Source organism: Sphingosinicella humi, assembly GCF_003129465.1.
GTDB lineage: Bacteria > Pseudomonadota > Alphaproteobacteria > Sphingomonadales > Sphingomonadaceae > Allosphingosinicella > Allosphingosinicella humi.
This window is the reverse complement of record NZ_QFFF01000001.1, coordinates 2,091,517-2,147,121: the sequence shown is the minus strand read 5'-3', so window position 1 is coordinate 2,147,121 and position 55,605 is coordinate 2,091,517. Positions and strand designations below refer to the sequence as shown.

General features: G+C 66.8%; 56 protein-coding genes and 2 pseudogenes (2 of these 58 cut by a window edge). 27 read left to right on the top strand and 31 right to left on the bottom strand.

Annotated elements, in window-relative coordinates; translation table 11 throughout:
• On the top strand, positions 1–192 hold the 3' portion of the coding sequence (locus DF286_RS10650; protein WP_109271411.1) for a TIGR02466 family protein. Its footprint begins 411 nt before the window's first position; the window shows 192 of its 603 coding nt (coding positions 412–603); its start codon lies beyond the left edge, outside the window; its stop codon occupies positions 190–192.
• A gap of 143 nt (positions 193–335) precedes the next feature.
• Here DF286_RS10650 and DF286_RS10645 read toward each other — a convergent pair whose 3' ends face one another.
• Positions 336–1,004, bottom strand: a complete 669-nt coding sequence (locus DF286_RS10645; RefSeq protein WP_109271410.1) for a peptidylprolyl isomerase — start codon at positions 1,002–1,004, stop codon at positions 336–338.
• Between the two features lie 195 nt (positions 1,005–1,199).
• Here DF286_RS10645 and DF286_RS10640 point away from each other — a divergent pair, with 195 nt between their 5' ends.
• Positions 1,200–1,520: a UrcA family protein gene (locus DF286_RS10640; protein WP_109271409.1), complete on the top strand. Its 321-nt coding sequence runs from the start codon at positions 1,200–1,202 to the stop codon at positions 1,518–1,520.
• Positions 1,521–1,592: 72 nt separating this feature from the next.
• A complete protein-coding gene (locus tag DF286_RS10635; RefSeq protein WP_109271408.1) occupies positions 1,593–2,141 on the top strand; it encodes a hypothetical protein in 549 nt (182 codons plus the stop codon).
• A gap of 413 nt (positions 2,142–2,554) precedes the next feature.
• Here DF286_RS10635 and DF286_RS10630 read toward each other — a convergent pair whose 3' ends face one another.
• On the bottom strand, positions 2,555–3,259 hold the full coding sequence (locus tag DF286_RS10630) for a glutathione S-transferase N-terminal domain-containing protein (RefSeq protein WP_109271407.1): 705 nt from the start codon (positions 3,257–3,259) through the stop codon (positions 2,555–2,557).
• Between the two features lie 262 nt (positions 3,260–3,521).
• On the opposite strand from DF286_RS10630, the gene ychF reads away from it, so the two are divergent.
• On the top strand, positions 3,522–4,622 hold the full coding sequence (gene ychF / locus DF286_RS10625) for a redox-regulated ATPase YchF (RefSeq protein ID WP_109271406.1): 1,101 nt from the start codon (positions 3,522–3,524) through the stop codon (positions 4,620–4,622).
• Positions 4,623–4,650: 28 nt separating this feature from the next.
• Positions 4,651–5,097 carry a MaoC family dehydratase gene (locus DF286_RS10620; RefSeq protein ID WP_109271405.1) on the top strand — a complete coding sequence of 149 codons (447 nt, stop codon included), beginning with the start codon at positions 4,651–4,653 and terminating at the stop codon, positions 5,095–5,097.
• 102 nt (positions 5,098–5,199) lie between these two features.
• Here the strand turns inward: DF286_RS10620 and DF286_RS15300 are convergent, their stop codons facing one another.
• The 4 genes from DF286_RS15300 to petA form a co-directional block, all read right to left on the bottom strand.
• Positions 5,200–5,754 carry a hypothetical protein gene (locus DF286_RS15300; protein ID WP_207790028.1) on the bottom strand — a complete coding sequence of 185 codons (555 nt, stop codon included), beginning with the start codon at positions 5,752–5,754 and terminating at the stop codon, positions 5,200–5,202.
• Positions 5,755–6,009: 255 nt separating this feature from the next.
• Positions 6,010–6,924: a cytochrome c1 gene (locus DF286_RS10610; RefSeq protein ID WP_109271404.1), complete on the bottom strand. Its 915-nt coding sequence runs from the start codon at positions 6,922–6,924 to the stop codon at positions 6,010–6,012.
• A 15-nt stretch (positions 6,925–6,939) separates the two neighbouring features.
• Entirely contained in the window at positions 6,940–8,235 is a 1,296-nt protein-coding gene (locus DF286_RS10605) for a cytochrome b (protein WP_109271403.1), read from the bottom strand.
• An 11-nt stretch (positions 8,236–8,246) separates the two neighbouring features.
• Positions 8,247–8,828, bottom strand: coding sequence for a ubiquinol-cytochrome c reductase iron-sulfur subunit (gene petA, locus DF286_RS10600; protein ID WP_109271402.1), 582 nt, complete (start codon positions 8,826–8,828; stop codon positions 8,247–8,249).
• A gap of 266 nt (positions 8,829–9,094) precedes the next feature.
• Between petA and DF286_RS10595 the strand changes: the two genes are divergently transcribed.
• From DF286_RS10595 to DF286_RS10585, 3 genes are all read left to right on the top strand, one after another.
• Complete coding sequence (locus DF286_RS10595) at positions 9,095–9,544, top strand: tRNA (cytidine(34)-2'-O)-methyltransferase (protein ID WP_109271401.1); 450 nt, start codon at positions 9,095–9,097, stop codon at positions 9,542–9,544.
• Positions 9,541–10,419, top strand: a complete 879-nt coding sequence (gene hemF, locus DF286_RS10590) for an oxygen-dependent coproporphyrinogen oxidase (protein WP_109272143.1) — start codon at positions 9,541–9,543, stop codon at positions 10,417–10,419. The genes DF286_RS10595 and hemF overlap by 4 nt, the downstream gene beginning before the upstream one ends.
• Before the next feature lie 184 nt (positions 10,420–10,603).
• Positions 10,604–11,197 carry a GNAT family N-acetyltransferase gene (locus tag DF286_RS10585; RefSeq protein ID WP_109271400.1) on the top strand — a complete coding sequence of 198 codons (594 nt, stop codon included), beginning with the start codon at positions 10,604–10,606 and terminating at the stop codon, positions 11,195–11,197.
• Here DF286_RS10585 and DF286_RS10580 read toward each other — a convergent pair.
• Positions 11,155–11,895: a hypothetical protein gene (locus DF286_RS10580; RefSeq protein WP_109271399.1), complete on the bottom strand. Its 741-nt coding sequence runs from the start codon at positions 11,893–11,895 to the stop codon at positions 11,155–11,157. The two genes, DF286_RS10585 and DF286_RS10580, sit on opposite strands and share 43 nt — an antisense overlap.
• Before the next feature lie 99 nt (positions 11,896–11,994).
• Here DF286_RS10580 and lipB point away from each other — a divergent pair, with 99 nt between their 5' ends.
• The 3 genes from lipB (at position 11,995) to DF286_RS10565 (ending at position 13,910) form a co-directional block, all read left to right on the top strand.
• The gene (gene lipB, locus DF286_RS10575) at positions 11,995–12,654 is read left to right on the top strand and encodes a lipoyl(octanoyl) transferase LipB (RefSeq protein ID WP_109271398.1); all 660 of its coding nucleotides are present in this window, start codon (positions 11,995–11,997) and stop codon (positions 12,652–12,654) included.
• A gap of 88 nt (positions 12,655–12,742) precedes the next feature.
• Positions 12,743–13,039, top strand: a complete 297-nt coding sequence (locus DF286_RS10570; protein ID WP_109271397.1) for a hypothetical protein — start codon at positions 12,743–12,745, stop codon at positions 13,037–13,039.
• A gap of 193 nt (positions 13,040–13,232) precedes the next feature.
• A complete protein-coding gene (locus DF286_RS10565; RefSeq protein WP_109271396.1) occupies positions 13,233–13,910 on the top strand; it encodes a hypothetical protein in 678 nt (225 codons plus the stop codon).
• Positions 13,911–14,072: 162 nt separating this feature from the next.
• Here the strand turns inward: DF286_RS10565 and queE are convergent, their stop codons facing one another.
• From queE to DF286_RS10530, 7 genes are all read right to left on the bottom strand, one after another.
• Positions 14,073–14,699, bottom strand: a complete 627-nt coding sequence (gene queE / locus DF286_RS10560) for a 7-carboxy-7-deazaguanine synthase (RefSeq protein WP_109271395.1) — start codon at positions 14,697–14,699, stop codon at positions 14,073–14,075.
• Positions 14,696–15,388, bottom strand: coding sequence for a 7-cyano-7-deazaguanine synthase QueC (queC, locus tag DF286_RS10555; RefSeq protein ID WP_109271394.1), 693 nt, complete (start codon positions 15,386–15,388; stop codon positions 14,696–14,698). The genes queE and queC overlap by 4 nt, the downstream gene beginning before the upstream one ends.
• Positions 15,389–15,553: 165 nt before the next feature.
• Positions 15,554–15,991 carry a DUF3617 domain-containing protein gene (locus DF286_RS10550; protein WP_109271393.1) on the bottom strand — a complete coding sequence of 146 codons (438 nt, stop codon included), beginning with the start codon at positions 15,989–15,991 and terminating at the stop codon, positions 15,554–15,556.
• 246 nt (positions 15,992–16,237) lie between these two features.
• A complete protein-coding gene (gene hslO, locus DF286_RS10545; protein WP_109272142.1) occupies positions 16,238–17,158 on the bottom strand; it encodes an Hsp33 family molecular chaperone HslO in 921 nt (306 codons plus the stop codon).
• 183 nt (positions 17,159–17,341) lie between these two features.
• Complete coding sequence (locus tag DF286_RS10540; protein WP_341533237.1) at positions 17,342–17,704, bottom strand: GIY-YIG nuclease family protein; 363 nt, start codon at positions 17,702–17,704, stop codon at positions 17,342–17,344.
• A gap of 164 nt (positions 17,705–17,868) precedes the next feature.
• Complete coding sequence (locus DF286_RS10535) at positions 17,869–19,059, bottom strand: aspartate aminotransferase family protein (RefSeq protein ID WP_109271392.1); 1,191 nt, start codon at positions 19,057–19,059, stop codon at positions 17,869–17,871.
• Positions 19,060–19,160: 101 nt separating this feature from the next.
• Complete coding sequence (locus tag DF286_RS10530; RefSeq protein WP_109271391.1) at positions 19,161–19,988, bottom strand: ABC transporter permease; 828 nt, start codon at positions 19,986–19,988, stop codon at positions 19,161–19,163.
• Between the two features lie 112 nt (positions 19,989–20,100).
• Here DF286_RS10530 and DF286_RS10525 point away from each other — a divergent pair, with 112 nt between their 5' ends.
• The 4 genes from DF286_RS10525 (at position 20,101) to DF286_RS15160 (ending at position 24,620) form a co-directional block, all read left to right on the top strand.
• Complete coding sequence (locus DF286_RS10525; protein ID WP_243444797.1) at positions 20,101–21,330, top strand: HlyD family secretion protein; 1,230 nt, start codon at positions 20,101–20,103, stop codon at positions 21,328–21,330.
• The gene (locus DF286_RS10520; protein WP_109271390.1) at positions 21,327–23,432 is read left to right on the top strand and encodes a peptidase domain-containing ABC transporter; all 2,106 of its coding nucleotides are present in this window, start codon (positions 21,327–21,329) and stop codon (positions 23,430–23,432) included. Before DF286_RS10525 ends, DF286_RS10520 begins: the two co-directional genes overlap by 4 nt.
• 155 nt (positions 23,433–23,587) lie before the next feature.
• Entirely contained in the window at positions 23,588–24,262 is a 675-nt protein-coding gene (locus DF286_RS10515) for a GcrA family cell cycle regulator (RefSeq protein ID WP_109271389.1), read from the top strand.
• Positions 24,263–24,473: 211 nt separating this feature from the next.
• On the top strand, positions 24,474–24,620 hold the full coding sequence (locus DF286_RS15160) for a hypothetical protein (protein ID WP_158274664.1): 147 nt from the start codon (positions 24,474–24,476) through the stop codon (positions 24,618–24,620).
• 221 nt (positions 24,621–24,841) lie between these two features.
• On the opposite strand, the gene DF286_RS15555 is transcribed toward DF286_RS15160, so the two are convergent.
• The 4 genes and pseudogenes from DF286_RS15555 to DF286_RS10505 form a co-directional block, all read right to left on the bottom strand.
• Positions 24,842–25,447 carry a phage terminase large subunit family protein gene (locus DF286_RS15555; protein ID WP_341533243.1) on the bottom strand — a complete coding sequence of 202 codons (606 nt, stop codon included), beginning with the start codon at positions 25,445–25,447 and terminating at the stop codon, positions 24,842–24,844.
• A gap of 3 nt (positions 25,448–25,450) precedes the next feature.
• Positions 25,451–25,681 (bottom strand): annotated as a pseudogene (locus tag DF286_RS15550) (ATP-binding protein); the annotation flags it as partial.
• Between the two features lie 130 nt (positions 25,682–25,811).
• Positions 25,812–25,991: pseudogene (locus tag DF286_RS15545) on the bottom strand (terminase large subunit domain-containing protein); the annotation flags it as partial.
• A 179-nt stretch (positions 25,992–26,170) separates the two neighbouring features.
• Entirely contained in the window at positions 26,171–26,686 is a 516-nt protein-coding gene (locus tag DF286_RS10505; RefSeq protein ID WP_146193599.1) for a hypothetical protein, read from the bottom strand.
• A gap of 246 nt (positions 26,687–26,932) precedes the next feature.
• On the opposite strand from DF286_RS10505, the gene DF286_RS15155 reads away from it, so the two are divergent.
• The gene (locus tag DF286_RS15155; protein WP_158274663.1) at positions 26,933–27,094 is read left to right on the top strand and encodes a hypothetical protein; all 162 of its coding nucleotides are present in this window, start codon (positions 26,933–26,935) and stop codon (positions 27,092–27,094) included.
• A gap of 190 nt (positions 27,095–27,284) precedes the next feature.
• On the opposite strand, the gene DF286_RS10500 is transcribed toward DF286_RS15155, so the two are convergent.
• Entirely contained in the window at positions 27,285–28,004 is a 720-nt protein-coding gene (locus DF286_RS10500) for a PilZ domain-containing protein (protein ID WP_109271387.1), read from the bottom strand.
• Between the two features lie 315 nt (positions 28,005–28,319).
• On the opposite strand from DF286_RS10500, the gene parE reads away from it, so the two are divergent.
• The 4 genes from parE to DF286_RS10480 all read left to right on the top strand — a co-directional run bounded on the left by parE (position 28,320) and on the right by DF286_RS10480 (position 31,347).
• Entirely contained in the window at positions 28,320–30,296 is a 1,977-nt protein-coding gene (gene parE / locus DF286_RS10495) for a DNA topoisomerase IV subunit B (RefSeq protein ID WP_109272139.1), read from the top strand.
• Between the two features lie 30 nt (positions 30,297–30,326).
• Positions 30,327–30,623: a hypothetical protein gene (locus DF286_RS10490; RefSeq protein ID WP_109271386.1), complete on the top strand. Its 297-nt coding sequence runs from the start codon at positions 30,327–30,329 to the stop codon at positions 30,621–30,623.
• 80 nt (positions 30,624–30,703) lie between these two features.
• Entirely contained in the window at positions 30,704–31,030 is a 327-nt protein-coding gene (locus DF286_RS10485; RefSeq protein ID WP_109271385.1) for a PilZ domain-containing protein, read from the top strand.
• Positions 31,031–31,062: 32 nt separating this feature from the next.
• Complete coding sequence (locus DF286_RS10480) at positions 31,063–31,347, top strand: PilZ domain-containing protein (RefSeq protein ID WP_109271384.1); 285 nt, start codon at positions 31,063–31,065, stop codon at positions 31,345–31,347.
• Between the two features lie 4 nt (positions 31,348–31,351).
• Here DF286_RS10480 and apaG read toward each other — a convergent pair whose 3' ends face one another.
• The 4 genes from apaG to DF286_RS10460 all read right to left on the bottom strand — a co-directional run bounded on the left by apaG (position 31,352) and on the right by DF286_RS10460 (position 34,689).
• The gene (apaG, locus tag DF286_RS10475; RefSeq protein WP_109272138.1) at positions 31,352–31,750 is read right to left on the bottom strand and encodes a Co2+/Mg2+ efflux protein ApaG; all 399 of its coding nucleotides are present in this window, start codon (positions 31,748–31,750) and stop codon (positions 31,352–31,354) included.
• Positions 31,751–31,781: 31 nt separating this feature from the next.
• Positions 31,782–32,513, bottom strand: a complete 732-nt coding sequence (gene recO, locus DF286_RS10470) for a DNA repair protein RecO (RefSeq protein ID WP_109271383.1) — start codon at positions 32,511–32,513, stop codon at positions 31,782–31,784.
• A gap of 83 nt (positions 32,514–32,596) precedes the next feature.
• Positions 32,597–34,069, bottom strand: a complete 1,473-nt coding sequence (locus DF286_RS10465; RefSeq protein ID WP_109271382.1) for a class I adenylate-forming enzyme family protein — start codon at positions 34,067–34,069, stop codon at positions 32,597–32,599.
• Entirely contained in the window at positions 34,069–34,689 is a 621-nt protein-coding gene (locus DF286_RS10460; RefSeq protein ID WP_109271381.1) for a TetR/AcrR family transcriptional regulator, read from the bottom strand. Before DF286_RS10460 ends, DF286_RS10465 begins: the two co-directional genes overlap by 1 nt.
• Before the next feature lie 140 nt (positions 34,690–34,829).
• Here DF286_RS10460 and DF286_RS10455 point away from each other — a divergent pair, with 140 nt between their 5' ends.
• From DF286_RS10455 to DF286_RS10445, 3 genes are read left to right on the top strand one after another with little or no spacing between them, the layout of a single operon-like run.
• The gene (locus DF286_RS10455) at positions 34,830–35,669 is read left to right on the top strand and encodes an alpha/beta fold hydrolase (RefSeq protein WP_109271380.1); all 840 of its coding nucleotides are present in this window, start codon (positions 34,830–34,832) and stop codon (positions 35,667–35,669) included.
• A 14-nt stretch (positions 35,670–35,683) separates the two neighbouring features.
• The gene (locus DF286_RS10450; protein ID WP_109271379.1) at positions 35,684–38,029 is read left to right on the top strand and encodes a TonB-dependent receptor; all 2,346 of its coding nucleotides are present in this window, start codon (positions 35,684–35,686) and stop codon (positions 38,027–38,029) included.
• 20 nt (positions 38,030–38,049) lie between these two features.
• Positions 38,050–39,300: a spinster family MFS transporter gene (locus DF286_RS10445; protein ID WP_170303954.1), complete on the top strand. Its 1,251-nt coding sequence runs from the start codon at positions 38,050–38,052 to the stop codon at positions 39,298–39,300.
• A gap of 87 nt (positions 39,301–39,387) precedes the next feature.
• Here the strand turns inward: DF286_RS10445 and DF286_RS10440 are convergent, their stop codons facing one another.
• Both DF286_RS10440 and DF286_RS10435 read right to left on the bottom strand, forming a co-directional pair.
• Positions 39,388–41,487, bottom strand: coding sequence for a response regulator (locus tag DF286_RS10440; RefSeq protein ID WP_109271378.1), 2,100 nt, complete (start codon positions 41,485–41,487; stop codon positions 39,388–39,390).
• Positions 41,488–41,496: 9 nt separating this feature from the next.
• A complete protein-coding gene (locus DF286_RS10435; protein WP_243444796.1) occupies positions 41,497–47,220 on the bottom strand; it encodes a HAMP domain-containing protein in 5,724 nt (1,907 codons plus the stop codon).
• Between the two features lie 221 nt (positions 47,221–47,441).
• On the opposite strand from DF286_RS10435, the gene DF286_RS10430 reads away from it, so the two are divergent.
• The 4 genes from DF286_RS10430 (at position 47,442) to DF286_RS10415 (ending at position 49,006) form a co-directional block, all read left to right on the top strand.
• The gene (locus DF286_RS10430) at positions 47,442–47,813 is read left to right on the top strand and encodes a hypothetical protein (protein WP_109271376.1); all 372 of its coding nucleotides are present in this window, start codon (positions 47,442–47,444) and stop codon (positions 47,811–47,813) included.
• Positions 47,814–47,818: 5 nt separating this feature from the next.
• Positions 47,819–48,091, top strand: coding sequence for a DUF5985 family protein (locus DF286_RS10425; RefSeq protein ID WP_109271375.1), 273 nt, complete (start codon positions 47,819–47,821; stop codon positions 48,089–48,091).
• Between the two features lie 4 nt (positions 48,092–48,095).
• On the top strand, positions 48,096–48,356 hold the full coding sequence (locus DF286_RS10420; protein ID WP_207790027.1) for a DUF5985 family protein: 261 nt from the start codon (positions 48,096–48,098) through the stop codon (positions 48,354–48,356).
• Positions 48,357–48,562: 206 nt separating this feature from the next.
• Positions 48,563–49,006: an SET domain-containing protein gene (locus DF286_RS10415; RefSeq protein WP_109271374.1), complete on the top strand. Its 444-nt coding sequence runs from the start codon at positions 48,563–48,565 to the stop codon at positions 49,004–49,006.
• Positions 49,007–49,044: 38 nt separating this feature from the next.
• On the opposite strand, the gene ilvD is transcribed toward DF286_RS10415, so the two are convergent.
• The 6 genes in view from ilvD to DF286_RS10385 are tightly spaced (at most 14 nt apart) and all read right to left on the bottom strand, a layout consistent with a single transcriptional unit that may run on beyond the window.
• Entirely contained in the window at positions 49,045–50,892 is a 1,848-nt protein-coding gene (gene ilvD, locus DF286_RS10410; protein ID WP_109271373.1) for a dihydroxy-acid dehydratase, read from the bottom strand.
• Between the two features lies 1 nt (position 50,893).
• Positions 50,894–51,457 (bottom strand): 3-isopropylmalate dehydratase small subunit, encoded by a 564-nt coding sequence (gene leuD / locus DF286_RS10405; protein ID WP_109271372.1) that lies wholly within the window; start codon positions 51,455–51,457, stop codon positions 50,894–50,896.
• On the bottom strand, positions 51,454–52,887 hold the full coding sequence (leuC, locus tag DF286_RS10400; RefSeq protein ID WP_109271371.1) for a 3-isopropylmalate dehydratase large subunit: 1,434 nt from the start codon (positions 52,885–52,887) through the stop codon (positions 51,454–51,456). The genes leuD and leuC overlap by 4 nt, the downstream gene beginning before the upstream one ends.
• A complete protein-coding gene (gene leuB, locus DF286_RS10395; RefSeq protein ID WP_207790026.1) occupies positions 52,884–53,978 on the bottom strand; it encodes a 3-isopropylmalate dehydrogenase in 1,095 nt (364 codons plus the stop codon). Before leuB ends, leuC begins: the two co-directional genes overlap by 4 nt.
• 14 nt (positions 53,979–53,992) lie before the next feature.
• Complete coding sequence (locus DF286_RS10390; protein WP_109271369.1) at positions 53,993–55,576, bottom strand: 2-isopropylmalate synthase; 1,584 nt, start codon at positions 55,574–55,576, stop codon at positions 53,993–53,995.
• On the bottom strand, positions 55,573–55,605 hold the 3' portion of the coding sequence (locus tag DF286_RS10385; protein WP_109271368.1) for an ACT domain-containing protein. Its footprint extends 228 nt past the window's final position; 33 of the gene's 261 nt are visible here — the last part of the coding sequence; its start codon lies beyond the right edge, outside the window; it ends in the stop codon at positions 55,573–55,575. Before DF286_RS10385 ends, DF286_RS10390 begins: the two co-directional genes overlap by 4 nt.

Genomic DNA, 55,605 nt, shown 5'->3' with positions numbered 1-55,605 from the left:
GAGGACCCGCGCCTGCCGATGATGATGGCGGCGCCACCCCGGCGTGACGATGCGCCGGAGGACCTTCAGACCTTCGTCTACGCCGAGCCGCAGCCCGGCACGATCTTCCTCTGGGAAAGCTGGCTCCGCCACGAGGTCGTTCCTGGCACCGGCAAGGCCGAGCGGATCAGCATCAGCTTCAACTATCGGTGACGGCGCAAGGGTTGCTGACCTTCGTCATCCCGGCGAAAGCCGGGACCCAAGAACACGGGATCAGAAGATCAAGGCGATCCGCTCATCGCTCTAACGATCAACGCCGTGTTCTTGGATCCCGGCTTTCGCCGGGATGACGCCCGTTACTCCATCCCGCTTCTTTCATTCGCCGCTGACTCCACCCGCCGCGCGCCGGTGATCACCACCGGATCGGCCAGCATCTGCCCCTTCATCGCGCCCTCGCCTTCCGTGGGAGAGGTCGGCGCGGCGAGGATTTGGCGGACGACGTCCATGCCCTCGACCACGCGGCCGAAGACGGCGAAGCCCAGATTGTCGCCGGGCTTCGCCGGGTCCGCGTCCATCGAGGTCAAGTCGCCGATGGTCATGAAGAAGTCGCCGCTGGCCGAGCCCGGCTCGTTGCGCGCCATCGAGATCGCCCCGTCGACATGGCTGAGCCCCGTCTCGCTGGTCGGCTCATGCGCGATCGGCGGCAGCGCGCGCTCCGGATCGTTGCGGACGCCGCCCTGGACGAGGCCATAGCGCTCGCCTACCTTCACGGCGCGGTAGAAAGCGACGCCGTCCAGCCGCTTCTCGTCGACATAGCGCAGGAAATTGGCGGTGGTGATCGGCGCCCGCTCCTTCTCGAGCTCAAGCACGATCGGCCCCGCGCGAGTCTGGAGCGCGACGCGCACGGTGGCCGGCTTTGGCGCCTCAACCGGCGGGGCCTCCCCACTGAGCGGGGCGACAGGCTGAGCGTGAGCGGAGGAGAGCGAGAGCGAGAGCCAGGCGGCGAGGACGAATCGTGTCAGCATGCGGCAAGGCTAGAACATGATCGGGCTCAACTGAAACGCCGTCATGCGGGCCAAAGGGATAACGGGGGCACGGCGTCGGATTCTGGAAAGATTGTGGGCCAGAATCTTTCCAGCCGGCCGCCAAGATGAGACTCGGCCGGAGGCGTAATCCTTCTCCTGTCCCGGCAAACCCGCCGGGCAGGCAGGAGATGACCGATGACCCGCATTCCCTTGATCATTCCGACACTGTTGCTGGCCTCCGTCGCCGCCAATCCGGCTAATGCCGGCTGGTCCGACCCGGACAGCCAGATCGTCAGCTACGCCGACCTCGACCTTTCGACGCCGGCCGGCATCAAGACCCTCGACGGCCGCATCGATCGCGCCGTCCGCAAGGTCTGCGGCAAGGCCTATGTGGACCTCGCCACGTCGCGCGGCGTCCGCGAGTGCCGCAAGGAAACGCTCGCCAGCGTCCAGGAGCAGCGCTCCCACGCGCTCGCGACCGCCCAGTCGATCCAGTTCAGCGCTCGTGAAGACTGATCCGGTCGATGCCTCGTCCGGGCGGTCTGCCGCGCCGCCCGGTTCGAGGTTTAACCAAGAGGGGCCATCACCATGTTCACCAGCCACAATCGCCGATCAGGACCCATGCTCTTCGTGGAGATGGCGGAATTCGCGAGCTTCCCCGAGAGCGCGCAGCGCTACATCCGGCGCTCGCTCGGCGTGGCGCTCCACCGCCCCGACGCGGTTCGGCGCTGGGGTCGGAACTCCGTCGAGACGGCCCGGATCGAAGCGCAGCAGCAGGTCTATAAATGCCTCGACGGCATAGCCGCGCTCATCCCCGACGACGACAATATCGCCGAGACGGCGCGCCTCATCGGACCGCTGGTCGCCCTGTCCGCGTTCGACCTCTCGGAAGGTCGGCTGTCGAACTTTGCCGCCTACCGCTTCCTCTACGAGCGGCTGATCGGCGCGGCGGTGAGGCCGTGGCTTCCTTCCGCCTTCTGCGCGGCCTCCGCCCTCCCCCACCTTCACCCCAAGCTGCGGCGCGAATTGCTGCAGTCGCTTCCCTGCACGGCGATGACCGCGCCCGGCTGGTCCCTCCGCGAGCCCGCCTTCTTCCCCGAATGGATCGACAAGGTGGAAGACTCTATCGATGCGTAAGCCTGCTGGACAGCATCCTGAATGCACAGGCTGGCGAAGGTCCATTCACCCCCGGTACGCTCAAGCGCCCAGAGACGTCGCGGGCCTATAACGGCCGAGACAGCGCAGCTGTTGACCACGATGGTATTGCCATCGGCCGATACAATGGGGACATCTACTCGTACCTGGATGATCTCAGGCATGGCACCCTTGATCGCCTTCTCCACGCGGAGAATCCGGAAGTCGCCGGTTTCGCTTGCACGAAATTCTCCCAGAGCGATGTACTCGACGGCGGCCACCGTAGCCCGCAGTCGCGGATCGTTCACATCTTCCGTCCATACACATGAGCACGCCTGGGCGGCTGCCGGGACAAAGGTGGCGAGACACAATGCCCCGAGTTTCACAAGTGCCCCAATCTTCATGTGCATAGCTTGTCAGGATCGCTTCGGAATCTCCAGCCCGCGCTGCACCGCCGGACGTGAAAGGCCGCGCGCCAGCCAGGCGGGGACATTCTTCAAGGCAGCATAATCGACGAGTTCGCCGGCATCGTAGAAGCCGATGAGATTGCGGACCCAGCCGAGGGTCGCGATGTCCGCGATGGTGTACTCGTCGCCCATCAGCCAGTCGCGGCCTTCAAGGCGCGTTTCGAGGACGCCGAGGAGGCGCTTCGATTCATCGGCGTAGCGCTTCAGCGGGCGCTTATCCTCATATTCGCGGCCGGCGAATTTGTGGAAGAACCCTACCTGGCCGAACATCGGGCCGATGGCGCCCGTCTGGAACATCACCCACTGGATGGTCTCGTAGCGCTGGGCCGGATCGGCCGGGATGAACTTCCCGGTCTTGTCGGCGAGATAGATGAGAATGGCGCCGGATTCGAACAGCCCCAGGGGCCGGCCGCCGGGGCCGTCCGGATCGATGATCGCCGGAATCTTGCCGTTGGGATTGAGCGACAGATATTCGGGAGTCCAGGTCTCGTTCGCGCCGATGTCGATGAGGTGCGGCTCGTAGGGAAGTCCCGTCTCCTCCAGCATGATCGAGGCTTTCACGCCGTTGGGCGTGTTCAGGGAATAGAGCTGGAGACGATCGGGATGGCGGGCCGGCCAGCGGCTGGTGATCGGAAAATGGCTGAGATCGGGCATCAAGCTTCCCTCTTTCGTTTCGCTGCCGAGCTAGGGCGCCGCTGGCCTTTTCGCAACCGAGCCGCTAACGGGCGGCAACCAATTCCTCCTTGCTGCGAAGCGGTGGGGAGGGGGACCACCCGCAGGGTGGTGAAGGGGCAAGGGCCGGGAGGTCGACGGGTCGCGTGCGATCCTCTGATCCGCCGCCTTTTACCCCTCCACCGCGTTCACGCAGTCCCCCTCCCCACGGGCTTCGCCCGGAAGGAGGATAAGAGGAGCACCCATGGGTTTTCGTTGCGGTATTGTCGGGCTGCCGAATGTCGGCAAGTCCACCCTGTTCAACGCGCTGACCGAGACGGCGGCGGCGCAGGCGGCCAATTATCCCTTCTGCACGATCGAGCCGAACGTCGGCCGCGTCGCGGTGCCCGATCCGCGCCTGCAGGAGATTGCGAGAGTCGCCGGATCGAAGGCGATCATCGAGACGCAGCTGGAGTTCGTCGACATCGCCGGCCTGGTGCGCGGCGCATCGAAAGGCGAAGGGCTCGGCAACCAGTTCCTCGCCAACATCCGCGAGGTCGACGCCATCGTCCATGTGCTGCGTTGCTTCGAGGAAGGTGACGTCACCCATGTCGAGGGCCGCGTCGACCCCATCGCCGACGCCGAGACCGTCGAGACGGAGCTGATGCTCGCCGACCTCGAAAGCCTCGAGAAGCGTGTCCCCAACCTGGTCAAGAAAGCGCAGCAGGGCGACAAGGAAGCGAAGATCCAGGCCTCGGTGCTGGGCCAGGCGCTGGAGTTGTTGCGCGCCTCCAAGCCGGCGCGGCTGACCGAGCCCAGGGACCCGGAGGAAAAGCTGGCGCTGGAGCGGGCGCAGCTGCTCACCGCCAAGCCGGTCCTCTACGTCTGCAACGTCGACGAAGGCGATGCCGCCACCGGCAACGCCCACAGCGCCCGCGTGTTCGAGAAGGCGGAGGCGGAAGGCGCCGGGACGGTGGTCATCTCCGCCGCGATCGAGGCCGAGATCGCGACCATGCCCGCGGAAGAACGCGCCGAGTTCCTGAGCGACCTCGGTCTTGAGGAAACCGGCCTTAGCCGCATCATCCGCGCCGGCTACGACCTCCTCCACCTCATCACCTTCTTCACCGCGGGCCCCAAGGAAGCGCGCGCCTGGACCGTGGAGAAGGGCTCCAAGGCGCCCCAGGCGGCCGGCGTCATACACACCGACTTCGAACGCGGCTTCATCCGCGCCGAGACGATCGCCTTTGACGACTATATCGCCCACGGCGGCGAAACCGGCGCCCGCGACGCCGGCAAGCTCCGCTCGGAGGGCAAGGAGTATGTCACCAAGGACGGCGACGTGATGCTGTTCCGTTTCAACGTGTGACGGGATCTATGCCGACGGGAGAAGCACCTTGATCTATCTCGAAGACCTGGAAGTGGGGCAGAAGGCGTCGTTCGGCAGCTATCATGTCACGCGCGATGAGGTGATCGAATTCGCCTCCAAATATGACATGCAGCCCTTCCACCTGTCGGACGAGGCGGCGGCGAAGACTCATTTCGGGCGGATCGCGGCCTCCGGCTGGCACACCTGTGCGATGACCATGGCCATGATCGCGACGAATGTGGTCGAGACCGAGCAGGCGGGGCTGGGATCGCCGGGCGTCGACGAGCTCAGGTGGCTGAAGCCCGTCTATCCCGGCGACACGCTGCGCATAGAAAGCGAGATCGTCGAGGTGCGGCCATCGCGCTCGAAGCCCGACATCGGCTCCTTCCGCACCGCCGTTACCGTGCTCAACCAGGTCGACGTACCGGTGATGACCTTCACCTCGATCGTCCTGATGCGGCGCCGACCCGAGTAGCCATCGTCATCCCGGCGAAAGCCGGGACCCAAGAACACAATTGCCGTCGGAATGGCGACCACATCTGCGCCTCACCGGAAAAGCCGGGATGACGGCGGCGCGTTAATCGTCCCGGCGCCGGTCGCGGCGGAAGTCGCGGCGGTCGTCACGGCGTTCCCGTCGAAATTCGCGGCGATTTTCGCGGCGCTGCTGACGGAACTCGCGGCGATCTATGTCGCCCTCGCGGAAGTCCCGGCGAAGCTCGCGGCGATCGCGACGGAAGTCCCGACGGTCGTCGCGGCGGTCGCGGCGGAAGTCGCGGCGATCGTGCCGGCGATCCCGACGGAAATCGTCCCAACGGTCGCCGCGGTCGCCCCGCCAATGATGGCGCCGGCCCTCCCAATGGCGGCGGTGGCGGTCGCTCCAGCGATGACGTCCGCCGAAGCGGTCGTAGATGAAGAGGCCGGTTCCGGGGTAGTAATAATTGTCGTACCAGCCCCAATAAGGCGCGTAGCCGTACCCGCCATAGCCGTAGCCGTAATAGGGATCGTAATAGCCGGCGTTGCCGTAGCCGACGTTGAGGCCGCCATAGCCATAGCCATCGTCATAGCTGCAGGCGCTTAGTGAGAACGCCGCGGCGAAGGCCAGGGCGGCGGTGCGGAGGCGGGGCGCGATCATCGACACTCTCCCGGTGCGACTCGGGGAAAGCGAGAAGATTCCGCCCAGACGGTTGAACGGCGTCTGAACGCTAACCCGCTGTAATCCTTCGCGCCTTCGGGAATGCTCCGGAAGCGGAACGAGAGTTTCACGCCCTAAGCATCATCGTCATCCCGGCGCACGCCGGGACCCAAGAACACCGAGCGAGAAGATTTTGCGCCAGCTTCGCCAATGACGGTGTTCTTGGGCCCCGAATTTCGTCGGTGACGGAGACGCTTACCCCTCGATCCCGGCTTCCCGGCTGGCGGCTTCGCGCTTCGCCATATGCTCCGGATCGAGCGGGCCGATGGGACGCACGTCGCGCTTCGCAGTCGCCCAGATGTTCCGATAGGACATGTAGGCGAGCACGGTCGCGATCAGGAGGAAGATCAGCACGGCGAGGCCGGTGCGGTGACGCGACTCCAGATTGGGTTCCGCCGTCCAGATGAGGAAGGCCGACACGTCCTTCGCCATCTGGTCGATCGTGGCGTTGGTGCCGTCGGCATAGGTCACCTGGCCGTCGGCGGTGAGCGGCGGCGGCATGGCGATGTTGAGGTTGGCGAAATAGGGATTGTAGTAGAGGCCCGTCCCCGGACGGTTCGCCTCGGGAAGCTCGGCCGGCGGGTTCCGATAGCCGGTCAGCAGCGAGTAGATATACTCCGGCCCGCCCGCGCGCGCCTTGGTGATCAGCGAAAGATCGGGCGGGAAGGCGTTGTTGTTGGCGGCACGGCCCGCAACCTCGTTGGCATAGGGGTGCGGGAAGCGGTCCGACGCAAGCGCCGGGCGCGTGTCCGCCTCGCCCGTGTCGGGATTGATGGTCGGAACCTCGATCTGCCACTGCTCGGCGATCGCCTTCACCTCGGCCTCGCTATAGCCGAGATCGGCGAGATTGCGGAACGCCACCAGGTTGATGCCGTGGCAGGCCGCGCAGACCTCCTTGTAGACCTGGAAGCCGCGCTGCAGCTGCTGGCGGTCGAACGTGCCGAACGGCCCGTCGCTCTGGAAGGCGACGGCCTTGGGCGCGAGGTGGAATTCCTGCTCCACCGTCTCGGCCGGCGGATTGGCGATATAGGTGGTCGCGCCGGTGATCAGGGCGATCAGCAGAATGAGGATGAAGCCGGCCCCGATGATGGCGCCAATCAAACGTACCATGACCTGTCGTACCCCTTATTCAGCCGGTGCCGGCTGGACGCCCACCGGCGCCGCTTCCGCCTTCTCGCCGTGCAGCACGCTTTCCGAAATCGAATTGGGCAGCGGCAGTGGCTTCTCGATCGCCGAGACGATCGGGAGAATGATGAGGAAGTGCGCGAAATAGTAGATGGTCGCCGCCTGGCTGATCATCACGAAGGGCTCTTCGGCGGGCAGGCCGCCGCACCAGCCGAGGATCAGCACGTCGACGCACAGGATGATGAAGAACATCCTGAACAGCGGCCGGTAGCTGCCCGAGCGCACCGGCGAGCGGTCCAGCCAGGGCAGGAAGAAGAGGATGATGATCGAGGCGAACATCGCGATCACGCCCCACAGCTTCGCCGGCAGGATGAAGTCGACGGTGAAGGCGCGCAGGATCGCGTAGAACGGCCAGAAATACCATTCGGGCACGATATGCGCCGGCGTCGAGAGCGGGTTGGCCGGGATATAGTTGTCGGCGTGGCCGAGGAAGTTCGGCGCGAAGAACAGGACCAGCGCGAGCGCGATCAGGAACAGGCCGACCCCGAAGCCGTCCTTGGCCGTGTAATAGGGATGGAACGGGATCGTATCCTGCGGCGACTTGACGTCGACGCCGGTGGGGTTGCCCGAACCCGGAATATGCAGCGCCCAGATGTGCAGGACGACCACGCCGGCGATCACGAACGGCAGCAGATAGTGGAGCGAGAAGAAGCGGTTGAGCGACGCCTGGTCGGGCGCGAAGCCGCCGAGCAGCCACTGCTGGATCGGCTCGCCGACGACCGGAATGGCCGCGAACAGGCCGGTGATGACCTGCGCGCCCCAATAGCTCATCTGCCCCCAGGGAAGCACATAGCCCATGAAGGCGGTCGCCATCATCAGCAGGAAGATGACGAGGCCGAGCAGCCACACCATCTCGCGCGGCGCCTTGTAGGAGCCGTAATAGAGGCCGCGGAAGATGTGGATGTAGGTGACGATGAAGAAGAAGGATGCGCCGTTGGCATGGGCGTAGCGCAGCAGCCAACCCTGGTTGACGTTGCGCATGATGTGCTCGACCGACTCGAACGCTCCGCCCGCGGTCGGCGCATAATGCATCGCCAGGATGATGCCGGTGACGATCTGGATGGTCAGCGCGATGCCCGCGAGGACGCCGAAATTCCAGAAATGATTGAGGTTGCGCGGCACCGGATAGCCGCCGCCGACCGAGTTCCAGACCAAACGGGGGAGCGGCAGCCGCTCGTCCATCCACCGCATGAAGCCGTTATTCGGCCGATATTCGTCCGCCCAGGGAAAGCTCATCTTTTCTTACCTCAACCGACTTGGATCACGGTGTCGGACGTGAACGCATATTCCGGCACCTCGAGATTGAGCGGCGCCGGGCCTTTGCGAATGCGCGCGGCGGTGTCGTAGTGCGAGCCGTGGCAGGGGCAGAAATAGCCGCCATACTCGCCCTTATTCTCGCCCTCGGCGGCGCCCAGCGGCACGCAGCCCAAATGGGTGCACACGCCCATCGTGACGAGCCATTGCGGCTTGCCTTCCTTGGTGCGCTCGGCGAGCGTCTGCGGGTCGCGCAGATCGCCGAGCGGCACGGCGTTGGCCTCCTGGATTTCCTGCGGCGTCAGATGGCGCACGAACAAGGGCTGCTTGCGAAAGATCGTCTTGATCGCCTGGCCCGGCTCGATCGCCGAAACATCGACCTCGACCGAGGACAGCGCCAGCACGTCGGCGGACGGATTCATCTGGTTGATGAGCGGATAGAGCACCGCGACGCCGCCGACGCCGGCGAAGCTCACCGCCGCGATGTTGATGAAGTCGCGGCGGCGGACACCCTCCTCTTCCCGAGGAGTGCCCGAAACCGCGCCCGAGTCATCGGTATGTTGAGCCGTCGCCATGCCTGTCCTTTAAGCGATTCGTACCGGATGTGCGAAAAGTCACCCCGGGCCGGAGACGCTGGCGGGGCGATTTCACGCTTGCGCCGCGAAGGTTCCCCCATTCAGCGGCTTGGCGCCTGATAGCCGCGACGAACGCGATTTGCCAACAGCCATTTTGCCCTGGCGATGGAACGGCGGCATCGCGCTCAATAGCGAAGGCATCGAAGAACCGCTCCGCGACCAAACCGGATTGCTTCGGCGGTGCGCTCCACGCAATGAACGAACGCATGCGGATCGCGCTTTATCAGCCGGACCAGGCGGGCAATGTCGGGACGATATTGCGGCTCGCCGCCTGCCTCGGCGTGGCCGTGGACATCATCGAGCCTTGCGGCTTTCCCTGGGGCGACCGCGCGCTCCGGCGGGCGGGCATGGATTATGCCGAGATCGCCAATGTGACGCGACACGCGAGCTGGGAGGCCTTCGAGGCGCAGCTGGGCGGGCGCCTGATGCTGCTGACCACGGCCGGCGGCACCCCGCTGCCGGGGGAACGGTTCGAGCCGGACGACATTCTGCTGCTCGGTTCCGAAAGCGCGGGCGTGCCGCCGGCGGTGCATGAGCGCGCCGCGTCCCGCATCCGCATCCCCCAGGCGCCCGGCACCCGGTCCTTGAATATCGCGGTGGCCGCGGGCATCGGACTGGCCGAAGCACTGAGGCAGACGAACGGATGGCCGCGATGATGGAATTGGAAGCTCTGGAACTGGATGAGGAGCAGCAGGCCGCGCGCGACTGGTTCGAGTCGCTCCGCGACCGCATCTGCGCGGAGTTCGAAGCGATCGAGCGGGAGGCGGGAAGCGACTCGCGCTTCGAATACACGGCCTGGGATCGACAGGATGAGGATGGCTCGCCTGGCGGCGGCGGAGTCCGCGGCCTCATGAAGGGCCGGATTTTCGAAAAGGTGGGCGTCAACGTCTCGACCGTCGGCGGCACCTTCAATCCCGAGTTCGCCAAGACGATCCACGGCGCCGGCGAGGATCCCCGCTTTTTCGCCACCGGGATCAGCCTCGTCGCCCACATGGCCAATCCGCACGTGCCCGCGGTCCATATGAACACCCGCTTCCTCTGCACGACCAAACGCTGGTTCGGTGGCGGCGCCGACCTCAACCCGCCCATTCCCTATGAGGAGGATACGGCGGACTTCCACGCCCGCCTGAGGGCGGCCTGCGCGGCCCACGATCCCACCTACTATCCGCGCTTCTCGAAATGGGCGGAGGATTATTTCTTCATCCCCCATCGCGACATGCATCGCGGCGTCGGCGGCATCTTCTACGATCATCTGGAATGCGCGGCGCCGGGCCAGGGGGCGACGTTCGACGCCAACTTCGCCTTCACCCGCGACGTGGGCGAGGCGTTCCTCGACATATTCCCCAGGCTCGTGCGGCGGCGGATGGAGACGCCCTTCACCGACCAGGATCGGGCGCGGCAGCTCGAATGGCGGGGGCGCTACGCCGAGTTCAACCTCGTCTACGATCGCGGCACGCTGTTCGGGCTCAAGACCGGCGGCAACGTCGACGCGATCCTGATGAGCCTCCCCCCGGTGGCGACATGGGGATGAATTTCCTCCCCATCCTCCCTGCGAGCGAAGCTCGTGGGGAGGGGGACCAGCTGAAAGCTGGTGGAGGGGTAGAAGGCGCAAGCATCGAGGGATCGCGCGCGAACTTCCGGGTCACACGGCAGCCACCCCTCCACCATGCTACACATGGTCCCCCTCCCCATCGCTTCACGACGGGGAGGGTCAGATGACTCTCACGCCCGTCCCCGAGGGCCATGTCGGCGCGGTCGTCACCTATCTCGAGATGACCGCGCGACCGACGCCGAAGCCCCTGCCCCTCTCTCCGCTGCGGCTGAAAACGTGGCCCGGCATCCAGCCCGCTCAATATCGCGAGCTGTTCCGGCGCGTCGGCGGGCGGTGGCTCTGGTTCTCGCGCCTTGTCATGGACGATGCGGCGCTGAAGGCGAGCCTTGGGGAAGTCCACGCCGTCGTCGACAGGTCGGGGGTGGAAGTCGGGTTCATCGAGCTCGACTTCCGCACCAGGGGCGAGTGCCTAATCGCCTTTCTCGGCCTGGTGCCGGAGCTCGCGGGCAAGGGCCATGGCGACTGGCTGTTCGCCCAGACCTTGGCGCTCGCCTGGCGCAAGGGCGTGGAGCGGGTGCGGGTCAACACCTGCACGCTCGATCATCCGGCGGCGCTGCCGGCCTATCTCAAGGCGGGCTTCACCGCCTACAGGCGGGCGTTCGAGAGCTTTCCCGATCCCCGGCTGGCGGGGCTGCTGCCGCCCGACGCGGCCCCTCAGGTCCCGCTCGTCTCTCCCGGAGCCGCGAGCGCCCGGTAGATGGCGGCCATCAGCACGAGCATCACCGTCGAGAAGGCGGCGCTCATCGCCGAGTCGAGGATGAGCAGGATCAGCGCGCCCACGCCTTCGCGGCCCAGCGAGAGCAGGATGACGGAGCCGAGCACCGCGCCGACGACGAAGATCAGCACGATGCCGGTGACGGCGACGAGGATGATGAGACCGGCGACGGACCAGCCGCGCCCCTTGGTCCAGCCCCAGGTCCGGGCGATGGCGGCTAACGGGTTGCGCAGATCCTCCGCCACCATCACCGCGCCGGAGATGCCCAGCCGCCCGAGCAGATAGAGACCCGGCAGGATGAACAGCATCAGGCCGACGCCGATGAAGAAGCTGCTGAGGATCGAGAGGAGGAGATAGGGCAGGAGGATGGGCACGGAACCGGCGATCGCGCCGCCCACCGTGTGCCCGCGCGAGTTGAACAGCAGCAGATATATGGCGATGGCGCCGATCATGTTGACGACGTTCGCCAGCAGCAGCCAATGCCCGTTGGCCACCAGATAGGCGGACAGTTCGACGATCATCCCCTCGAGCGTGGTCGCTTGCTGCGGCTGGGGCAGCAGGTAGCCGACCAGCAGCGCCGGCAGGAAGAAGAAGCAGCCGGCGATCGCCAGCAGCAGCGACGCGTTGCCGCCGAACATGCGGGCGGTGTCGTTCCACACGGCGCTGTAGGAGAATTTCATGCGGTGCCTCTTCCTTTTCGCGAAGCCCGCATAACCGGCGCCGGGCGAAGCTGGCAAGGAAGGCTTGAACCTGAGGCGCGGCTGGCCAAAAGAGCCGCCATGACCGAAACTCAGATCGAATGGCAGGTCACGCCCGGCCTGACCCCCTATCCCGAGGCGCTGGCGGCGATGGAAGCGCGGGCCGAGGCGATCCGGAAAGGCGAGGCGCCTGAGCTCGTCTGGCTGCTCGAGCACCCGCCGCTCTACACCGCCGGCACCAGCGCCGATCCGGCCGAGCTGTTCAACCCCCAGGGCTTTCCGGTCTACGATGCGGGGCGCGGCGGCCGCTACACCTATCACGGGCCCGGGCAGCGGGTCGGCTACGTCATGATCGACCTCGCCCGGCGCGGCCGGGACGTCCGCCGTTTCGTCCATTCGCTGGAGGGCTGGCTGATCGCGGCGCTGGCGGAGCTGGGCGTCGAAGCCTTCCGCGCGCCCGGCCGGATCGGCATCTGGGTGGCCCATAACGGGACCGAAGCGAAGATCGGCGCGATCGGCGTCCGCGTTCGCCGCTGGGTCACCCTGCACGGCTTTTCGATCAATGTGGCTCCGGAACTTTCCCACTTCTCAGGCATAGTGCCATGCGGTATTGCCGAGTTCCCAGTGACCAGCCTCGGCGAAATGGGGGTGTCTAACGGGCAGACGCGTTTCGACTTGGCACTGAAACAGGGGCTCGACGATTTTCTGTTCGCTCTCGAGGGGGCAACCGAGAAGGGTTGAGAGCCCTTCTTTTTCCGACTAATGTGCAAACCGGTTTGGCAAAAAAAGGGGCCACCCCGACCAAATCGTCAATCTAGGGAGTTTCTAAATGCGTGACCTTCTCAAGACCGTAATGACCTCGTCGATGGTCGCTGGTGCGGCCCTCCTCGTCGTCGCTTGCGACAGCGGCGCCGACACTGAGGTCAACAACATGACCGTCGACATGGGCACGACCGACACGATGATGGACGGCACGACCAACGACGTCACGGCCGTCGACGGCGCCATGGGCGAAGACGCCAACATGGCGATGGACGCCAACATGACGATGGACGCCAACATGATGGACGCCAACATGACGACCGACATGAACGCGACCGACGCCAACATGACCAACGGAATGTAATTTTCCGAGACGTCATTCGTCTGAAGAGGCCGTCCGGGCTCCGGGCGGCCTTTTCTTTAGCCATTGCGGAGGCTTGGCGGCTGACCGTTCCGGAAAACGACAGAAAAACAAAGCGAAATTGGATTGCGGCGGCATCCGCGTTAAGCATAGAGTCAGGCGAAGCGCCGATACAGGATGCGGCCGGAGGGGTGTCATGCACAAGAGACTGAAGAAGCTGGCCCGCAAATTGGGTCTCGTGGCGGCGGCGGGAGCCCTTGCCCTGCCCCAGGCGGCCGCCGCTCAGATGTTCATCACCGATCCCGGCTTCGCGAGCGGCCCGGTCCAGGGCAGCGATCCGCTGGTCGGCCTGCCCATCCCCGGCGCCACGCCGGAGGAATATCGCGCCCACCTGCTCTGGAACCTGCGCGCCGGGCTCAACGTCGCCGCGCTGCAATGCCAGTTCTCGCCCTATCTGCGCGCCGTCGACAATTATAACGGCATCCTGGCCCACCATTCCGAAGAGCTGGGCGAGGCTTACAAGACGCTCAACGCTTACTTCAAGCGGGCGCACGGCAAGGAAGGCCAGAAGCGCTTCGACGACTATACGACCAGCACCTACAATAATTTCTCGACCCTGCAGGCGCAGTACGGCTTCTGCCAGGTCGCCGCGGACATCGCCCGCAGCGCCCTCGCCGCGCCCAAGGGCCAGCTCTTCGCCACCGCCCAGCAGCGGATGCGCGAGCTGCGGGCCAGCCTCACGCCGGTCTACGACCGCGTCGCCGACTACAACCCCTATCTCATCGCCATGCCGACCCTCCCCCCGCTGGACAAGAGCTGCTGGAAGCGCGACCGGCTGAAGGAGAAATGCGCGACCAAGCTCGCCGCGCAATAACCGCGCTCGTCATCCCGGCGCCCTCGTCATCCCGGCGAAAGCCGGGACCCAAGAACACGAAATTCCACGAACGAGGCCGAGACCTCAGATCATACCCTCATGTCCTTGGATCCCGGCTTACGCCGGGATGACGAAGATAGAGGGGATGATGCAGTAGCCCCCCTAAGGCAATCCCAGCAGCTTGTGCGTCTGGAGGCTGAGCCGCCAGCGCGGGTGGCGCATCACGAACTCGATCGCCGCCGCCCGGGCGCCGGCCGCATCGGCGCAGTCCATCGGCTGGATCAGGAAATGGTCGAACGCCCAGCCTGACAGCTCCGCGGGATCGATCTCCGGCTGCGGCCAGACGAGCTTCAGCTCGTTGCCGGCGCGCTGGACGATCTTGGTCGATCCCTTGGGGCTGACGCAGATCCAGTCGAGCCCCGGCGGCGCCGCTATCGTGCCGTTGGTCTCGACCGCGATCTCGAAGCCCCGCGCGTGGAGCGCTTCGATCAGCTCGGTGTCGAGCTGGAGCAGCGGCTCGCCGCCGGTGATGACGACGAGCGGCCGCTCGCCCTCGCCCCACAATTCCTCCACCTTCGCCGCCAGCGCCTCGGCTTCGTAGCGGCCGCCATTCTCGCCATCCATGCCGACGAAATCCGTGTCGCAGAAGGTGCAGTCGGCGGTGGCGCGGTCCCGCTCGCGGCCGGTCCACAGGTTGCAGCCGGAAAAGCGCAGGAACACCGCGCGCCGCCCCGCCTGCATGCCCTCGCCCTGGAGGGTGAGGAAGATTTCCTTGACCGCGTAGCTCATGGCCGGACGGCGTAGCGGGTCGGATCGGTGAGGCCCGCCTCCACGAAGCCCTTGGCGCGCAGGCGACAGGCGTCGCACAGGCCGCAATGCTCGCCGGCAGGGGTCGGATCGTAGCAGGTCCAACTGAGGCCGGCGTCGAGCCCCAGCCGCGCCGCTTCGGCGGCGATGTCGGCCTTGCTCATGTCGAGGAGCGGCGTGTGGACGGTGAAGCGGTCGCCTTCCACCCCGGCGCGGGTGGCGAGGTTCGCCATCCGCTCGAACGCCTCGACGAACTCCGGCCGGCAATCCGGATAGCCCGAATAATCGAGCGCGTTGACGCCGATGAACAGGTCGCGCGCCCCCGCCGCCTCGGCCCAGCCGAGCGACAGCGACAGGAAGATGGTGTTGCGCGCCGGCACATAGGTGATCGGAATGGCGCCTTCCTCGACGCCGCCCTTGGGCACGTCGATGTCGGCGGTGAGCGCCGAGCCGCCGAACCCGGTCAGATCCAGCGGCAGGACGATATGGCGTTCGGCGCCGAGCTCCCCGGCAATGCGGCGCGCCGCGTCGATCTCGATCCGGTGACGCTGGTTGTAATCGACGGTGAGCGCCAGCAGGCGGAAGCCACGCTCGCGCGCAATGGCGGCGGTGACCATGGAGTCGAGCCCGCCCGAAAGCAGGACGACGGCAAGAGGGCTGCTGTCGATCATGGGAACCGGCGATCTAGGATCGCGGCGGCAAGGGCGCAAGGCGGCAAAAAGAAGCGGGCCGCCCGGTGAAGGCGGCCCAGTTTAGGCTGTTAAGCCTGCTAGGGAGGAAAGCGTGCCCAACTCGGCACGGTCCCGCCTTATACCAGGCCCATGGTAAACGGAGTGTTAACGGCCGGCCCTGTCGCGGCCCGCCGGGCACGGGCCGATCCGCCGCGCCTCCACCCGATAGGCGAAGGGCGCGTTGTCGGAAATCCCCTGGGTGTCGATCTGCGCCAGGCGCGGCGTTTCGACCCTGAGCGACGTGCGGCCGAAGCCGCTCGCCGGGCAGGTGTAATGGACCGTCGCGCTCTCGGCGTTGCTGGAGATGACGAGCCGCGAGCAGGGCGAGTTGCGGTGCTGGAGCTGCATGAGAATGGCCGGATCGGCCACGCAGATCGGGGGCAGGCGCTGGCCGGTGTCGAGGTTGCGCAGTTGCCAGAGGCCGTGCTCCAGCTTCGTCAGCGCGGTCAGCCTTCCAACCTGTTCGCCGAGCCCCGGCGCCGTCGCCAAGGTGAGCGCGCCGACAGCCATCGCCGCCCGGCACCAACCTTTGAAGCTCAGCATGTGACACTCCCAAGCGTGACGGCGAGCCCTCTGCCCCCGTTCGTTCGCCGCTCGGCCCCCGCCGCGGAAGCCCTCATATTAGCAGCCAATGGTTAAGGAATCGAGGCACCGTGCTGCAGTGCAGTTATCGGTAGCCGTCACCCCGGCGAAAGCCGGGGCCCAAGAACACCGGAGCCACAGGAGACCCGCAACGCCATGTTCTTGGATTCCGGCGTCCGCCGGAATGACGAAGAATAGCGCCCAAACCTAAGCGTCCAGATCGCTGGCCGAAATCGGAAAGGCGCGCGAACAGAATTCGCAATCGACGCTGATGAATCCGTCGCTGTCGACCATGTCGCGCCGCTCCTCCTCGCCGAAACGGGCGATGACGCCGCGTATATAGTCGAAATTGCAGCGACAGCCCTTGGAGAGCGGCACGGTGGCGAGGACGCGGATCTCCTCCTCCTCGTGGAACAGGCGCCACAGCAGGGTCTCGAGCGGCAGGGCGGGATCGAACAGCTCGTTCGCCTTGATCGTCTCGGCGAGCACCCGGACATGCTCCCATTCGGGATGATCGAGCCGGGTGTGCAGCCGCTCCCGGCCCTCCTCCCCGTCCGGCAGATGCTGGATGAGGATGCCCCCGGCGATGTGTCCGGTATCGTCGACGGCGAGCCGCACCAGGCTCGGTATCTGCTCGGACTGGCTGAAATAGCTCTGCGCGGCCTCCGCGAGCGACTCGCCCTCCAGCGGAACGATGCCCTGGTAGCGCTCGCCGCTCACCGCCTGGTCGAAGGTGATGGCGAGATAGCCCTTGCCGAACAGGGCGAAGAGCGTCGGCAGGCTGTGCACCTCGGCCAGCCGCTCCTTGTCGAAGCGTACATAGCCGCGCAGCTCGCCGCCCTTATAGTCGCAGACGAGCAGGTCGATGATCCCCGCCTCGGTCTGCGCCTGGACGGTCAATTGGCCCCCGGCATCCTTCAACATCGCGCCGAGCAGCGCCGTCAGGGTCAGCGCCTCGGAGAGGATGCGCGCGATCGGCGCCGGATAGGCATGGGCGGAAAGCACCTCGTCGAGGAGCGGCCCCAGCCGCACCAGCCGGCCGCGCGCGTGCCGTCCGGGAATGGTGAAGCCGACCGCTTCGTCGAGATGGGCGGCCAGCGCCGCTTCGCTGCTGTGTTCGGAAGTCATGATCCCGATGTAGGGAACGCCGCCGCCGTGTCGAGTATCCCGCCGTTCCGCCGGATCCAACCTCTCGTCATCCCGGCGAAAGCCGCGGCTCGAAGCCCAGGCCCGCCTCTCCGTCATCCCGGCGAAAGCCGGGATCCAGGAACACCGGCGAATTCAGGTAAAACGATGAGCTGGTCGCCTATCCTACCAGTCCCGCGTTCTTGGGTCCCGGCTTTCGCCGGGATGACGATGGGGGATGGGTGTCTCGGGCAACAATTCAAACCCCAGGACCGCAACCGCAAGGTCGTTCCACTCCGGATTGTCCCGTTCGATCAGCTCGATCTTCCAATCGCGGCGCCACTCCTTAATCCGCTTCTCCCGGATGATCGCGGCTTCGATGCCCTCGTGGGCTTCGAAATAGACGAGATGCTTGATGCGATGGCGGCGCGTGAAGCCGGGGACAGCCCCGATGCGATGTTCGTGGATTCGCTTCGGCAGATCAGAGGTGACGCCGACGTAGAGCGTGCCATGCCGCCGGCTCGCCAGCATGTAGACGTAGCCCCCCAATGGTCTGAGGCTACACCATTTCGGAACTCGAACGAAGTTTCGTCACCCCGGCGAGCGCCGGGGCCCAAGAACACGGCTTGATCGTCAGGGCGAGGCGCTCGCCGCCTCATCCGTGCGCCGCAGTGTTCTTGGGTCCCGGCTTTCGCCGGGATGACGCCAGCGTTTTACGCCGCCGCCTGGGGCATCTCATATTGCCGCGCAGCTTCGGACAGCTTCTCGACGAACTCCGTCACATGCGCTTCCTCGATCACCAGCGGCGGCAACACGCGAAGGACGTTGTCGCCGGCGGCCACGGTCAGGAGCCCGTGCTCGCGAAGGTAGGTCACGAAGGCGCGGCTGTCGGTCTTCATCTTGATGCCGAGCATCAGGCCGAGCCCGCGCACGCCCTCGAACAGATGGTCGTCATTGGGGATCATCTGCTCCAGCGCGCCGCGCAGCCGCTCGCCCATGCGGGTGACGTTGTCGAGGAACGCGTCGTCGGCGACGATGTCGAACACCGCCTGGCCGGCCGCCATGGCGAGCGGGTTGCCGCCATAGGTCGAGCCGTGGGTGCCGATCACCATGCCGGCCGCCGCCTTTTCGGTGGCGAGGCAGGCGCCCATCGGGAAGCCGCCGCCAATGCCCTTGGCGGAAGCGAGGATGTCCGGCTCCACGCCATAATGCTCATAGGCGTAGAGCTTGCCGGTGCGGGCGACGCCGCACTGGACCTCGTCGAACACCAGCATCAGGTCGTTCTCGTCGCAAAGCTCGCGCAGGCCCTTGATGAAGGCCTGGCTGGCGGGACGAATGCCGCCCTCGCCCTGGATCGGCTCGACGAGGAAGCCGGCGGTATGCTCGTCCATCGCGGCCTTGGCCGCCTCGAGATTGTCGAACTCGACGACCTTGAAGCCCGGCAGCAGCGGGGCGAAGCCGTCGCGCAGCTTCTCCTGGTTGGTGGCGCTGATCGTCGCCATGGTGCGGCCGTGGAAGGCGTTGGAGAAGGTGATCAGCGTATGCTTTTCCGGCTGCCCCTTGGCATGATGGTAGCGGCGCGCGGTCTTGATCGCGCACTCCACCGCCTCGGCGCCCGAATTGGTGAAGAACACTGTGTCGGCGAAGGTCAGGTCGACGAGGCGCTGGGCGAACGCTTCGCCCTGCGGGCTGCCATAGAGGTTGGAGACGTGGATCAGCGTCGCCGCCTGCTCCTGGATGGCCTTGGTGAGATGCGGATGGCCATGGCCGAGCAGGTTGACCGCGATGCCGCTCGCGAAGTCGAGATACTGCTCGCCCTGCTCCCCATAGAGATAGACGCCCTCGCCGCGCACCGGACGCACGGGCGAACGGGGATAAACGGGCATGAGCGGCGTTATGGCCATGGAAAGCTCCTAAAAGCGGCTGTTGCAAAGGCGGCGGCGAAAGCCGTCCGGATGGCCGCTCCATAGGAGAGAAGCGCCTGCGCGGTCAACGTGGCCGCAGCCTAGCTCTTGAGCTTCCAGCCCTTGCTGAGCAGTGCGTAGCAGAGCGCGCCGAGCCCGATATTGAGGCCGAGCAGGAGGAAGGCGCCGAAGGTCACTGGCGAGTCGGCGATCCCGAGAAACCCGTAGCGGAAGCCCGAAATGATGTAGAAAAACGGGTTGGCGTGGCTGATCGCCTGGAACGTCGGCGCCAGGCTCTCGATCGAGTAGAAGGTGCCGGACAGGAGCGACAGCGGCGCCACCACGAAATTGGTGACCGCGGCCGCATGGTCGAACTTCTCCGCCCAGATCGACGTGATGAGTCCGAAAAAGGCAAGCATCACGCTGCCCATCAGCCCGAACCAGAACACCGCGCTCAAATGGCTCGGCGCTACATCGACGCCGGGGTAGAAGAGCATGATGCCCCACACCGCGAAGCCGACCAGGAAGGCGCGCGTCACCGCCGCGCCGATCAGCCCCGCGATCAGCTCGCCGGTCGAGAGCGGCGGCATCAGATAGTCCACGATATTGCCCTGGATCTTGCCGACCAGCAGCGAGAAGCTCGAATTGGCGAAGGCGTTCTGGATCATCCCCATGACGATGAGACCCGGCGCCAGGAAGTCGGCGAAGGGCACGCCCATCACCTCCCGCCCGCTGCGCCCCAACGCGACGGTGAAGATGACCAGGAACAGCAGGGTGGTGATCGCCGGCGCCCAGATGGTCTGGAGCTGCACCTTGAAGAAGCGCTTCACCTCCTTGACGTAAAGGGTCTTGAGGCCGCCCCAGTTGACGTTCTTGAAAACGGGCTCGCCGGGGGCGGCAGGAACCCAGTCCGAAGGCCGATCGCTCATGGCCCCCGTCGCTAGAGGCTGTTTTCCGCCGCCGCAAGCCGCCACGTCCCCGATTGCAGCCCGGGGCCTTGAGGTTTAGCCTCGCGGAAGATTCGAAGGGGGGCGGGGCGGATTGTCTTTATTCCGCAAGGAGGCGTTGGAATATCGGGCCGACCGGCTGCACGGCGAGGTCAACCTCGCTCTGCCCGTGTCGTGGCAGCTGATCGGCTATGGGCTGCTGGCGGCGCTGGCGATCGCCCTCCTCTTTCTCGCCGTCGCTTCCTATTCCCGGGTCGAGACCGTTCCGGGCGCCGTCGTGCTGGATCGCGGCGTGGCGCCGATCGTTCCCACCCGGCAGGGCATCGTCGCGGCGCTGCATGTGAAGGAAGGCGAGACGGTGGAGGCCGGCGCCTCTCTCGCCCAGATCAGCGCCGACGAGAACCTGGCGGCGGGCGGCACGGCGCCCGAGCGCATCCTTGCCGCCATCGAGGAGCAGGATACCAGCCTCGCCCGTCAGTCGCAGCAGATATTGACCGCCGCCGAAGCCGAACGATCCCGCCTCGCCGCGCAGATCGACGGGCTGGTGCAGGAGATCGCCCATCTCGACCGGCAGATGGGCGTGCAGCGTGAGCTGGTCGCCAGCGCCGCGCGCGAGGTCGAGCTCATCCAGGATGTCGCCAAGCGCGGTTTCATCAGCCGCCGCGACGTGCTCCAGCGCGAGGAAACCTTGCTCGCCCGCCAGCAGCAGCTCGCCCAATATGGGCAGCAGCGCAGCGCGCGGGAGGCGGCGCTCGCCGAGGCGCGGCGCGACATCGCCCGGGTCGAGGCGCAGGCGCGCGCCGAGGCCGCCAGCCTCTCCTCCAGTCGGGCGGCGCTCGCCCAGCGCCGCGTCGATGCGCAGGCCGCGCGCGGCTATGTGCTGACCGCGCCGGTCGAGGGCACCGTCACCGCCATCACCGCCCGGATCGGCCAGGCGGTCAGCAGCGAGCAGCCGTTGATGACCTTGATGCCGAAGGGCGCGACGCCGCGGGTTGAGCTCTACGTGCCGAGCAGCGCCGCCGGCTTCCTGGAGGCGGGCCAGAATGTCCGGCTTGCGGTCGATGCCTTCCCCTATCAGCGCTTCGGCACCGTCGAGGCGGAGATCGTGCAGGTGTCCTCGGCCGCCATTCCGCGCGCCGGAGCGGAGGGCACGACCGTTCCTGTCTATCTCGTCACCGCGGCGCTCGCCCATCCCTGGGTCATGGCCTTCGGCGAGCGCCAGCCGCTGCTTCCCGGCATGACCCTCACCGCCCGGATCGTCACCGAGGAGCAGAGCCTGTTCGAATGGCTGTTCGAGCCCCTGCTGGCGGTGAAGAACCGATGAGCGGCGTGCTCGATCTCGGCCTTCTGTCGCGCGGGCGGGTTCGGCTCGTCCGCCAGACGGAAGTGGCGGAATGCGGCCTCGCCTCGCTGGCGATGGTCGCCAATTATCACGGGTTCGACGTCGATCTCGGCACGCTCCGCCGCCAGTTCACGCCGTCGATGCGGGGCGCGGCGCTCAAGTCGCTGATCCAGATGGCCGACCAGATCGGCTTTTCCACCCGCGCCGTGAAGCTGCCGCTGGAGGAGGTGATGAACCTCCACATGCCGGCCATCCTCCACTGGGACCTCAACCATTATGTCGTCCTGGAGCAGGTGAAGGGCGGCAAGGCGCTGGTCCACAATCCGGACGGCCGCTCGAAATGGTATACGCTCGACGCGCTGTCGAAGCATTTCAGCGGCGTCGCGCTGGAGCTCAGGCCGGCGGACGATTTCGAGCCGGAAACCAGGCGCGAGCGCCTGAGGCTCCCGCAGCTCTGGCGGCGCATGACCGGGCTCAAGCGCGCGCTCGCCCAGACCTTGGTGCTGAGCCTCGTCATGCAGGCCTTCGTCCTCGCCTCGCCCTATTATATGCAGCTCGCCATCGACCAGGCGCTCCCCGCCCTCGATTACGACCTGCTGACCGTGCTGGCGCTCGGCTTCGGCCTGTTCACCCTGATCAACGCCGGCGCCTCGCTGCTGCGCGCCTTCGTGCTGCTCTCGGCCGGGACATCGCTCAGCTACGGCGTCGCCGCCAACATCGCCCGGCGCCTGTTCCGCCTGCCCGTCTCCTGGTTCGAGCGGCGCCATGTCGGCGACGTCCTCTCCCGCTTCCAGTCGATCACGCCGATCCAGAAGGCGCTGACCGAAGGCGCGGTGGCGGCCGTGGTCGACGGCGCGCTGGCCGTCCTCACCCTCGTCGTCATGTTCTTCTACAGCGCCACCCTGGCGCTCGTCGCCCTCACCGCCTTCGCCCTCTACGGCCTGGTGCGCTTCGTCTCCTTCTCGCTTCAGCGCGAGGCGGAGGAGGAGACGATCGTCGCCCGCGCCAAGGAGCAGTCGATGCTGATCGAGAGCATCCGCGGCGTCGTCACGCTCCGCCTGTTCAACCGCGAGAGCCAGCGCCACGCCCAGTGGCAGACCAAGCTCACCGACGCGGTCAACGCCAATATCGGCCTCGCCCGCATCGGCATCTGGCAGCAGGTCGGCAACACGCTGATCTTCGGCATCGAGACGGTCGTCACCATCTGGCTCGCGGTCGGTTTCGTCATCGACGGCGGCTTCAGCGTCGGCATGGTCTTCGCCTATCTCGCCTACAAGACCCAGTTCATCGACAAGGGCGCGGCGCTGATCGACCAGGGCATCGCCTTCCGCATGCTCGGCCTCCACCTCGAGCGCCTGTCGGACATCGCCATGTCCGACCAGGATGTAAGCTTCGCCAAGGCCCTCCCGCCCCGCACCGAGCTCAAGGGCCGGCTCGAGCTGCGCGGCGTCGGCTTCCGCTACAGCCCGACCGATCCGCTGGTGCTGGACGGCGTCGACCTCGTCGTCGAGCCCGGCGACCATATCGCCATCACCGGCCCCTCCGGCGGCGGCAAGTCCACCCTCGCCAAGATCATGCTCGGCCTCCTGGAGCCCGACGAGGGCGTGGTGCTGGTCGACGGCGTTTCCCTCGCCCGCTTCGGCCACAAAAACTATCACGACCAGATCGCCGCCGTCCTCCAGGACGACCATCTCTTCGCCGGCTCGCTGGCCGACAATATCGCCCTGTTCGACGACGCGCCCGATACCGAGCGGATCATCCTCTCCGCCCAGGCCGCCGCCATCCACGCCGACATCGCGGCCATGCCGATGGGCTACGAGACGCTGGTCGGCGACATGGGCTCGACCCTGTCCGGCGGCCAGAAGCAGCGCGTCCTCCTCGCCCGCGCGCTCTACCGCGATCCCGCCATCCTGCTCATGGACGAGGGCACGTCCCACCTCGACATCGAGCATGAGCGGCAGGTCAATGCCGCCATCTCCGGCCTCGGCATCACCCGCATCGTCATCGCCCATCGCCAGGAAACGATCGCCGCGGCCGACAGCATCTATGCGATGGTCGATGGAAAGCTGGCGAAGGGCGGTTGAACCGCCCGCCCCGCCAACCTTGAATTCGCCCATCGCCGCCTTCACATAGAGGGCCGAAATCGCTAATGAGCGGCGTGATCCCTTTCAGGGTTTTGAGATATTGGCGGCGCCGGACCCGTTCGGTCGCGCGGCTATCGCATGAAGGAATTTGTTGAATGTCCTGGACCGACGAGCGCATCGACCGGCTGAAGGAACTGTGGAGCAAGGGCATGACGGCGAGCCAGATCGCCGACGAGCTCGGCGGCGTCTCGCGCAATGCGGTGATCGGCAAGGCCCACCGACTCGGTCTCCAGTCGCGCCCCTCCCCGGTGAAGGCCAATGAGGCTGCCCAGCCCAAGGCCAAGCCCGTCCCGGCCGCGGCTTCGGCCGCCGAGATCGCCCCCGCCGACGCGCCCCGGAAGGACCCGGCGCCCAAGCCCGCCCCGCCGCCGCAGCAGCAACCCGCTGCTCCGGCTGCCGCCCAGCCGCAGCCCGCGCCGGCCCAGCCGCAGCAGCCCCGCATCGTCTCGGTCGGCCCCGGCGGCTTCCTCCGCCAGGGTCCGGGCGACCAGCAGGCGCCGATCCCGCCGGCGCCGCCGCGCCGCCTGGTGCCGGCCAAACCGAGCCCCGAGGTCGCCGACAAGACCAGCCTGCTCGATTTGAACGAGAAGATCTGCAAATGGCCGCTCGGCCATCCCGGCGAGCCCGATTTCCATTTCTGCGGCGCGCCGGCCAATCCGGGCTTCCCCTATTGCGTCGAGCATTGCGGCGTCGCCTACCAGGCCCAGCTTCCACGCCGCGACCGCCGCCCGCCCCCGCCCCTCCCCTTCGGCGGCCCCCGCATCCGCTAACGCGGATAGAATCAGCATGCGTCATCCCGGCGAAAGCCGGGACCCAAGAACACCAAAATGGTCGCCAGGACGACGAGTCCGCGCCTTCCCGTTCACGCTGATGGTCTTGGATCCCGGCCTACGCCGGGATGACGGAAATGGCTTGCCAGGTCTCTTCCAACGCCTCCCCTCCCGTGTTATATAAATAACACACTCGTAGGAGGCAGACGCCATGTTCGAAGATCCCGTCGCCAAGAGAACGGCCATTGCGGCAGCCATCGGCGCCGTGGTCGCCATCCCCGTCCCGTTCGTGGGCCCGCTCTTCGGTGCCGTCGTCGGCGCCGGCGTTGGCTATTTCTCAGCCAAGCGCCGGACCTGAAGCACCAGCTCCCGTCATCAAGCACTAGGCCCCGTCATCAAGCACCAGGCCCCGTCATCAAGCACCAGGCCCCGTCATCAAACACCAGGCCCCGTCATCCCGGCGAACGCCGGGACCCAAGAACACCCTCGTAACCGGGTAGGCGACGAACCCGTCATCCTTGCCACCTTCTCCGCGTTCTCGGCCCCCCGCTTCCGCCCGGATGACCCCAAAGCACCCCCTCACAACACCCTGATCCGCGGCTCCGCCCGCACCGGCGCCAGCATCAGCTCGGCCATCGCCCACACCATCGCGTCCGCCCGGTCCGGCGATCGCCCGGGTCCTTCATAGCCGCCGCCCAGGGTCAGGCCGCAAAGCTGGTCCTCCAGCTCCGGAAAGGCGCCGGCGAACCGCGCCTTGCCCTTCTCGAACAGGATCGCCACCGGCTCCGCCCGCCGCCCCTTGCCGAGCCGCGCATGGGCCGCCTTCACCGGCAGGCTCATATCGGCGCTCCTCAGCACGCTCTCGACCATCGCCCCGCCCTGGTTGCTCTCCGCCACCACCCGGTCCGCGCCATGCAGCTCCGCCGCATAAGCCACCGCCCGCGCCCAGCCTTCGGGCGAGACTCCGCTCACGCTATGATCGCCCAGCACATAGCCGAGCCCATCCGCCCCCAGCCCACAAGCCACGATCCCGCAAGTCCCCGCCGCCGAAGCCGGCGGATCGACCCCGATCACCACTCGCCTGATCCGTTCGTCCCGAGCGAAGTCGAGGGGCGCTCGTGAGGTCTCGATCAACCGGCGCGTCCACAGCGCCCCCTCGACATCCTCCACTATCTCCCCATCCAGCTCCTGCCGGCCGAGCCTCGTGCCGCCATAGGCATCCACCATCGCCTGCAAGAAGCCGTCGGAAAGATGCGGATTGTCCGCCGTCCGGCCCCGCGTCGTCACCGTGCGCTTCTCGCCCTCGATCCGGTTCAGCAGCGGGATCGGCCGAGGCGTCGTCGTCACCAGCGCGCGCGGCCGCTCGCCGCAGCGGAGCGTCAGCTGCAGATTGTCCCAGGTCTCGTCGCCGCGCCGCCACTTGGCGAGCTCGTCGCACCAGGCATAATGATGCGCCGGGCCTCTGAGACCGTCGGGATTGTCGCCCGACGAACGCCCGGCTGCCGCCCGGCCAGGTCAAACGCTTGAGGCTGGGTTCCCACCGGGGCGTCCGCCCCCGGTTGGCGCCGACGGCCAGCAATCCGCTTTCGCCCTCGATCATCACCTGGCGGACCTCGTCCTCGGTCGCGCCGACCAGGGCGATGCGCACCCGCCGCCCTTTCTGGGTCGCCAGCCGGGTGATCCACTCCGCCCCGGCCCGCGTCTTGCCATAGCCGCGCCCCGCCCTCATCAGCCAGGTTCGCCAGCCCTCCCCCGCCGGCGGCAGCTGCCCGCGATGGGCCCACAGCTCGAAGTCGGCGTCGAACTTCAAAAGGTCGGCATAGCTCATGCTCGCCAGCCGCCGCGCCTTCTCCTCGTCGCGAAGGTTCAGGAACAGCCGCAGCTGCTCGAGGCTGATGAGCGGCTCGCTCATGCCCCGCCATCCTCGCCGCTCAGCCTCTTCTCCAGCGCCGACAGCTTGCGGACGACTCGCCGGCGAACTTCCTCCACTTCCTCGGACCCAGCCTCCACCTCGGCCATGGCGGCGCCCTCGCGGTGCAGCTTCAAAAGCTGGATCGCCAATCCGTTCGGATATTCGCGAGTCTTGTCGACGATGCCGTTGCCGCGCTCGACCGTCTTCACCGTTCCGTTCATCGCCCGGTCGAGCAGCGCCAGCTCCAGCTTGGCATAGCCCTCCGCCAGCGCCTTCGCCCACTCCGCCCTGAACGCCGCCGACCGCTTGCGCAGCGCATAGACGCTCATGCCGGGCTTCATCCCCGCCGCCCGGACCGCCGCCTGCACGTTGCAGGTCGCGGCCAGTTCGTCGAGGAACAGCCGCTGCCGCTCCGCCGTCCACCCGTCCCGTCGCGGCCGCCGCACCCGGGGCTTGCGCCCGCCCGACAAGATCACCTCCTCACCCGCCCCCGCCTCGTCCGCCTTCGTCATATCTCCCTCCACGACAAAAAGGCCGGCGCCCAAACGGGCCCGGCCTCCTCTCCCGCCTCGGCGGGACTCAGCTACACTTTCTCAGCGTGATCGCACTGTGCCACATGAGCGTCACGGTGTCAAGTTGTTTAACCCATATGGATATTTTCGTCCTGGGAACGCTCTGCCATCATCATCGTTAATGCTCCACCCACGACGGAGCCGCTCGGCTCCGGTCCACGCACATATCAGGAGAACGGATCGAGCATGTCTCGTGACGACGAGGATTATTACCAGCGCCGGGCCGAGGAGCAGATCGCCCTCGCCCAGCAATCCGACGACACCCGCGCCGTCCAGGCGCACTACCAGCTAGCCTCCGCCTACCTCGACCGCATCCACGGCGAGGACGAGGAGACCCCACCCACCTAACCGTCATCCCGGCGAACGCCGGGACCCAAGAACACGAAACTGGTAGAATAGGCGACCAGCTCACCGCCTCACCTGAAACGACCAGCGTTCCTGGGTCCCGGCTTTCGCCGGGATGACGAAAGGGCGCTCCCACTGGAGCCTAGTCAGCCAACGACCCCGCTTCCGAGGCGCCGCCACACCCCCTCCCCCTTCAGAGTCGGTCCTTCTCCCACGCCCCCGTCTTGAGGCTGGCGATCTCCACCCGCTTGCCCAGCCACTCCGCCAGCTCTTCGAAGGTAAGCGGCTTGTCGAAGACGATGCCGGCCTGGCCGCCGCGATACCAGCGGATGATGCCCTTGATCGGCCGCAGGCTTTCGACGGTGATCACCGTGGGCTTGCCGACGCAGCGCCAATCGTTGATCTCGACCTTCACGCCGCCCTGGGAAATGTCGCGCACCTCGACCTTGTGGTAGAGCTTGCCGACGCGCACCGTGGCGCCGCAGCGTATCTCCAGCCGCGGCGGCCGCGGGACGAGGCCGCCCCGGGGCCGCGGCCCGGAGAGGAACGCGCGCAGGTCCATGGTTTCGTCGAACTTGATCCCGGCCATCGGCGGCCGGGTCCACACCACCTGGCCGGTGACGCGCTGATGCGAGTTGAATTCGATATGGACGGTCTCGTCGACGGGCGGGACGGGGCCGGCCGTCTCCACCATCACGCCGCCGGCCGAGATGTTGCGGATACGGGCGAAATCCTCTCCCTTCGCCGTCGCCAGCTTGACCAGCGGCAGAACGGCGGCGACGCGCTTTTCCGCGCGCCGGTCGGTCGGCCGCGGCACCTGCGTCGAAAGCGAGAAGGTCGCGGATTCGAAGGCCAGCTCCCCCCAATGGGACTGACGGCCGCCGATTCCCCGCTGAATGAGCCCAGCCAGCATCAAGGCCTCCCACAGAGCCACAGAGTCGAGGGCGAAAGATTATTCCCAAAGGGTTAACGCTTTGCGCACGAGCTGTCATCCCGGCGAGCGGGGCTGGCAGATGAAAGGCGCCCTTCGATAGCGATTCATGGCGCGACAATCGTCATCCCGATGAAAGCCGGGACCCAAGAACACGCGATTGGCAGAATAAAGCGACTCCGAACTCGCCTCACCGACGAAGCCGCCGTTCTTGGACCCCGGCGTCAACCGGGGTGACGGAATTTGCCCTCAACCCCGCGCTTGGCAGGGCGCCGCACGCCGCCCTATAGCATCGCCATGTCCGATTTGTTCTCGTCCGCGACTCCCTCCTCCAACGACTATGACGCTTCCTCGATCGAGGTTCTCGAAGGGCTGGAGCCCGTTCGGCGGCGGCCCGGCATGTATATCGGCGGCACCGACGAGCGGGCGCTGCACCATCTCGCCGCCGAAGTGCTCGACAACAGCATGGACGAGGCGGTGGCGGGCCATGCCAGCCGCATCGAGGTGACCCTGGAGGCGGGCAACCGCCTCACCATCGCCGACAATGGCCGCGGCATCCCGATCGACCCGCATCCCAAATATCCGGGCAAGTCGGCGCTCGAGGTGATCCTCACCATGCTGCACTCGGGCGGCAAGTTCAGCCACAAGGCCTATGCGACCTCGGGCGGTCTCCACGGCGTCGGCGTCAGCGTCGTCAACGCGCTGTCGAACGACACGGTGGTGGAAGTCGCCCGCAACAAGGAAATCTACCGCCAGAGCTTCTCCAAGGGCCACGCGACCTCGAAGCTGGAGAAGGTCGGCGCCACCCAGAACCGGCGCGGCACCACCATCGCCTTCACGCCCGATCCGGAGATTTTCGGCGAGGGCGCCAAGTTCCGACCGGCGCGGCTCTACCGCCTGGCGCGGTCGAAGGCCTATCTCTTCGCCGGGGTCGAGATTCGCTGGAAATGCGATCCCGCGCTGATCGAGGACGACACGCCCGCCGAGGCCGTGTTCCAGTTTCCCGGCGGCCTAGCCGACCATCTGAAGGAGCAGGTGGGTAGCCGCGAATGCGCCACGTCCGAATTCTTCAAGGGGCAGCAGGACTTTCCCGACGATCAGGGCCGGGTCGAGTGGGCGGTCGCCTGGCCGCTGTGGAGCGAGGGCGGCTCCTCCTATTATTGCAACACCATCCCGACGCCCGACGGCGGCACCCACGAGCAGGGCATCCGCGCCGCCCTCACCCGCGGCATGCGCGCCTTCGGCGAGCTCACCGGCCAGAAGAAGGCCAAGGACATCCACGCCGACGACGTCGTCGCGGGCGCCGAGATCATGCTCTCGGTCTTCATCCGCGACCCGCAATTCCAGAGCCAGACCAAGGACCGCCTCACCAGCCCCGACGCGGCCCGCCTGGTCGAAGCCGCGATCCGCGATCATTTCGACCATTTCCTGACCGACAATATGGACCGCGGCCGCGCCCTTCTGGGCTTCGTCCTCGACCGCATGGACGAGCGGCTGAAGCGCCGGGCCGAGCGCGAGGTGAAGCGCAAGACCGCGACCTCCTCGCGCAAGCTCCGCCTCCCCGGCAAGCTCACCGACTGCGCCAATGACGATCCCGCCGGCACCGAGCTGTTCATCGTAGAGGGCGACAGCGCCGGCGGCTCGGCCAAGCAGGCCCGCGACAGGAAGACCCAGGCGATCCTCCCGATCCGCGGCAAGATATTGAACGTCGCCAGCGCCAACACCGCCAAGATCGGCGCCAACCAGGAAATCGCCGACCTCACCCTCGCGCTGGGCTGCGGCACCCGCGACCGCTGCGACGTCGACAACCTGCGCTACGAGCGCGTCATCATCATGACCGACGCCGACGTCGACGGCGCCCACATCGCTACCTTGCTGATGACCTATTTCTTCCAGGAAATGCCCGATCTGGTCCGCAAGGGCCGCCTCTATCTCGCCCAGCCGCCCCTCTACCGCCTCTCGGCGGGCGGAACCGTGGCCTATGCGAAGGACGACGATCAGCGCGCCGAGCTGGAGCGCACCACCTTCAAGGGCAAGAAGGTCGAGGTCGGCCGCTTCAAGGGTCTTGGCGAGATGAACCCGCAGCAGCTCCGCGAGACCACCATGGACCCCAGGACCCGCAGTCTCATCCGCATCACCCTCCCCCAGGAATATGAGGAGCGCTCCGCCGTCCGCGACCTCGTCGACCGGCTGATGGGCAAGAACCCGGAGCACCGCTTCCAGTTCATCCAGAGCCACGCCGCCGAGCTGGACGAAGAGGAGATCGACGCGTGAGCGCAGCGGGCGATCGCCGGGAATAGCGCGATGCTGAGATGGTGGACGATCGGCCGCGCCACCGGTGTCGGCGTGGTCGCGGGGCTGGCCGCGCTGATCCTGTGGCCCGCTTATGCCGCGCTGCAGGAGCCGCTGGCGCTGCCCTATGGAGCGGCGCTGGCCGTCGCGGCCTTTTGCGGCCTGTCGATCCTGTGGATCACGGCCGTCGACCTCCTCTTCCACCGTCGGCGCGGCGACCGGATGCTCCCGCTGCGCATCTTCGACATAGCCCTGGCGCTCCTCCTCCTGCTGCCCTCGGCAAGCGCGCTGACGATATTGCTGGAATAGCCCCACCGGCAGGAATTCGCCCGCGTTCACCGTTCCTTAGCGAAAAAGCCCTAAGGCTCGAACGTGGAAAAGAGGGCGCTATGAGATTAGCCGCGGAAATATCGACGAGCGGCTTCCACGAGCTTCGCAAGGCGGAGCGGTCGGAGGTCTCGATGGGTGCCGGTCTGAGGCGGCCGGGCGCCAAGAAGGTGCGGGTCGATCTGCTCGACATTTCGACCGACGGCTTCCGGATGGAAAGCTTCGACACGCTTCCGATCGAGTCGCACGTCTGGCTGACGCTCCCCGGCCTGGAAGCCCAATGCGCCCGCGTCGCGTGGCGGCGGGGCGACGAGGTCGGCTGCGAATTCGCGGCGCCCCTGCACCCGGCCGTCCTCGAGCGGGCGATCGCGGCAGCAAGGATCAACTGAGGGCCGGCGGCCCCGACGTTCGGGAACAAGCTATGGCAACAGCGCCAGGACATATCGAGAAGCGATCGGGAAAGAGGCTGAACGTCTCCATTCCCTCGCGCCTGCGGCATAGCGGCTTCGACCAGGCCGACGTGCTCATCTGCAACCTGTCCTTCCGGGGCTTCCGCGCCGAATGCACGGAACAGCTGACGCGCGGCGACTTCGTCTCGATCGACCTCCCGAAGATCGGTCTGGTGCGCGCCCGCGTGGCCTGGTGCCAGACGGGACATGTCGGCGGCATGTTCCTCAAAGCCACCGACATCCGGCGCTGCGTCTAGCGCCTCAGCTGGGAACGGTCGGCGCGACCAGCGGAAAGCGTGGAATGGCGGCGGCGAAGGTCGCGCCGTCCTCGCCGATCATATAATAGCGGCCTTCCATCGAGCCGGTCGGCGTGTGGAGCGGGCAGCCCGAGACATAGTCGAAGGAGCCGCCCGGTTCGATCACCGGCTGCTCGCCGACGACGCCCTCCCCCTGCACCTCATGATGGCCGCCGCGCCCGTCGAGGATCGTCCATTGCCGGCTGACCAGCTGCACCGCCTGCGCGCCCTCATTCTCGATGCGGACATGATAGGCCCAGAACCAGCGGCCCTTTGCGGGCTCCGACTGTTCGGGCAGGTAGCTGACGGACACCCGGACGGTGACGTCCCGCGTCGTCTGGCTATGGGCAAAAAGGCTCTTCACCGGCCGACCTTCCATCTTCCTGGCATCGTCGTCAACGCGTGACGCGGCGCAGGCGCTCCAGCAGCCGCTCGCGCGCGGCCAGCACGTCGGCCTGGCGCTCGATCAGCAGGTCGCGGGCGAGGAAATGGCCGGTGAGGCGGAAGCCGGCATAGATATCTTCCCATTCCGCCGGCCCGCCGGCGAGGAGGAAGGGCGGTAGCGGCAGCAACCGATCGCGATATTCCCCCGCTCCCGCCTCGCTGACGGCGCGGCCGCTCCTGGGGCTGACATAAGCCAGATTCTCCGTGGCGCCCGAAGCGGCGCATTGACTGAGGTCGAGGCCGAAGCCCAGCTCGGCGAGCAGCAGCAGCTCGTAGCGGACGAGGGGCGTCGCCCAGCCCTTGGCGCTGGGCGCCGCCTCCACGGCCGCTAGCACCCCGTCCAGCGCCTCATAGAGCCGCGGATAGGCCTGCCCCTCCGGCAGCGTCGCGGCGGTGAGGGCGCAGGTCCAGTCGACGGCGGCGGCCGGCAGCGCTTCGGACAGCAGCGGCGCCCGGCTGTGCACAAGCTCGACGCTGAGCTGGGCAAGCTGGTCCTCGCTGCGGGCGCGATATTCGGCCTGGATGAGGTTGCCGGGCAGCAGGATCGGCCGCAACCGTCGCGAATGGCCACCGCGCACATAGCCCGGCTGGATCCCGTCGTCGCGGGTCAGCGCGCGAACGATGGCGCCATGCTCGCCATGGCTCCGAACGGCAACAACGATGGCGTGGGTCAGGAGCCGCATGGCTCGCGGATATCAGCCGAGAAAGGCGCGGGCGAGCCTTTCGATACAGCCTGGCCTGGCAGGCGGCAGGCGCGCCTGCGTCGTTACAAAGCGTGCTTGCGTATCTTGCCCGACGCCGTGCGCGGGAAGTCGGCGACGAATTGGAAGCTCCTCGGCACCTTGTAGGCGGCGAGGCGCGCCCGGCAGAAGGCCTGCAACTCCTCCGGCGCCGGCCTCACATCGGAGGCGGCGACGATGAAGGCGCGCGCGACCTCGCCCCATTTGGAGTCGGGCACCGGCACCACGGCGGCTTCGGCAACGGCCGGATGCGCGGCGAGCACATTCTCCACCTCGACCGGATAGACATTCTCGCCGCCCGAAATGAACATCTCCTTCCGTCGTCCGGCGACATGATAGAAGCCGTCCGCGTCGCGCCGGGCGAGATCGCCCGAGCGAAGCCAGCCGTCGGCGGTGAAGGCGGCGCGCGTCGTCTCCGCGTCGTTCCAGTAGCCCGGCGTGATGCCCGGGCCGGAGAAGAGCAGGTCGCCCACCTCGTCGTCCCTGACGTCGCGGCCCTCCTCGTCGACGATGCGCACGCTGCACAGGAGCTGCGGCTTGCCGACCGACCCGATCCGGTCCCAGGCATCGGCCGGGTTCATCAGGAAAGCGGTAGGCCCCGTCTCCGTCATGCCCATGCCGTTGCATATCCTGACCCGAAGGTCGCGATACTGCTCTGCTACCGAATCCGGCAGCGGCGCGCCGCCGCAGCCCCAGTGGCGGACATGGTCGAGGGAAGCGGAAGCGAAGCGGGGATGATCGAGCAGCGCCTGATAGACCGTCGGCACGGCGAAAAAAGTATCGAGCCGCCGCTCCTCGAGCAGCCGCACCACCGCCTCTTCGTCGAACCCGTCGAGGATGACGACGCGGCCGCCGGCGAACAGCGTCGGCAGGCTGTGGAGATTGATCCCGGCGGTGTGGAAAAGCGGCAGGAAGGTCAGCGTCGTGTCGCTGGACCTGAGGTCGATGGCGGAGCCGATATTGACGTAGTTCGCGAGCGCCATGCGGAAATTGTAGATGACGCCCTTCGGCCAGCCCGTCGTCCCTGAAGTGTAGATCAGATACCAGATGCTCTCGCTCGGCCAGCGCGAGCGCCAGCGGCCTGGCGCCGAGGCGTGCAGCATCCTTTCATAGTCGCCGTCGAGATCGATCGCCGGAATAGCGAGGGCTTCAACCGACGCCCTGTCGTCCCGTCCCGCGAACAGGAGGCTGGGCGAGCAATCTTCCACCAGTTGGTGGAGCTCGAAACCGGGCATCCGCCAGTTGAGCGGGACGAGGATCGCGCCCAGCCTGGCGCAGCCGAACAGCAGCTCGAAAAAGGCGATGCGGTTGCGACAGAGGATCGCCACGCGATCCCCCTCTTTCACGCCCCGCGACGCCATCAGCGAAGCCGCCTGCCCGGCGCGACGGTCCAACTCGGCATAGGTGAGGCAGCGCCCCGTCGCCACTTCCTCCAGCGCGATCTTGTCCGGCGACAGTTCGGCTCTCTTGGCGAGGAGATCGGGAATGTCGGCGACCATCAGCCGCGCTTTCTCAGGCCCTCCGCCACCAGCGAAATCGCGGCATCGGCGACTTCGGCCGGCGACAGGTCCTCCTCCCAGATGCCGTAGCGCATGCCCAGGAACACGCTCATGCCGATCAGCGCCCAGGCGCGCGGCTCGTCGTCGCCGGCGACGATCTCGCCCCGCGCCGCGGCGGCGGCCAGGTTGCGGCGGTAGCCCTCGACGAAGGTGCGATAATGCTCGCGATAGACATCGTCGGCGACGAACTGCGCTTCCTCGATGATCCGATAAAGCTCGCGATGCTGGCGGACGAAGGCGATGAAGGCGGTAAGGCCGATGCGCTCGGCCGCGATCCGGTCGGGAGCGTCCTTGACCGCCTCGGCGACATGGGCGCGCGTCGCCCGGCTCATGTCCCGCACCAGCGCGCGGAACACCTCCTCCTTGCTCTCGAAATAGGTGTAGAAGCTGCCGAGCGCGACGCCGGCCCGGCCCGTGATGCCGGTGATCGCCGCCTCATGATAGCCGCGCTCGCCGAATTCCTCGGCCGCCGCCTCGAGCAGCCGCCGCAGAGTCTTTCGCCCCCGCTCGGTGCGCGGCGTCTTGTCGGCCGATGCGCTGGCTCGGTTCAAATCGGACATGGCCCCTCCCGGAGAGGAACTTGAACGGACTTTCACCTTCGCGCAAGCGTGGGGGCAAGTTGAACGTTGACTCATGTTTCACTTAGTGGCAGGCAGCGGGGACCGCGAGCTTCCGAAGAGGGGCCGCCGGGGAGGGGTTCTTGCCGTATTTCACCGCAACCGATGGCGCTCGGATCGCCTATGACGACATGGGCGAGGGTCGGCCTTTGCTGCTGCTCCACGGCCTCATGGCACATCGCGGATTTTTCGAGCGCCAGCATGAACTCGCCGACAGCTTCCGCCTCATAGCGGTCGATCTTCGCGGCCATGGCGAATCGCGATCGCCGGGCGAGGCGCCGACCATCGAGCAGCTCGCCGGCGACGTCACCGCTTTGGTCGAATTGCTCGACCTCGAGGACGCGATCGGAGTCGGCTGGTCGCTCGGCGCCTCGGTCCTTTGGCAGGTGCTGACCGGCGCCGCCGCCGATCGCTTCGCGGGCGCGGTCATCGTCGACATGACTCCGCGCGTCATGAACGACGACAGCTGGCGACTAGGGCTTTCCGAGGACGCCTGCGAGGCAAGGCGGCGGGCGATCGAGGCCGACTTCCCGACCTTCGCCAATGCCGCAGGCCAGGCCATCTTCGCCGCCTCCAATGCCGAGGCGCTGGCCGAAAGCGCCCACTGGGCCGGCGAGGAGTTCGCAAAGAACGAGGCCGGCGCCATCAGCGCGCTCTGGTCGTCGCTCGTGCAGCAGGATTTCCGATCCCGCCTCGGCCGCATCTGCCAGCCGACGCTCATCATCCACGGGGCCGAGAGCCATCTCTACGGCTCCGACACCGCCGATCATCTCGTAGCGGCGCTGCCCGATGCCCGCGCGCTCCGGTTCGACCACTCCGGCCACAGCCCGCATTTCGAGCAACCGGGACCTTTCAACCGCGCGATCCGCGACTTCGCCGCCAGCCTGCCGCGCGTCCGCGAACATCCAACAACAACCGCTTGAACAGGAGAGACGTCATGGCCCGCAATACATATAGCCTCACGGCGCTCAGGATCGGCACCGCCGTCGCCGCCCTCACCGCCACCGCCCCCCTCGCCGCGCAGACCGCCGATGCAAACGCGCCGCTCGCCGTGGAGGAGCCGGCCGCGACCGGCAACACCATCGTCGTCACCGCCCGCCGGCGCGAGGAAAATCTGCTCGACGTGCCGATCGCCGTGACCGCCTATAGCGGCGAGGAGCTCGCCATGCAGGGCGCGCTCGACATCACCGAGATCAGCGACACCACGCCGAACGTCACGCTCGAAGCCTCGCGCGGCACCAACAACACGCTGACCGCCTTCATCCGCGGCGTCGGCCAGCAGGATCCGGTGGCCGGCTTCGAGGCCGGCGTCGGCATCTATCTCGACGACGTCTACCTCAACCGCCCGCAGGCGGCGCTGCTCGACATCTACGACGTCGAGCGGATCGAAATCCTGCGCGGCCCGCAGGGCACGCTCTACGGCCGCAACACCATCGGCGGCGCGGTCAAATATGTGACGGCGCGCCTGCCGGACGACCCCAGCGTGCGCGTCCGCGCCACGCTCGGCACCTATGAGCAGGCCGATCTGATCGTCGGCCTCAGCACGCCGATCACCGACTCCTTCCGCGTCGGCGCGACCGCCGCCCGTCTCAGCCGCGACGGTTTCGGCAAGAACCTCACCACCGGCCTCGACAATTACAACCGCGACATCTGGGCCGGCCGCCTCGCCGCCGAGCTCGACGTCGGCGACGCGGTAGAGCTCAGGATCGCCGGCGACTATACCGAGGACCGCAGCGATCCACGCGGAGGCCATCGCCTCATCCCCGGCCTCGTTTCCGGCACGCCCGTGCTCGACGACGTGTTCGATTCGCGCGGCGCCCTGCTCGATCCCGAGCAGAAGGTGAAGGCCGGCGGGGTCAGCGCCCATCTCGACGTCGAGATGTCGGACACGCTGACCTTGCGCAGCATCAGCGCCTGGCGCGCCGACGAGAGCGGCAGCCCGATCGACTTCGACGCCCTGCCCGCCGTCGATGTCGACGTGCCGGCGGTCTACAAAAACGACCAGCTCTCGCAGGAAATCCAGCTCGTCTATGACGACGGCCGGCTCGCCGGCCTGCTCGGCGGCTATTATCTCGATGCCAATGCCGAGACCGTCTTCGACGTCCGGCTGCCGAACACCGTGACCGCCCTCACCTTCGGCGACGTCGACACCAAGACCTTCGCGATCTTCGCCGACGCCACCTACGATCTCACCGAGCAGCTCAGCGTCTCGCTCGGCGGACGCTACACCTGGGACGAGCGCACCTCCGACATCCTCCGCCAGGTGTTCATCGGCGGCGGATCGCCCTTCTTCGGTGGCGGCGGCACCCTCTTCCTCGTCCAGTCGGACTTCACGGGAAGCGCCGATTTCGAGGAATTCACGCCCCGCGCCTCGATCAGCTTCAAGCCGACGCCGGACCACAATCTCTACGCAAGCTACTCCAAGGGCTTCAAGGGCGGCGGCTTCGATCCGCGCGGCGTCAGCACGGCGGCGCCGGACCTCGACGGCGACGGCACCGTCGATGCCGACGAGGTGTTCGACTTCATGTCGTTCGAGCCGGAGACCGTCGACAGCTACGAGATCGGCTGGAAGGCGAGCCTTCTCGACCGCCGCCTGAACTTCAGCCTGGCCGCCTTCCACGCCGATTATGAGGACGTGCAGGTGCCGGGCTCGGTCGGTGCGGTCATCAACGGCCAGCAGACCTTCATCGGCGTCACCACCAACGCCGGCAAGGCCCGCTTCCAGGGCATCGAGTTCGAAGGCGCCGCCCGCCTCGCCGAGGATTTCGCGACCCAGGGCGACTCGCTCGGCTTCAACTGGGCGCTCGGCTACATCAACGCCGACTACAAGCAGTTCATCGACGCCCGCGGCATCGACGTCGCCGACCGGCGCGAGATCCAGAACACGCCGAAATGGACAGCGAGCGGCACTCTCAACTATGGCACGCCGGTGGGCGCGGGCATGCTGAACCTCATCGGCACGCTTTCCTACCGGAGCAAGACCCATCAGTTCGAGCTGCCGACGCCGATGCTCGACCAGCCGGGCTATGCCTTGTGGGACGCCAGCATCGTCTGGACGGCCGATGACGACCGCTGGTCGATCGGCCTCCACGGCAAGAACTTGACGGATAAGGAATATATCGTGTCGGGCTACAACTTCCTGCGGCAGAACCCCGATACGGGCGCGTTCATCCTGCCCAACGGAAGCCCGGGCTTCAGCCCGACCCTGGGGGCGGAAGGCGTCCTCACCGCCTATTACGGCGCGCCGCGGCAGGTGTTTCTGACCGTGGGCTACAACTTCTGATGGACAAGGCGGGGAGCAGGATGATGGCAGCGACAAGCGGACGCCGCGTCCTTGCCATCCTGCTCCTCGCCTATATCTTCAACTTCCTCGACCGGCAGATCGTCAGCATCCTCGCCGAGCCGATCAAGAAGGACCTGGGCCTGACCGACGGCCAGCTCGGCCTGATGGGCGGGCTCGCCTTCGCGCTATTCTACACCGGCCTCGGCATCCCCATCGCCTGGCTCGCCGACCGCAAGAGCCGGGTCACCATCATCTCGGTAAGCCTGGCGCTGTGGAGCGGCTTCACCGCGCTGTGCGGCTTCGCCGGCAATTTCTGGCAGCTCTTCCTCGCCCGCATGGGCGTCGGCGTCGGCGAGGCGGGCGGCGTCGCCCCCTCCTACGCCCTCATCTCCGACAGCTTCCCGCCGAACCAGCGCGGGCGGGCGCTCGCCATCTTCTCCTTCGGCATTCCGATCGGCTCGGCGCTCGGCATCTTCTTCGGCGGCTGGATCGCCAGCAACATCGACTGGCGCGCCGCCTTCATCATCGTCGGCCTCGCCGGCCTTTTCCTCGCGCCGCTGGTCAAGTTCGGCGTTCCCGAGGCGCCCCGCGGCGGTTTCGACGAAGCCCGCACCGAAGAGGCCGCGAGCCTCGCCCAGGTCGGCCGCATCCTGTCCAAAAAGCCGAGCTTCTGGCTGCTCTCCTTCGGCTCCGCCTGCAGCTCGGTGATCGGCTACGGCTTCGCCTTCTGGCTGCCTTCCTTCCTGGCGCGGAGCCATGGCCTCGATCTCGTCGACCGCTCCCTCTTCTACGGCACCATCGCCCTGATCGGCGGCCTCGCCGGCGTCTGGATGGGCGGCTGGCTCGGCGACAAGGCCGGCGCGACCGACCCGGGCGGCTATGCCCGCGTCCCGGCCTATTGCTTCCTCCTCGCCATCCCGCTCTATGCGGTCGGACTGTTCGCGCCGTCGCTCCTCGTCACCTTCCTGCTGCTCCTCGTGCCGACCGCGCTCGCCCTCGCCTGGCTCGGACCAGGGATAGCGGCGATCCAGCAGGTCGTGCCGCCGCAGATGCGCGCCACCGCCTCGGCCATCTTCCTGTTCGTCAACAACCTGATCGGGATCGGCTTCGGCACTTGGTTCCTCGGCTTCATGTCCGACAGCATGGCGGCCACCTATGGCGAGGATTCGCTCCGCTACTCGATGATCTACGGCCTCGCCTTCTATCTCGCCGCCGCGACCCTCTATCTCACCGCCGCGCGCCGGCTGAACCGGGACTGGTATCGAGGGTAGCAGTTCCCCGGCGAAAGCCGGGGCCCAGTCCTTCCGCCGCGCCGCTGGACCCCGGCTTTCGCCGGAGAACCACTCCCTCGGATCACCTTAGTTCGGCTTCGCACCCGGTCCTGCTCGAAACAGGCAGGCGATGGTCTGGTTCATCTGGTTGGGCGTGAAGGGCTTGGTGAGCACGGGCACGTCGTGCGGCCGCCGCGCGATGGACTGGGCGTCGGCATAGCCGGTGACGATGATGCCGGGCAGGTCCGGTCTCATCGCGCGCGCCCGCTCGATGACGTCGATGCCGGAGACGAGCGGCATCGCATAGTCGCAGATGATGAGGTCGAAAGCGGCCGGGTCGCGCTCCAGAAGGGCGAGCAGTTCCGGCCCGTCCCGCGCCTCGGTCACTTCATGTCCGAGTTCGCGAAGGATGCCCGCCGTCGCCATTCTGACGCCGCCATGATCGTCGACGAGGAGGATCTTGAGCAGCCGCCCTGCCACTTCCGTCCCCGCCTGCTCCGGAGACCGGCGCGGGACGGCTGCCGCCTTCTCCTCGTCGCCGGGGGCTCGCGGAAGCCAGATCTCGACCCGCGTTCCCTGCTCCACCTTGCTCGCGATCTTGATCGCGCCGCCCGACTGCTTGGCGAAGCCGTAGACCATGGAGAGGCCGAGCCCCGTTCCCTTGCCGATGCCCTTGGTGGTGAAGAAGGGCTCCATCACCTGCTCCATTATCTCGGGCGGGATGCCGCAGCCGTCGTCGGTGACGGCGAGCATGACATAGTCGCCGGCCGGGACGCCGAGGCTGTTGTCGCTGCCGAGTTCCCTGTTCTCGCCCGAGACGTTGATGGCGCCCCCGTCCGGCATGGCGTCGCGGGCGTTGATGATGAGGTTCATGAGCGCCAGCTCCAGCTGCGCCTCGTCGGCATAGGCGCACCAGAGATCCTCGTCCGTATCCCACTCGAGCTGGACGAGGCCGCCCAGCGTGTGGGCCAGGAGATTGTCGACGCTGGCCGAGAGGCGCCCGATGTCGATGCGGGCAGGTTCCAGCTGCTGGCGCCGGGCGAAGGCGAGCAGCCGCCGCACCAGCTCGGAGCCCTGCTCGGCCGCATGGCGCGTCATCTGCAAGATCTTCTGCTGGTCCGCATCGAGCTCGACGCGCCGCTCGATCAGCCCCAGCCCGCCCAACACGGCGGCCAACAGGTTGTTGAAGTCGTGGGCGATGCCGCCGGTCAGCTTGCCGATCGCGTCCATCTTGCGCGCGTGGACGAGCTGGCTCTCAAGGTCCTTGCGGTCGGTGACGTCGAGCAGGGTGCCGGCATATTCTGTCGGCCGCCCCTGCGGGTCGCGCAATAGAACCGCCTGGTCGAGAAAGTGCTTGTAGGTGCCGTCGGCGCACTTCCAGCGATATTCGATCGACATGGCGCCGCCGAAGGAACGGGAGGCGAGCCCGGCCATCACCCGCTCCCGATCTTCCTCATGGACGCGCTCGCTCCACAGGTTCGGATTTTCCCGAACGGCATCGAACTCGAAGCCCGTGACCGAAGCGAAATTGCCGCTGACGAAGCGGGGCATGCGCGGACGCGCGTCGAGGGGCTCCAGATAGAGGATGATCGGCAGCGACTGGATGATCGCCGCCTGGCGCTGCTCGGCGTGGCGCAGTTCCTGCTCGGCTCGAAGGCGCTCCGCATTGGCGCGAAGATTGGCGTCCAGCAGCCGCTGCTCGGCTTCCGCCTTGCGCCGGATCTCGCGCGTCATGATGAACAGGTCGACGAACACGGCGACCTTGGATTTCAGCACCACCGGCTCGACCGGCTTGAACACATAATCGACCGCGCCCATCGAATAGCCGCGGATCAGATGCTCCGTCTCCTTGTTCACCGCCGAGAGGAAGACGATCGGAATGCGCTTGGTCTGCTCGCGGCTGCGGATGATCTGGGCGGTCTCGTAGCCGTCCATGCCGGGCATGAAGACGTCGAGCAGGATGACGGCGAATTCGCCCTTCAGCAGGTGGCGAAGCGCCTCCTCTCCCGACGAGGCGGTGACGACGTCGGCGACGTCCTCCAGCACCGTCCGGATGGCGAGAAGGTTGCGTTCGTCGTCGTCGACCACCAGCACGCGCGCGCGCGCGCTGGAATCGGCATCCAGCGGCACCTCCTGCAGCTTCGCCTTGGCGGAGGCATTCGCGCGCTTCCGGACGGGCTCTACCATCGTCAACGCTTATTCCGCCGCCTTCTGCGATGAACCGGAGGCGACCGACGCCGCGCGATCGCGCGCGCGCGCCACCCACACCCGAAGGAGCGCGAGCAGCAGCTCGATGTCGACCGGCTTGGCGATATAGTCGGAGGCGCCGGCGTCGAGGCATTTCTGCCGATCGCCCTTCATCGCCTTGGCCGTGACCGCGACAAGCGGCACCTCGGCCAGCGCCGACCGCTGCCGGATCTGCCGCATCGTTTCATAGCCGTCCATTTCCGGCATCATGATATCGATCAGGGCGACATCGATGCCCGGTGTCTCATCGAGGATGGCAATCCCCTCCTTGCCGCGCTCCGCGTGGAGCACTTCCACGTCGTAGCTCTCTAGGACGCTTGTAAGGGAGTAGATGTTCCGAATGTCGTCATCGACGATGAGAATTTTGGCGCCGGCAAGCTCGGGAATGCCCCGCGCGGCCGGAGCGGACGTCGGGACTCCGGCTCGACGGCCGCGCCTCAGCACGGCGCCGACCCGCGCCGACAGCGCATCGACGCGATCCACGATCTCGAGCGCCCGGGCGCCGGCCATCGGCTCCAGCATCGTCCGCATGCGCTCGCCGTCGGCCTTGGCAAGGACGATGACCGACGCCTCGCTCCCGCTGGCCTGAAGCGACGTGAGCTCCTTGATCGCCTGCTCGGACTTGTCCGCCGCGACGACAATGCCGTCGACGGAATCGAGCCTGCCCTGCGCCTTGGCGACCGAAGCGGCGCTCTCCACCTTCAAATTTGCGCCGGCGAGGGCGGCCGCGATCTTCTTGCGATCGGCGGCGGCGCCCACGATCAGCAGGCGGCGCGGCGTGCGGCGCACCTGCTCGGCGATGGCCGAAAAGATCCCGGACAGCGCTTCATGGTCGGCCGGCTTCGCGGTGACGCTGAACGCGCCCATGCCGACCACCGCCTGGGCCTCGTCAGCCCCGGAGATGACGTGGATCGGTATGTGCCGCGTCTGCGGATCGTGCTTCAACAGGTCCAGGAGGACGAAGCCGTCGATATCGGAAAGGCCGAGGTCGAGCGTGATCGCGTCCGGCTGCAGCTTGCGTACCAAGGCGAGCGTGCCCGCGCCGGCCGTGGAGACAACGCCCTTCAGTCCGGTCCCGCGCGCCAGGTCGAGAAGGATCGCGGCGAAGGTCGGATCGTCCTCGACGATCAGCACGAAGGGCTCGTCGCCGAGCGCATCGCGATCGTCGACCACCTCCACGTCGACGGTCAGCTCCGCCGGACCGGCCGAGCCGGTTTCATCGGGGAGCGCCGGCGGCCCGGCGATCGCCGCGGTGGAGCTCGACGACCCGGCCTCCAGGGGGATGAAGAGCGTGAAGGTCGAGCCTTGGCCGGGCCGCGACCGGACGCAGAGCTCGCCTCCGAGGAGCCGCGCAATCTCGCGGCTGATCGAAAGGCCGAGGCCGGTGCCGCCATATTTGCGGCTGGTCGTCCCGTCGGCCTGCTGGAAGGCCTCGAAGATGAGTTTCTGCTTGTCCTCGGGGATGCCGATGCCGGTGTCGCTGACCGACAGGGCGATGACACCGTTCGCCGAACGAAGCACCGGATGATTGGCGCTCCAGCCGCTGGTGACGCTGCGCACGCTCAACGTCACGGCGCCGTGCGACGTGAACTTGAAGGCGTTGGAGAGGAGGTTCAGCGCCACCTGCTGCAGCCGCTTCTCGTCGGTGCGGATGACGGCGGGCAGCTTCGGATCGAAATCGACTTCGAAGGCGAGGCCCTTGTCCGCCGCCAACTGGCGGAAGGTCCGTTCCATATGCTGCTTCAGGCTCACCACCGGCATGTCGCCAAGCTCTATCGAGACGGTTCCGGACTCGATCTTCGAAAGATCGAGAATGTCGTTGATGAGGTTCAACAGGTCGGAACCGGCCGAGTGGATCGTCCGGGCGAACTCGGTCTGCTTCTCGTTGAGGTTGCCCTGCGGGTTGTCGGCCAGCAGCTTCGACAGGATGAGCAGCGAGTTGAGCGGGGTGCGCAGCTCGTGGCTCATATTGGCGAGGAACTCGGACTTGTATTTCGACGTCAGCGCGAGCTGCTCGGCCTTTTCCTCGACCGCGCGCCGCGCCATCTCGATCTCGATATTCTTCGCCTCGACCTGCTTCTTCTCATTCTCGAGGAGCTGCGCCTTCTCCTGAAGCTCTTCGTTGGTGGCGTGCAGCTCTTCCTGCTTGGTCGTGAGCTCGGTCTGCCGCGCCTGAAGCTCCTGCGTCAGCAGCTGCGACTGCTTCAGCAGCCCTTCGGTGCGCATGGTCGCGGCGATCGTGTTCAAGACGATGCCGACCGATTCCATCAGCTGGTCGAGGAAGTTCTGGTGGGTCTCGTTGAACTCGTTGAACGACGCCAGCTCGATCACGGCCTTCACATCGTCCTCGAACAGCGCGGGCAGGATGTTGACGTTGGCGGGCTTGGCATGGCCGAGGCCGGAGCCGATGCGGATGAAGTCGCCCGGCACCTTCTCCAGCAGCAACGGCCGCTTGTCGGCGGCGGCCTGGCCGACAAGGCCTTCGCGCAGCTTGAAGCTCGGCTTTAGCTGGTCCTTGGCTTCGGCGCCATAGCTCGCGACGAGATCGAGGACCGTCTCGTCCTCCTCCTTCCGCGCGACGTAGAAGACGCCATATTGCGCGTTCACCAGCGGCGCGAGCTCCGACATGATGAGGTTCGACACCGTCGCCAGGTCGCGCTCGCCCTGCAGCATCCGGGAGAAGCGGGCGAGGTTGGTCTTGAGCCAGTCCTGCTCCGCATTCTTCAAGGTCTGATCCTTGAGGTTGCGGATCATCTCGTTGATGTTGTCCTTGAGCGCGGCCATCTCGCCCGAGGCTTCCACCGCGATCGAGCGGGTGAGGTCGCCCTTGGTCACCGCCGTCGCCACGTCCGCGATGGAGCGGACCTGGTTCGTCAGATTCTCGGCGAGCTGGTTCACGTTGTCGGTGAGGTCGCGCCACAGGCCGGCGGCGCCCGGCACCCTTGCCTGACCGCCGAGCTTGCCTTCGACGCCCACTTCGCGGGCCATGTTGGTCACCTGGTCGCCGAAGGTCGACAGCGTCTCGATCATGAAGTTGATCGTCTCGGCGAGCGCGGCGATCTCGCCCTTGGCGTCCACGGTCAGCTTGCGCTTCAGATTGCCCTGCGCCACCGCGGTCACGACGTCGGCGATGCCGCGCACCTGGTTGGTGAGGTTGGTCGCCATCAGGTTGACGTTGTCGGTGAGGTCCTTCCAGGTGCCGGCGACGCCCGGCACCTTGGCCTGGCCGCCGAGCTTGCCTTCCGTGCCCACCTCGCGCGCCACGCGCGTCACCTCGGCGGCGAAGGCGTTCAATTGGTCCACCATGACGTTGATGGTGTTCTTGAGCTCGAGGATCTCGCCCTTCACGTCGACCGTGATCTTCTTGGAGAGGTCACCGCGCGCCACGGCGGTGGTGACCTCGGCGATGTTGCGCACCTGGCCGGTCAGATTGTCGGCCATCAGGTTCACATTGTCGGTGAGGTCCTTCCACGTCCCGGCGACGCCGCGCACCTGCGCCTGACCGCCGAGCTTACCCTCCGTGCCGACCTCGCGCGCCACGCGCGTCACTTCGCTCGCGAAGCTGTTCAGCTGGTCCACCATCGTATTGATGGTGTTCTTGAGCTCGAGAATCTCGCCCTTCACGTCGACGGTGATCTTTTTCGACAAATCGCCGAGCGCGACGGCGGTGGTGACCTCGGCGATGTTGCGCACCTGGCCGGTGAGGTTCGCGGCCAGCTCGTTCACATTGTCGGTCAGGTCCTTCCAGGTGCCGCCGACGCCCTCCACCTTCGCCTGGCCGCCGAGCTTGCCCTCCGACCCCACCTCGCGCGCCACGCGCGTCACCTCGGAGGCGAAGCTGTTCAGCTGGTCCACCATCGTATTGATGGTGTTCTTGAGCTCGAGGATTTCGCCCTTCACTTCCACGGTGATCTTCTTCGAAAGATCGCCCGACGCCACCGCGGTCGTCACCTCGGCGATGTTGCGCACCTGACCCGTCAGGTTGCCCGCCATCGCGTTCACATTGTCGGTCAAATCCTTCCAGGTGCCGGCGACGCCTTCCACGGTCGCCTGCCCGCCGAGCTTGCCTTCCGAACCCACCTCGCGCGCCACGCGGGTCACCTCGTTCGCAAAGGCGTTGAGCTGGTCCACCATCGTATTGATGGTGTTCTTGAGCTCGAGGATCTCGCCCCGCACCTCCACGGTGATCTTCTTGGAAAGATCACCGCGCGCCACGGCGGTCGTCACCTCGGCGATATTGCGGACCTGGCCGGTCAGGTTGTCGGCCATCAGGTTCACATTGTCCGTGAGGTCCGCCCAGGTGCCGGCGACGCCCGGCACCGTCGCCTGCCCGCCGAGCTTGCCGTCGGTGCCGACCTCGCGCGCCACGCGCGTCACTTCCGAGGCGAAGGCGTTGAGCTGGTCCACCATCGTATTGATGGTGTTCTTGAGCTCCAATATCTCGCCCTTCACCTCCACCGTGATCTTCTTGGAAAGGTCACCCGAGGCCACCGCCGTCGTCACCTCGGCGATGTTGCGCACCTGGCCGGTCAGATTGTCGGCCATCAAATTCACATTGTTGGTAAGATCGGCCCAGGTACCCGCGACGCCCGGCACCTGCGCCTGCCCGCCGAGCTTACCCTCCGTGCCCACCTCACGCGCCACGCGCGTCACTTCCGAGGCGAAGGCATTGAGCTGATCCACCATCGTATTGATGGTGTTCTTGAGCTCCAGGATTTCCCCTTTCACCTCCACGGTGATCTTCTTCGACAAGTCGCCCGACGCCACCGCCGTCGTCACCTCGGCGATGTTGCGGACCTGGCCGGTCAGGTTGTCCGCCATCAGGTTCACATTGTTGGTAAGGTCGGCCCAGGTCCCCGCGACGCCGGGCACCTGCGCCTGGCCCCCGAGCTTGCCTTCCGTGCCCACCTCGCGCGCCACGCGCGTCACCTCGGAGGCGAAGGCGTTGAGCTGGTCCACCATCGTATTGATGGTGTTCTTGAGCTCGAGGATCTCGCCCTTCACTTCCACGGTGATTTTCTTGGAAAGGTCACCACTCGCCACCGCCGTCGTCACCTCGGCGATGTTGCGGACCTGGCCGGTGAGGTTGGTCGCCATCGCGTTCACGTTGTCGGTGAGGTCCTTCCAGGTGCCGGCGACGCCCTGCACCTTCGCCTGTCCGCCCAGCTTGCCCTCGGTGCCGACCTCACGCGCGACGCGCGTCACCTCGGCGGCGAAGGCGGCGAGCTGCTCGACCATCCGGTTCACGACCTCGCCGATGCGCAGGAACTCGCCGCGCAGCGGTCGCCCGTCTATCTCCACGGTCATCGTCTGGCTGAGATCGCCCTTGGCGACGGCGCCGATCACGCGGGCGACCTGGATGGTCGGCTGGACCATGTCCTCGATCAGCTCGTTGACGGCGCTGAGCTTCTCCTCCCAGCCCCCGGAAGCGCCCCTGACGCGGCCGCGCTGGCCGATCTTGCCTTCCTTGCCGACGACGACCGCGAGCCGCTTGAACTCGTTGGTCATCTGCTCGTTGAGCCCGACCACTTCATTGAAGAGCGACGCGATCTCGCTGTCGAGCCCGGGAACATCCTCGGGCAGGCGGACGGTGAAATCGCCGCGCTTCAGACTTTTGAGCGCGCTGACAAGCTGGCGGCGATCGAGAAAATCCCGCGGGGTTTCGACGTTCACGTTACGCTCCTTAACTCTCCCCCACCCCCGAATCCCAGGCGTCGGCCCCCCGGCCGCGCGCACCATAGCAGAACAACCGACTCGTCTCCCGGCAAAATTCATATCCTTCCCGGCCGAAGGTCAAGCAGGGGTTGTCATGCGCGGACTGGGCCTTAGAAGGCCCTTGCAAGACCGCGCCTCCGGCCGGCGTGCCACGCAATCACAAGGACCACCGCAGCACGATGCCGTCGAAACAGGACGTAACCAGCTTCATTCGAGCGACCTTTCGGTCGGTCTGGTCGCTGGAGCTGCTCCTGTTCCTCAAAAACCATGGCGATCGCGGCTGGACCCGTTACGATCTGGTGACGGCCCTGCGCGGCAGCGACGTGATCGTGTCGCAAAGCGTCGATTCCCTGGTGGCCGCCGGCCTCGTCAGCACGGACGCGGAAGGCTCGGCCCTCTACAGCCCGGCTTCCGAAGATCTGCGCCGTCTAGTCGATGGGGCCGAGCGCCTGTATGCCAAGAGTCCGGACGCGGTGAGGCGGATGATCATCGCCTCGGCGAACGAGGGACTGACGGCGTTCGCGGACGCCTTCAGACTGCGAAAGGAATAGGGGGCGTGCAGGAGTTCTTTCCCACCGCGGTCTACCTGCTCTGCTTCCTGACGAGCAGCGCCTGCGCCTATCTCCTCGCCCGAAACTACAAGCGGACCGGGGCGCGGCTGCTTTTGTGGAGCGCCCTTTGCTTCCTGTTCCTCGCCGCGAACAACCTGCTCGTCATCCTCGATCTGCTCGTCATCAGGTCGATCGACTTCAAATTCTGGCGACTTTGGTCCTCGCTCGCCGCAGTCGGCATCCTGCTTTTCGGCTTCATCTGGGACCTGGAGGAGTGAAACGATGATGCTGTTTCACTTCCTCTCCGGCGCGCTTACCCTCGGTTTCCTGATCGCGGGGCTCTTTTTCCTCCGCTTCTGGAAGCGGACCCGAGACGGGCTCTTCGTCGCCTTCGCCCTCGCCTTCTGGCTCCTGGGCCTCACCCAGGCCCTGCTCGCCCTCTCCAACATCCCGGTCGAGGAACGAAGCTGGCTCTACCTCCTCCGCCTCGCCGCCTTCGCGCTGATCCTCGTCTCGATCTGGCTCAAGAACCGCCGCGGCTAGCGGGCGGCACTCCTCCAATTCAACCGCGGGTAACTCCCCATCACGGACATCTCATGCGGTCCATGAATCTCTGGAGGCTGGATGCCATTCGCCGTCTCTCTGCCCACCGTTCGAAAGTCGCCAGCGATAGCATGGAACTAGACGCGGGACCGACGGTTTGGGAGCGGTCGTGTCGTGCAACGACTTGAGAAAGAACCGATACTCCTGTGCTGCTCGTGCCCACTTATGTCGCGCCCAGCCGGCTGGAGGGCGTCGGAGTCTTTGCCGGCGAGGCCATCCAGGCCGGCACGCTCATTTGGAAGCTGGATCCGGGCTTCGACCGGCTCGTGCCGAAGGATTCCGTGCTCGGGCTAGATCCGGCGGTGCGAGCCTTCATCGAGCGATATGCCTATCCGTTGATGGCCGATCCGAACCTGCTCGTGGTCGAATTGGATAATGGTCGCTTCATGAACCATTCCCCGACGCCCAACACGCGCTTCGATGATCCCGACGCCGGATACGCCATCACGGACATCGCCGCGGACGAGGAAATTCTCTGCGACTATGGCGAGTTCGATCCGGGCTTCATCATGCTCCCGGGCCGCAACTTCGTCGATTCAGCCGCAGTCGACGCAGAAACGATTTCCGCGGCCGCGAGGATGCGTCCTTAGGGCCCAACCGTCCGCGTCGTCATAGCTGCGCTCCTCAATCAGCGGAGCTGCGATACGTCTCGGACGGCGCCACGCGCTGCGTTTGTCGTGAGAGCGGCGTAAGCTTGTAGGGCCGGCGATACGTCGCGTTTGCGTCCAAGCGGCTTCCAAGCCTTGTCGCCACGTTCGAGCATCGCCTGCTCGCGTCGGGCCAATTCCTCCGCGTCGACGAGAAGATCGATGCGGCGGGCGGGAATGTCGATGGCGATGCGGTCACCGGTTTGGACGAGCGCGATAAGTCCACCCTCCGCCGCCTCCGGGGAGACGTGGCCGATCGAGAGGCCGGACGTACCGCCGGAGAAGCGGCCGTCGGTGAGGAGGGCGCAGGCGGCGCCGAGGCCCTTCGCCTTCAGATAGCTGGTGGGATAGAGCATTTCCTGCATGCCCGGCCCGCCCTTGGGGCCTTCGTAGCGGATGACGACGACGTCGCCGGCGGCGACCTGATTGCCGAGGATTCCCGCCACTGCCGCGTCCTGGCTTTCATAGACCCGCGCCGTGCCGGTGAAGGTCAGGATGCTTTCGTCGACCCCCGCCGTCTTCACGATACACCCCTCGGGCGCGAGATTGCCGTAGAGGACGGCGAGCCCGCCATCCTTGCTGAACGCGTGCTCGGCGGCGCGGATGACGCCGCGCTCCCGATCGGTGTCGAGCGCCTCCCAACGGCGCGATTGGCTGAAAGCGGTCTGGGTCGGAACGCCGCCCGGCGCAGCCCTGAAGAAGGTTCCGGCCGCCTCGCTGTTCGTCCGGACGATGTCCCAGGCGTCGAGCGCGTCGGCGAGCGTCGGGGCATGCACCGTCGGCTGACTCGTATCGAGCAGTCCGGCCCGGTCTAACTCGCCCAATATCGCCATGATGCCGCCGGCGCGGTGAACATCCTCCATATGGACGTCCGCCTTGGCCGGGGCGACCTTGCACAGGCAGGGCACGCGGCGCGAGAGGCGATCGATGTCCGCCATGGTGAAATCGACCCCCGCCTCCTGGGCCGCGGCAAGGAGATGGAGGACCGTGTTGGTCGACCCGCCCATGGCAATGTCGAGCGACATGGCATTCTCGAAGGCGGCGAAGCTGGCGATCGTGCGGGGCAGCGCCGAGGCGTCGTCCTGCTCGTACCAGCGCTTGGCAAGGTCGACGATGCGGTGCCCAGCCTCCAGGAACAGCCTCTCCCGGTCGGCATGGGTCGCCAGCATCGATCCATTGCCGGGAAGCGACAGGCCGAGGGCCTCGGTGAGGCAGTTCATCGAGTTGGCGGTGAACATGCCCGAGCAGCTGCCGCAGGTCGGGCAGGCCGAGCGCTCGATCGTCTTCACCTCGTCGTCGCTATAATGTTCGTCCGCGGCGGCGACCATGGCGTCGACCAGGTCGAGCGCGACTTCCTCGCCCTGCAGCACGACCTTGCCCGCCTCCATCGGCCCGCCGGAGACGAAGACGGAGGGGATGTTGAGGCGCAGCGCCGCCATCAGCATGCCGGGCGTGATCTTGTCGCAGTTGGAGATGCAGACCATCGCATCGGCGCAATGGGCATTGACCATATATTCGACGCTGTCGGCGATAAGCTCGCGGGACGGCAGCGAGTAGAGCATGCCGCCATGGCCCATGGCGATGCCGTCGTCGACGGCAATGGTGTTGAACTCCTTGGCGACGCCTCCCGCTCGTTCGATCTCGCGCGCGACGAGTTGCCCGAGATCCTTCAAATGCACATGGCCGGGAACGAACTGGGTGAAGCTGTTGACGACGGCGATGATCGGCTTGCCGAAATCCTCATCCTTCATGCCGGTCGCGCGCCAGAGGCCGCGCGCGCCGGCCATATTGCGGCCGTGGGTGGTGGTTCGGGAGCGGTAGGGCGGCATGCTACACTCCCGTCCGTAATTCATAGGCCTGGATCGCGGCCTCGCTGGCCAAGGTCAGGGCGATTTCGTCGAGACCGCCCATCAGGCATTCGCGCCGGAACGGGTCCATGGCGAAGGCGAAGCGGTCCTGAAGCGGCGTCGTCACCGTCATCGTGTCGAGATCGACGGTGATCGGGTGCTCGCGCGCGACCTCCATCAGGCGCGCCACCGCTTCGCCATCGAGGACGACGGCGACGATCCCGTTCTTGAAGGCGTTGCCCGAGAAAATGTCCGAGAAGCTGGGCGCGATCACCGCCTCGACGCCCATGTCGGCGAGCGCCCAGGCAGCATGCTCGCGGCTCGACCCGCAGCCGAAATTGTCGCCCGCGATCAGGATCGGCGCGCCGGCATAAGCGGAGTCCTCGAAGACGTTGCCGGGCTCGCGCCGGACGCTCTCGAAGGCATGGGCGCCGAGGCCCGCGCGCGCGATCGTCTTCAGATGCTCGGCCGGGATGATGACGTCGGTGTCGACATTCTTGCGGCCGAACGGAATGGCGCGGCCTTCGACCTTGCGGACCGGGTTCATGCCACCAGCTTCCGTACATCGGCGAGACGGCCCGTCACCGCCGCCGCCGCCGCCATGGCGGGGGAGACGAGATGGGTGCGGGACCCCGGTCCCTGCCGCCCGACGAAATTGCGATTGGAGGTCGAGGCGCAGCGCTCGCCCGCCGGCACCTTGTCCGGGTTCATCGCGAGGCACATCGAGCAGCCGGGCTCCCGCCACTGGAAGCCCGCCTCGACGAATATGCGGTCGAGCCCTTCGGCCTCGGCCTGGCGCTTCACCAGTCCCGAGCCGGGCACGATCAGCGCCTGTTTTATGCCATCGCTGATCTTCCGGCCGCGGACTACGTCGGCGGCGGCGCGCAAATCCTCGATGCGGCTGTTGGTGCAGCTGCCGATGAAGATGTGCTGGACGGCGACGTCCTGCAGGGCGGTGCCCGGCGCCAGGCCCATATAGTCGAGCGACTTGCGGGCGGCCGCCTGCTTGGCGGGATCGGCGAAGCTCTCGGGATCGGGAATGGTGCCGGTGATCGCGACCACGTCCTCGGGGCTGGTGCCCCAGGTGACGTTCGGCGCGATGTCTTGCGCGTCGAGCCGGATGGCAGCGTCGAAGCGCGCGCCTTCGTCGGTCGGGAGCGTGCGCCACCAGGCGAGCTTCTTCTCCCACTCCTCGCCTGCCGGCGCCATCGGCCGGCCCTTGAGGTAAGCGTAGGTCTTCTCGTCCGGCGCGAACAGACCGGAGCGGGCGCCCGCCTCGATCGACATGTTGGCGACCGTCAGGCGGCCTTCGATCGACATCGCCTCGAACGTGTCGCCGCGATATTCGATGACATAGCCGGTGCCGCCGGCGGCGCCGAGTCGACCGATAACGGCGAGAACCACGTCCTTGGGCGAGACGCCGAAGCCGAGACTGCCCTCGACCCGGACCTCCATCGACTTGGACTGCTTCAGCAGTAACGTCTGCGTGGCGAGCACATGCTCGACCTCGCTGGTGCCGATACCGAAGGCGAGCGCGCCCAGGGCGCCGTGCGCCGCCGTGTGGCTGTCGCCGCAGACGACGGTCGTGCCCGGCAGGGTGAAGCCCTGCTCCGGCCCGACGACATGGACGATGCCCTGCTCCACCGCCGTATCGGCGATATACGGCACGCCGAACTCCGCGACATTCGACTCGAGCGCCGCCAGCTGCCCGGCGCTGGCCGGATCCGCGATCGGCAGGCGCGCCCCGTTCGCACCCACGCGCGCGGTCGTCGGCACATTATGGTCGGGCACGGCAAGGGTCAGGTCCGGTCGGCGCACCTTGCGGCCGGCGATCCGCAGCCCCTCGAACGCCTGCGGCGAAGTCACCTCGTGGACGAGATGGCGATCGATATAGATGAGGCAGGTGCCGTCCTCGCGCCGCTCGACCACATGGGCGTCCCAGATCTTCTCGTAGAGAGTCCGACGCCGCTCGCTCATGCGCAGCAGCCCCGGTTCATCGTCACCAGCTCCAGATGGGCGTCATAGCGCACGAGCCGCCGCCGCAGATGTTCGCGCACCGCCTCGCCGAATTCGGAGCAGCGCGCACTGCCGCCCATATCCGCCGTGCGGCAGCCGCCAAGCATCGTCTTGCCCAGCGCCTCGGCGAGAAAGCGCCCCATGTCGGCCATCCCGAGCTGCTCCAGCATCATCGCCGCGCTGGTGATGGCGCCCGCAGGATTGACGATGTCCAGCCCGGCGATGTCCGGGGCGGAGCCGTGGATCGGCTCGAACAGGCCGGGACCCGAGGCGCCGACGCTCGCCGAGCCCAGCAGCCCGATCGAGCCGCCGATCACCGACAGCTCGTCCGACAATATGTCGCCGAACATATTTTCGGTGAGGATAACGTCGAACCGGCGGGGGTTGGTGACGAGCGCCATGGCCGCGGCGTCGACATACATATGGTCGAGCGCCACGTCGGGATAGTGCTCCGCCACCTCCACAACCGTCCGGCGCCACAGCTTCGACGTCGCCATCACATTGGCCTTGTCGACCGACGTCACCTTGCGACCGCGCCGCCGGGCGGACTGGAAGGCGACATGGGCGATGCGCTCGATCTCCGCGCGGGAATAGACGCACAGGTCCGAGGCCGCATCATCCTCCAGAACTCGGTCGCCGAAATAGACTCCCCCGGTCAGCTCCCGCACGACCAGCACGTCGGCTCCCTCGGCGAGATCCGCGCGGAGCGGCGACAACGCCTCCAGGCCCTGGATGACGCGGGCCGGACGCAGATTGGCGAAGAGGCCAAGTTCGCGCCGGAGCTTCAGCAGTCCCGCCTCGGGCATTTCAGTCCGCCCGTCCCAGCGCGGCCCGCCGACGGCGCCCAACAGCACCGCGTCCGCCCCCTGGCACGCCGCAAGCGTGCTGTCCGGAAGGGGCGAACCCGTCGCGTCGATGGCCGCCCCGCCGAAGGCATGGGTCTCGAAATGAAGGCCAAGCCCGCAATGGCTCGACAGCAGCTCCAGGCACTTCACCGCCTCGGCCGAAACCTCCGGCCCGACGCCGTCGCCGGGCAAAATCACGATCTTCATGTCCTTATCCTTGTTCATGCGGCTTCAGCCCGTTCGGAGGGGGTTTGGCGGAAACGCGAGACCGCCTCGGCATTGGCGGCCGCGTCGATGTAGGCGGCGAGGCAGCAGGGGAGGATGTCGCGTGCCCGCGCGCGGCCGGAGAAGAGCTCGCCCTCGACCTCCAATGTGATCTCGATGAGGACGTTGGCGCCCTGCCCGTCCGAGGCGGGCTCTTCCGCATCGGCGGCGATATATTGAAGCTCGATCTTGTCGACGCGCGCGGGCACGCCCATGATCTGGCTGACCGCCGCGAAGGCGGCATCGAGCGCGCCGGGCGCCGAGGCAAGGTCCGTCACCAGCCCCCGCTCGCCATGCTCGAGCTCCACCCTCGCCACCGGCCAGGCCTTGGCCGAAGCGGGCGACCTTATGTCGATCTTCTTCAGGCTCCAGAAGGACTGACGGCCCTCCCGGCCGCTCCCGGCGAGGATCGCCATCAGCCGCGCCGTATCGACGATGCCGACCTCGTCCGCGACCTCCTTGAAAGCGGCGAAGGCCCGGTCCAGCGCCTCGCCCTCCAGCGCGAAGCCCAGCGCCTTCGCGCGGGCGACGAGCGCATGACGGCCCGAATGCTTGCCGAGCACGATGCCGTGGGTCGCGAGCCCGATATCCTCGGGCTTCATGATCTCATAGGTTTCGCGGTTCTTGAGGATACCGTGCTGGTGAATGCCCGATTCATGCGCGAAGGCATTGGCGCCGACGATCGACTTGTTGCGCGGCGGCGGACTGTTCGTGGCCTGCGCCAGGGTGCGGCTGGCGGCCAGGAGCCGGGTGGTGTCGATGCCGGTCGAAACGCCGAACACATCGGCGCGGGTCTTGAGCGCCATCACCACATCTTCCAACGCGCAATTGCCGGCGCGCTCGCCAATGCCGTTGACGGCGCACTCGACCTGCCGCGCCCCACCCCGCACCGCCGCCAGCGAATTGGCGACCGCCATGCCGAGATCGTCATGGCAATGGGCGGAGAAGACGGCTTCCCGCGGCCGGTCGACATGGGCCACGAGATGCCGGAACAGCTCGTAAATCTCGTCCGGCGTGGTGTAGCCCACGGTGTCAGGCACGTTGAGCGTCATCGCCCCGCTCGCCGCGGCGACCGACAGCGCCTCGACCAGGAAGTCCCGCTCGGTGCGGATCGCGTCTTCGGCCGAAAATTCGACATCATCCGCATATTCGCGGGCAAGGGCGACGGAGGTGCGGATCTTCTCCAGCACCTCGGCCGGCGTGAGACCAAGCTTCGCCTCCCGGTGAATCGGGCTGGTACCGAGGAAGACATGGATGCGCTTGCGCGGGGCGTTGGCCAGCGCCGCGCCCGCCGCGCGAATATCCGCTTCGGTGGTCCGCGCGAGCGAACAGATGACGGGTCCCTCGACCTGCTCGGCGATCCTGGCGATCGCGCGGGCGTCGCCGGGCGAGGCCGCCGCGAAGCCGGCCTCGATCACGTCGACCTTCAGCGCGGCAAGCGCCCGCGCCACACGCAGCTTGGCGTCCTCGTTCATCGAGAAGCCGGGCGCCTGCTCGCCGTCGCGCAGGGTGGTGTCGAAGATGCGAACCTGTTCCATCATGCCGCACTCGCCATCGGCATTGGAAAGCG

Excerpts from the sequence above, each read along its gene's own strand:
- DF286_RS10645 (WP_109271410.1), bottom strand. The coding sequence starts at position 1,004 with ATGCTGACACGATTCGTCCTCGCCGCCTGGCTCTCGCTCTCGCTCTCC.
- DF286_RS10640 (WP_109271409.1), top strand. The coding sequence starts at position 1,200 with ATGACCCGCATTCCCTTGATCATTCCGACACTGTTGCTGGCCTCCGTC.
- DF286_RS10635 (WP_109271408.1), top strand. The coding sequence starts at position 1,593 with ATGTTCACCAGCCACAATCGCCGATCAGGACCCATGCTCTTCGTGGAG.
- DF286_RS10630 (WP_109271407.1), bottom strand. The coding sequence starts at position 3,259 with ATGCCCGATCTCAGCCATTTTCCGATCACCAGCCGCTGGCCGGCCCGC.
- ychF (WP_109271406.1), top strand. The coding sequence starts at position 3,522 with ATGGGTTTTCGTTGCGGTATTGTCGGGCTGCCGAATGTCGGCAAGTCC.
- DF286_RS15300 (WP_207790028.1), bottom strand. The coding sequence starts at position 5,754 with ATGATCGCGCCCCGCCTCCGCACCGCCGCCCTGGCCTTCGCCGCGGCG.
- DF286_RS10610 (WP_109271404.1), bottom strand. The coding sequence starts at position 6,924 with ATGGTACGTTTGATTGGCGCCATCATCGGGGCCGGCTTCATCCTCATT.
- DF286_RS10605 (WP_109271403.1), bottom strand. The coding sequence starts at position 8,235 with ATGAGCTTTCCCTGGGCGGACGAATATCGGCCGAATAACGGCTTCATG.
- petA (WP_109271402.1), bottom strand. The coding sequence starts at position 8,828 with ATGGCGACGGCTCAACATACCGATGACTCGGGCGCGGTTTCGGGCACT.
- DF286_RS10595 (WP_109271401.1), top strand. The coding sequence starts at position 9,095 with ATGCGGATCGCGCTTTATCAGCCGGACCAGGCGGGCAATGTCGGGACG.
- hemF (WP_109272143.1), top strand. The coding sequence starts at position 9,541 with ATGATGGAATTGGAAGCTCTGGAACTGGATGAGGAGCAGCAGGCCGCG.
- DF286_RS10585 (WP_109271400.1), top strand. The coding sequence starts at position 10,604 with ATGACTCTCACGCCCGTCCCCGAGGGCCATGTCGGCGCGGTCGTCACC.
- DF286_RS10580 (WP_109271399.1), bottom strand. The coding sequence starts at position 11,895 with ATGAAATTCTCCTACAGCGCCGTGTGGAACGACACCGCCCGCATGTTC.
- lipB (WP_109271398.1), top strand. The coding sequence starts at position 11,995 with ATGACCGAAACTCAGATCGAATGGCAGGTCACGCCCGGCCTGACCCCC.
- DF286_RS10570 (WP_109271397.1), top strand. The coding sequence starts at position 12,743 with ATGCGTGACCTTCTCAAGACCGTAATGACCTCGTCGATGGTCGCTGGT.
- DF286_RS10565 (WP_109271396.1), top strand. The coding sequence starts at position 13,233 with ATGCACAAGAGACTGAAGAAGCTGGCCCGCAAATTGGGTCTCGTGGCG.
- queE (WP_109271395.1), bottom strand. The coding sequence starts at position 14,699 with ATGAGCTACGCGGTCAAGGAAATCTTCCTCACCCTCCAGGGCGAGGGC.
- queC (WP_109271394.1), bottom strand. The coding sequence starts at position 15,388 with ATGATCGACAGCAGCCCTCTTGCCGTCGTCCTGCTTTCGGGCGGGCTC.
- DF286_RS10550 (WP_109271393.1), bottom strand. The coding sequence starts at position 15,991 with ATGCTGAGCTTCAAAGGTTGGTGCCGGGCGGCGATGGCTGTCGGCGCG.
- hslO (WP_109272142.1), bottom strand. The coding sequence starts at position 17,158 with ATGACTTCCGAACACAGCAGCGAAGCGGCGCTGGCCGCCCATCTCGAC.
- DF286_RS10535 (WP_109271392.1), bottom strand. The coding sequence starts at position 19,059 with ATGGCCATAACGCCGCTCATGCCCGTTTATCCCCGTTCGCCCGTGCGT.
- DF286_RS10530 (WP_109271391.1), bottom strand. The coding sequence starts at position 19,988 with ATGAGCGATCGGCCTTCGGACTGGGTTCCTGCCGCCCCCGGCGAGCCC.
- DF286_RS10520 (WP_109271390.1), top strand. The coding sequence starts at position 21,327 with ATGAGCGGCGTGCTCGATCTCGGCCTTCTGTCGCGCGGGCGGGTTCGG.
- DF286_RS10515 (WP_109271389.1), top strand. The coding sequence starts at position 23,588 with ATGTCCTGGACCGACGAGCGCATCGACCGGCTGAAGGAACTGTGGAGC.
- DF286_RS15160 (WP_158274664.1), top strand. The coding sequence starts at position 24,474 with ATGTTCGAAGATCCCGTCGCCAAGAGAACGGCCATTGCGGCAGCCATC.
- DF286_RS10505 (WP_146193599.1), bottom strand. The coding sequence starts at position 26,686 with ATGACGAAGGCGGACGAGGCGGGGGCGGGTGAGGAGGTGATCTTGTCG.
- DF286_RS15155 (WP_158274663.1), top strand. The coding sequence starts at position 26,933 with ATGTCTCGTGACGACGAGGATTATTACCAGCGCCGGGCCGAGGAGCAG.
- DF286_RS10500 (WP_109271387.1), bottom strand. The coding sequence starts at position 28,004 with ATGCTGGCTGGGCTCATTCAGCGGGGAATCGGCGGCCGTCAGTCCCAT.
- parE (WP_109272139.1), top strand. The coding sequence starts at position 28,320 with ATGTCCGATTTGTTCTCGTCCGCGACTCCCTCCTCCAACGACTATGAC.
- DF286_RS10490 (WP_109271386.1), top strand. The coding sequence starts at position 30,327 with ATGCTGAGATGGTGGACGATCGGCCGCGCCACCGGTGTCGGCGTGGTC.
- DF286_RS10485 (WP_109271385.1), top strand. The coding sequence starts at position 30,704 with ATGAGATTAGCCGCGGAAATATCGACGAGCGGCTTCCACGAGCTTCGC.
- DF286_RS10480 (WP_109271384.1), top strand. The coding sequence starts at position 31,063 with ATGGCAACAGCGCCAGGACATATCGAGAAGCGATCGGGAAAGAGGCTG.
- recO (WP_109271383.1), bottom strand. The coding sequence starts at position 32,513 with ATGCGGCTCCTGACCCACGCCATCGTTGTTGCCGTTCGGAGCCATGGC.
- DF286_RS10465 (WP_109271382.1), bottom strand. The coding sequence starts at position 34,069 with ATGGTCGCCGACATTCCCGATCTCCTCGCCAAGAGAGCCGAACTGTCG.
- DF286_RS10460 (WP_109271381.1), bottom strand. The coding sequence starts at position 34,689 with ATGTCCGATTTGAACCGAGCCAGCGCATCGGCCGACAAGACGCCGCGC.
- DF286_RS10450 (WP_109271379.1), top strand. The coding sequence starts at position 35,684 with ATGGCCCGCAATACATATAGCCTCACGGCGCTCAGGATCGGCACCGCC.
- DF286_RS10445 (WP_170303954.1), top strand. The coding sequence starts at position 38,050 with ATGATGGCAGCGACAAGCGGACGCCGCGTCCTTGCCATCCTGCTCCTC.
- DF286_RS10440 (WP_109271378.1), bottom strand. The coding sequence starts at position 41,487 with ATGGTAGAGCCCGTCCGGAAGCGCGCGAATGCCTCCGCCAAGGCGAAG.
- DF286_RS10430 (WP_109271376.1), top strand. The coding sequence starts at position 47,442 with ATGCCGTCGAAACAGGACGTAACCAGCTTCATTCGAGCGACCTTTCGG.
- DF286_RS10420 (WP_207790027.1), top strand. The coding sequence starts at position 48,096 with ATGATGCTGTTTCACTTCCTCTCCGGCGCGCTTACCCTCGGTTTCCTG.
- ilvD (WP_109271373.1), bottom strand. The coding sequence starts at position 50,892 with ATGCCGCCCTACCGCTCCCGAACCACCACCCACGGCCGCAATATGGCC.
- leuD (WP_109271372.1), bottom strand. The coding sequence starts at position 51,457 with ATGAACCCGGTCCGCAAGGTCGAAGGCCGCGCCATTCCGTTCGGCCGC.
- leuC (WP_109271371.1), bottom strand. The coding sequence starts at position 52,887 with ATGAGCGAGCGGCGTCGGACTCTCTACGAGAAGATCTGGGACGCCCAT.
- leuB (WP_207790026.1), bottom strand. The coding sequence starts at position 53,978 with ATGAAGATCGTGATTTTGCCCGGCGACGGCGTCGGGCCGGAGGTTTCG.
- DF286_RS10390 (WP_109271369.1), bottom strand. The coding sequence starts at position 55,576 with ATGATGGAACAGGTTCGCATCTTCGACACCACCCTGCGCGACGGCGAG.